This is a genomic window from Nostoc sp. (genome assembly GCF_036917415.1).
Classification (GTDB): Bacteria; Cyanobacteriota; Cyanobacteriia; order Cyanobacteriales; family Nostocaceae; genus Nostoc.
This window is the reverse complement of sequence record NZ_JBALDJ010000093.1, coordinates 115,343-169,974: the sequence shown is the minus strand read 5'-3', so window position 1 is coordinate 169,974 and position 54,632 is coordinate 115,343. Positions and strand designations below refer to the sequence as shown.

Genomic DNA, 54,632 nt, shown 5'->3' with positions numbered 1-54,632 from the left:
AAATGACAAATGACAAATGACAAATGACAAATGACAAATGACAAATGACAAATGACAAATGACAAATGACAAATGACAAATGACAAATGACAAAACGTATAATCGGCTTAACCGGAGGTATTGCCACAGGCAAAACCACTGTCACCAATTATTTAGCTAGCACTTATAACCTGCCGATTTTGGATGCAGATATTTATGCTAGAGAGGCAGTATCTTTAGGTTCGCCGATTCTGGGCGCGATCGCTCAACGTTATGGAGAACAAATTTTACTATCAGATGGCAGCCTCAACCGTCAAAAGCTAGGTGAAGTTATCTTTAATCGTCAAGATGAACGCAACTGGATAGACAATTTGATTCATCCTGATGTGCGCGATCGCTTTCTCAAAGCAATTGCTCAGTCTTCCTCACAAATATTGGTGTTAGTAGTGCCTCTATTATTTGAAGCTGGGATGACTGATTTGGTAACAGAAATCTGGGTAGTGCGTTGTTCTCAAGAGCAACAACTACAAAGATTGATACAACGAAACCATTTAAATACAGAACAGGCACGAGCCAGGATTAACAGCCAGTTATCCATCGAAGAAAAAGTGGCTCAAGCAGATGTTGTTTTAGATAACTCTTCTACCCTAGAAATACTACTGAAGCAGATAGATGTAGCTCTAGCCACTACCAGTAGTGACTAGATTCCATTGATATTAAAATATATACATATATGACATTTTCAAGACATAAAAAATTTATTAATTAATACTAGATAGTTAAGCAAAAAACTTATATCTCACCAAATCTCGTCCAACAGTTAGGTGATTTTACAGTTGAATCTGCGGTTAATAGTACTGTAAATTTAAAAGAATCGGCTTTTAAATGAATTCTAAGTTTTATTTTTTAATTGTTTTTAAGTGCCTTCTCTTCAATCAGAACAGGTATGAACTTAAGTTTTAGTTTTTTAAATAAATTAGCTGTGGTTATCTCTCCAGTAACAGAATTAAAACAAAAGAAGAAAACCCATGATTACAGACAACAAGTTTGTGGAGGCGACTACATATTTGAGCGCCTCAATGAAGGAACAATCGGGTACATGACTGGAGTAGGGAAAAGCGTTAAAACCTGCGATCGCATTATTTTACGAGAAGGTTGTGAATCTTATCAATATCAAGTTGAAGAAATTGATTACTACTCCGCTCCATCTGATATGTGGATAGCTTTACTCAAGCAAATACCGAATGACTAAATATTAAAGTCAACCAGTTGCTTCAATTATAGAGTTCAATACAGTTCAGAATGAGCAACAAAATACCGATGTAGAGACGCGATTTATCGCGTCTTTAAAGACCAATTATCTACACGATTCTCCTTCTCTTACTAGATAATAGTAGAAGTAAGGTACATCATAGTCTGCTCCTCGCTTGTTACAGGTTTTCCTGGTGCTCGAAAACTGGCAAATTTAACTTCATTTTTAACATCGTAAAAATCTCTCCATTTGGTGATGTTGGTCGCTAGCGTAGTTCTAACTTTTCTACTTTGCTCTCCTGATACAATTATCCTCTCATTAAGGGGGAGGGGAGTGGTAAGTTAAGAGTTAGGAGTTAATAATTGCCTCTCTTATCTTTCCCATCTCCCTCACTTTTCCCTGGCATCTAAAAACTTCAACTGGTGATATAAACAGCTAATCTGCACTAAATCCACACCTACTGCTTGGGCTTTTCGTAATGGGTTGCCGAAAATTGCTTCTATCTCCAAGGGACGATGTTCGTCGTAGTCAATTTTCATACTGGGGCGGTAAGGTGTCATTTTCACAGTATAATCGAGCATTGTTTGAATGAAGCGATCGCTGATAATTCGCCCATAACTTTTCGCCCCCGCCGCTACTTCATACATCAACTGTTCAACTAACTTGCTAGTGTACTCATGCGCCATTAATTCATCTGTTCTAGCGTTGAGAATCACAGAAAGCCCATTGTAGGGGATATTCCACACCAACTTTTTCCAACGTGCTAGTAGTAAATCTTCAGCTAATTCAATTGAGATACCAGCGCTTTCAAAGTCATCAGCAATTTGCTGCATCCTCTCAGTTATCCCACTAGGCTGATAATTAGGGGTATATTCACTGAAGGTAATTTGCCCATAGTCTAAGTGGTGTATATGCCCTGGCCCCACTTTGTTAGAACATAAAAAGCACAATCCACCGATAACAGTTACATTACCAACAATTTCAGCAACTTCCTCTTCTACACCAAGTCCATTCTGTAATACCAACACTACCCCATTGTCTTTAACTACAGGTGGCAACATCTTTGGTAGTAAATGGTTTTGCGTTGTCTTCAGTGCCACCACCACCACATCGCATTGTGGCATCTTTTCTACGTCGTTGTAGGCGTGGACTTCAAGAAGGGTAAAGTCGCCGTCTTTGGACTCTACCACTAAACCATATTTGTTTACCTGTTCGTAATCGCTCTTGAGCAAAAAATGGACATCCAACCCAGCTTTTTGCAATCTTGCACCATAGAATCCACCTAATGCTCCAGTTCCCAGAATGGCATACGTGCGATCGGACATTTTTTTCTATAAGGGAATTTTCCTAGAAATATCATAAGGTGATGTCTGACGGGAGTACGCGTCTAGGTGTAGTTTATTCAACGCCTGATTTTAAATTTATTTTGTTTAATAAAACTTAAAATAGGTTTATTATCCTTTAAAATCTTTTGCAGAGATTTAGGTAAAATATATGGCTGATATTGTTGATATTGCAGTTACGTCTGAGTCCTTTAAAACACTGGTGGCAGCTGTACAGGCTGCTGGTTTAGTAGAAACATTAAAAAGTCCTGGCCCGTTCACTGTCTTTGCACCAAATGACGATGCTTTTGCCAAGTTACCAGCGGGAACTATCCAAACTCTGTTACAAAATATTCCCCAGCTAACGCGGATTTTAAAGTATCATGTCGTTCCAGGAAAGCTACTACAAACTGATTTGGCACAACTCGGTACGGTTAATTCTGTAGAAGGTTCACCCATTAAAATTGATTCTTCTGATGGTTTTGAAGTTAAAAATGCCACAGTTTTAGCAGCAGATATTGAAGCTGACAATGGTGTGGTACACGTTATCGATACAGTGATTTTACCGGGTTAATTCAGCTAGGGTGGGTGTTTTCCACCCTACTTATCCAAAATCTTTATAATTAACTAACTATTGAGTAGTATCAAAACGCAACTCAATATTTTAATTTATGTTATGTTTGCAATGTGATTACTCACTCATCTGTTAATGTAAATATAGTTATATTAAAATAAATTAAGTTCTTAAAAAGCTAACATCTATCCCAAGAAAATTAATGCTCGATTTTAACACCTTAGTAGAGTTCTCTCGTGGCAACTGTATAGGTATTTGTGCGTTTCTCGTACCAGCAAACTTGATTGTCACAATTTTAACGATGAGCCTAGTAGCCTTACGTCGCCCATCGTATCAAGTGTGGCAATCTGCTGGAATTGCCTGCTTTTTCGCTTCTGTAATGATACTGCACGTATATACTTGGTTTATGATTGGCGTGGTGATGGCTCCTACTTATATCTTGATGTGGCTAGCAATTACCTGTTTAGTGACTAATTTGGCAGCAATTCTTTTTCAAAGACGCTACAGTAACAGTCCTAGTCTTTCCAACTGAAGTTTATCGGGCGTCTATAGGTGATATTTTCAAAAAATCCATTCATGCTCAAGGATGGCATATAGCCAAGAGTCTCGCCATTCTCCCTTAATCCAATGGTGTTCTCGCAAATATCCTTCTTGTTGCATTCCGATTTTTTGCATAACTCGTGCAGAGGCAATGTTTTCTGGATGACAAGTCGCAAAGATGCGATGTAAGTCTAACTGCTGAAAACCAAAGGATAAAACTGCTTTGACAGCTTCAGGTGCATATCCTTGTCCCCAAAATTCCTGAGTTAAACAGTATCCAATAGAGCCTATTTTATTATCAGTATCCTGAACAGATATACGACAGATACCAATCAATTGCTTTCGGGGTTTTAAAGTTACTGCTAAGGCAAAATGTTGACGAGGTTCTTCCCCTTGCAATGAAATCTCTCTTTGCAAAAAGTTTTTGGTATCTTCTTCGCTATTTGGGCCAAAGGTTAAATAACGCACAACTTTAGGATCGCTAGCGTATTTATGAACTGCTGGCCAATCTGATTCTACAAAGTCTCGCAGTATGAGACGTTGGGTTTCTAGTGATAGATTCACTTGAGAAATTCTGCACATAACTGATTGACTACCCGATCTAGTCCTACAGAATGGGCGGCTTTGAATAATAAACGATCGCCTGCTTGCACAAATGTTTTCAACCTAGCCACCAACTCGGCATGAGTTGCAAAGCACTCCGATGGGATACCCTCGGCACTAAGAGCGATCGCTTCAGCATCTTGTCCATCTACCAAAACCAATAAGCCGTCTAAATTCAACTTTCGCACTGTTTCTCCCACTCGTTGGTGCAACTGCTGCGATCGCTCTCCCAATTCTTTCATTGCACCTAATACAGCAATCTTCCGGTTTCCGGGTGTGTCTGCCAATAATTGCAACGCTGCAATCATAGCTTCTGGTGCAGCATTATAAGTTTCATCTAAGATTACCACATCACTGGGTAAGGTAAATCGCTGCGATCGCCCTGTAGGCATATCCACCATCACACCTGCTTTTAAGGATGCCCAATTTATCCCCAACACTTTTGCCACCGCTAAAGCTGCCAAAAAATTAGTTGCATTGTGACGCCCAGGTAGAGGTAGAGGTAGTTGGATTCCTGCGACTTCCACAGTCTCGTTATCAATTAACTGCCCTTGAATATCCCCACCAGAAAAGCCGTAAGTTAAAACTTCTCCATGCCAAACTTTTGCTGCTGTGGCCATTAATAAAGGATTGTCGTGGTTGAGAATTGCCACACTACCAGCAGACATTTCCGCTAACAACTCACATTTTGCCTCAGCGATCGCTTCTTCCGAACCCAGTAACTCAATATGTGCCGTCCCCACATTGGTAATCACTCCAATTGTTGGCCGTGCTATATGTGTCAGTTCGGCAATTTGTCCCCTACCCCGCATCGCCATTTCAATCACGGCATAGTCATTTTTAGCGCCAAGTTCTAGGAGAGTTTTTGGAACACCAATTTCGTTGTTGTAATTTTCATAAGTTTTGTGAACTCGTCCCTTTGTTGCTAAAACTGCGGCGATCAATTCTTTGGTTGTAGTTTTACCCACGGAACCAGTTACACCAATTACAGGAATGTTAAAGCGATCGCGCCACCATCGACCAAGTTTTTGATATGCCTTGAGGGTGTCTTTTACCTGTAATACAGGAAATCCCGGATTTTCGTATTCAAAATCTACGATTGCAGCTATTGCACCCTTTGCGATCGCAGTTGGCACGAATTCATGTCCATCAAACTTATCGCCTCGGAAAGCGACAAATATTTCACCTGGCTTCAAGGTACGGCTATCTGTTTGGATACCGCTAGTTACTTGTGTTAAAGCAGTTTCAGATAAGTTTACAGAGTGGGCCAAAATAACTTCAGCCAGTTGGGTTAGCGTGACAGAACAAAGCATAAACAATTTATAATTTAAAGTTCAAAATCATAAAAGCAAAAAATAGTGGCAAAGAAGCTTAACTTCCGTGCCACGCTTTATTTATAAGCTACTTATACAGTTTAATCAAGTAAAGGACAATGGGCATAACAAGTTATGTTCGATCGCCCTATGCACGATTTTTAATCAAAATTACTTGCACAATTTGTATTGCTATCTCACTAGAAACCCCTAAAGCTTGATATAAATCATTTAAGAAGTTTTTTTCTTCTTCAGGTATAATACCTTCAGCTAGGACAAAATCGGTGGCTACTGCAAAGGCTGTTTCCCGCAAGTCTTGAGATAAAGAATCTTTTGCTGCATTAAACAAAGCATTAAAGTCATCACCTTGGAGAATGCCCAAAATTTTTTCAAACAGCCTGTTCATCATTTCATTGGGATAACTTTTAAAAAGTTTCATCCGAGATAGCACAGAAATGATAGAATTTGCTTGCTCAACAGAAAGATAACCGTCTGAAGCCGTTGCCGTCAATATAATGACAGCAAAAGCTTCCGCTGGACTGAGTGCTGCTTGGGCTTGGCTTTTTGTGCCCAACACAGCGTCGAATAGACCCATTGTAGTAGCTCCTTGGTTACAGTCCCAATAGCGTTACTGTTACCTGTATGTTTGGTAGATTTACAGGTAAGACTGTGATGCTTGAGACTTTCATCCTTTAGTGTTCCCAGGATTTATTCACGGCGAACACTTGTATCCAATGGTTTTTGGCAGGAACTACATTGCCATCTATAAACTTAGCGTTCTCCTGTTTTTTCTATAGTCTCAATTACCGCCAAACCTATACCAGAAGCTGCCATTAACAGTACGACTGATATCAAATAGGCGTTGGTCAGCATTCGTAGGGCTTCATCGAAAAAAATATAGGTGGTCATTGCTTCACCTTTGGAAATTTGTGCTGCTAGTACTTTTTATTTCTCCACACCCCGATAGGTGAATTTCGCTGAGAAACTGCTAGCAATTGCATCTTAACAAAACTTTAGCTCTTTCAGAACCCCATTCAAAATTTTTCTTTCTGAAGATTTGATGAACTTGACAAAAAAGGGCATTAAGCATAGGTCAGTAATCAATACTTCTTCTTTATCAAGGAAGGCAGGAGGCAGATAGCGCAGCGTTAGCGAGTCCGCGACGCCTTGGGAGCAGGGGTTTAAGACCTCACCGTTTATACGGCGCAAACAAAAAGGGAGGGGTCTGAATCCTCTCCCAATTGTTCCAACTGAGCCTCCTGCCTCCTGCCTCCTGCCTCCTGCTTCTTTGACATCTCAACTCGGCATTGGTTCAGGTTGATGAACAGGTATTTCAATCACAAATTTGGTGCCTTTTGCGACTGTGGAATCACACCATATCTTGCCATGATGTCTTTCTGTGATTATTTTGTAGCAGATAGATAAGCCCATACCAGTACCTTTGCCGATGGGTTTGGTAGTGAAAAAAGGATCAAAAATGCGCGATCGCACTTTTTCAGGTATCCCCGAACCATTATCAGCGATCGCAATCTGCACATGATTATCAGCCGTCATTTGAGTTGAAATCCAAATTGTACCGGGCTGTGTTTGTTGAGACTCTTCCAACTCATCAATTCCATTGGTCAGTAAGTTCATAAATACCTGATTGAGTTGTCCGGGATAGCACTCAACTAAAGGCAATTGACTATAGTTTTTAACGACTTCAATTGCTGAAAACTCTGGTTTTGCCTTGAGGCGATGTTGCAAAATCAGCAACGTATTCTCAATGCCCTCATGAAGGTCAACAGCTTTAAATTCGGATTCATCTAGGCGGGAGAAGTTACGAAGAGATAAAACAATTTGTCGAATCCGCTCACTGCCGATTTGGATTGATTGCAGCACCTTGGGCAGGTCTTGATTGAGAAAGTCAAATTCAACATCATCCAAAGTGTCTTGGAGAGTTTGGGGCGGATTGGGGTAGTGCGCCTGATAGCAGTAAACCAATTTCAGTAGGTCTTGAGTGTAGCTATCAATATAGTTAATATTGCCATGAATAAAATTTACAGGATTGTTAATTTCGTGGGCAACTCCAGCGACGAGTTGCCCCAGACTCGACATCTTTTCAGTTTGAACTAGTTGTACTTGAGTGTTGTGAAGCTGAGTTAAAGCTTGCTGAAGTTCCGTTGAACGTTGTTCTTTTTCAATCAGCAATGTTTTCACACGTGCGATCAGATCGTTGAATGCAGTTGCTAGGATGCCTGTTTCATCCTTGGCGATCGCCGGAGCTTGCAGGTCAAAGTTAGACTCTTGGGTGACTTTCTGCGCCACCTCTGTCACCAATAGCAGTGGTTTGGCAATGCTGCTTGAAATTTGCAATCCTAGAATCAATGCCAAAATCACACAACCGAAACTGGTGATAGCAATCGCAATCATTGTGGGTCGAGCTTGGGCGATCGCCTGGTCATACAGCGATGACCATTCTAAAATGACAGCACCATTGACCTGATTTTGTTCACCCTTCAGCGTTATGACAATGAGTTTAATTCCTTGGGGATAATCAACACTCTTTTCCAAAAAGGTTCTGGTCTTGGCATCCTGCATCGTTTGCTGGATTTCGTTGCCTTGGTCATGGTCAAAAATAGTGCCGACATTTTCAGGAACGGCATCCGCCAAAATCAGTTTCTGCCGATTGACCACTACAATATCGCGCTTTTGCAGAGCGTGCAGCAAATTGGTGTAGTGTTGCAGTTCGTCTGAACGTTCAATAGAAATAGGTTCTTTATCATAATAAGCATCGTGAGCGATGGAAGTGGTAATCACTTGGGCAACGTGTTCAGCTTCTGCGATCGCCAGAGTTTCAGCAATTTTCTGGCTTTGGGCGATCGCAACTGCACCAACAACACTGGTTAATAAAGAAACACCAACAAAACTTCCAACCAGTTTGTGAGAAATTTTCATAACGATAGGTCAGCTATAACCACCTCAGCATTTAGCGTTCCCAAATCTTCGCAGAGAGTTGAGGCTGTTAGCTTTGGTGATAGACTGCGATCGCTATAGTTTGTATTAGGTATTTAGTAAAGTAAACAGGATTCAATTGTCGCTACAACTGATTGCGAAAGAGTATCAAAATCGTAACCACCTTCTAAGCCAAAGAGAATTTTACGAGTTAACCCTAGACAATAATTAGTAAATAAAGCGTAGTCTTCTGGCTGCAAATTGATACTTGCCAAAGGATCTGCGGCATTGGCATCGTAACCAGCACTCACAATTAGTAAATCTGCCTGAAAGTTTGCTAAAAACGGTACAACCTGTCTTTCAAATAGTGGCTGATATACTGCAATATCACTACCAGGAGGTACTGGTAAATTTAATACATTATTATGAAAGCCGCGTTCTGTGGCTCTGCCAGTACCGGGATAGCAGGGATATTGATGTAGGGAACAGTAGGCGATGCGGGCTTCGGTTTCGACGATCGCTTGAGTACCATTACCGTGATGCACATCCCAATCGAGGATGGCGACACGGTTAACTCCGGGTTGTTCGAGGGCAAATAAAGCGGCGATCGCGGCATTAGAAAATAGACAAAAGCCCATCCCCGCATCACTTTCTGCATGGTGTCCGGGAGGACGCGCTAGTACAAAAGCTGGATTAACCGACCCTAACACAGCCTGAACTCCATCCAACCATGCACTGACTGCCAACAATGCCACATCATAACTGCGTGGGGAAACTGGCGTATCTCCATCCAAAGGGCCGCCGCCACTAGAGGCGATTTGCGACAGTTTTTTGATGTAAGCTGGGCTATGAGCTTTAACCAACGAAGACATCAGTGATGCTTGTTCTAATGCTGGCGTAGGCGATCGCCAGGTAATTCGATCTGCGAATGTAGCTGCTTTTAGGGCATTTGCGATCGCAATCAAGCGTTCTGGTTTTTCAGGATGGTATTTTCCAGTCTTGTGATCTAAAAATTCGTCAGAATAGATGACTGGCAGCATAGGACGAAAAAGGTCGGCAGCAGGACAATGAAGTTTATTGTATCCTCACTGGTACAAAGAGTTTTTCCTTGTACTAGATTGTTGGTCGTTTACCTTCGAGGATTTCTGTTGCTTTCTGTCCAGGAAGTGGGCGGTAGAATAAAAAGCCCTGTACCTCTTCGCAGTTGATAGATTTTAAGAATTCTAATTCCTCTTCCTTCTCTACCCCTTCTGCTGTTAACTTTAATCCCAAGCTGTGTCCCAAGGTTACTATCGCCTGGATAATATGAGCTACTTTGGCATCCTGCGTCAAATATTGAATGAAAGATTTATCTATTTTCAGATTGTGGAGTGGCAAAAGTTGTAGGCGTGAGAGCGAGGAATGACCTGTACCAAAGTCATCAATGGAAATGTAAACACCCATCTGCTGTAGCTCCTCTAACACCTTTGTGGTAAAATCTAAGTCCTCAATCGCTGTGGTTTCCATAATTTCTAGTTCTAAAAAGCGCGGCTCTAGACCTGTTTGTTCTAAAACCTTGGCTATAGTCTCTACCAATTTGGGTTGGCGGAACTGCTTTAGAGAAAGATTGACAGCGATCTTAATCGGTGGCAATCCAGCATCTTGCCATGCTTTATTTTGGCTACAGGCGGTCTGTAGCGTCCATTCGCCGATGGGGACAATTAATCCACTTTCTTCGACCAGGGGAATGAACACACTGGGAGCGACCAATCCCATCTCTGGGTGCTGCCAACGCAACAGAGCCTCCATACTAGTAATTTCTCCGGTGGCAATGTTCACACGAGGCTGATAGTACAGCGTAAATTCATTGCGTTCTAGGGCATAGCGCAAGCTCTTTTCTAAAGTCAGGAGTTCAGGATTTTTAGCACTCAGGGAAACACTATAGAATTGGTAGTTATTCCGTCCTTTGTCCTTGGCATAGTACAAAGCGGCATCTGCATGCTGGATAAGTGTTTCGGCGTCAGGGCTGTTATTATCAAGTAAGGCAATACCGAGGCTGGCAGTCACATAAAGTTCATGCTCTTGGAGATGAAAAGCATCCTCAAAGGCTTGTAAGATTCTCTGCGCCACCAAAGTTACCTCTTTAATATCACTAACTCGTGGGAGTAAAATAGTAAACTCATCGCCTCCCCAACGGGCTACAGTGTCTCCGCCTCTGAGTGAGTCTTTTAATCTTTGAGAGACGCTTTGTAACAATTGGTCTCCCAGAGTGTGCCCCAGAGTATCATTAATGACTTTGAAGCGATCCAGATCGAGGAAGATTACAGCTAAACTTTCGTCATTTCGAGTGGCGTTGGGCAGAGTTTTACTGAGCAGCTCGTTAAATAGTAGACGATTGGGCAACCCTGTCAGCACGTCATGGAGGGCTTGATGGCGAATCTTTTCTTCTACTTGTTGACGCTGCCGCGCACCAATGATACTAGCGGCCATCGTCAAAAGAGTAGATTCTTCGTGCTTTGACCAATGACGCTCAAAGGTGCAGTCTGCCAAGCCAAGATACCCCCAGAAATCATTATCCAAGCGAAGAGGCACTAAGAGAAGAGATTGAATGCCATCTCGAATCAGGAATTCTTGTTCGGCGACAGGAAATTTTTGGGTGATTCCGCTAATCAACTTGCCGCTAGAGAGAACTGTGTACCAACGGGCTAATCCAGAGGTTTGATAAGGCTGATTCTGCCAATGGTTGCGGGTAGATTCAATACAAGATTGTGTCCATTCAAACCGTAGGCTGACTGCCATTTCTTCTGTAACAGGATGGGGATGGTTCTGAAAGAGATAGGCACGATCTGCCTTGGCAGCTTCGCCCAGTACAGCTAGAGCTAGATCGATACCAGTTTCGTAATTCATTTCTCCTAGCAAATAATTGGCAGCTTCTGCAACTGCTTGTAACAAGCGATCGCGCTGGCGCAATTCGGCTGTAGCTTGCTTTTGCTCTGTAATATCCCTAATAATAAAACTTCTAATTAAATCACTTTCAGGAAGATAGAGAACGGATTGTTCAAAAACTTCTGTACCTACTTCCACCTCCCGCACAAAAGAATTGTTTTCTAGATTGTTAACTCCAATTAAGAGTTCCGTTAAGATTGGGTGTTCTGTCCCAACTTCCCTAAGATTGGGAAACTTGATAGCTGCGGCTGGATTGAGATAAGTAATTCTTCCCTCGAAATCCATCTCAATAATTGGATTGGGGATGAGTTCAGGGAAGGATGCTAGGCGAGCTAGGGCGGACTCACTAGCTGCTTCAAAGCTGGGATCGATGGCTAAGGTTTGAAAAGGATTGGCAGGACTGCCTTGCTCTGATAAGAAACCAGATAAGTCTTCAACATCAAAAGATTCAGAAAATGCTTGTTCTGAAATATTGGAAATAGCATAATATTTAGCCTGAGCTTTATTACTGCCAAAAGCAATGATATCTCCATGCCTAAGATTATGAGAAAAGCATTTATTACCATTTACAAATAAGCCATTAGTACTTCCTTTACCCTTATAGTTGCCATCAATAATCTGGAAGCCGTATTGGTCAGTTTCTGGAACAGTTACTCGCAATAAAATTGCATGTTGCATTGATACTGACCGGGAAGCCAAGACAATAGTGTTTGCAGGATGCCGCCCCAGAGAATAAGTAGTCTCTCGTAAGGGGACAGTTCGCCGCCCTTCCAGGTCTTGGATGACCAACAGATGGCGTATTTTTTCCCGCTCATTTCCTCGCATGGCTGTTCCTCAATTTCTCATATAATTAATATTTATGTCTTAGTCTAAAAAAGACTGCTCCTATAAGTCCAGAATTTCAAGCTGCACTTATGGTAAAATTTGCTCAATCAAAGTTCTCAACCATCTGCGTAGCCGTAGCCCGCCGCAGGCATCGCAAAATTGGTATAAGGGTGTAGACCAGCCTTTACCTTCATGATTGACCGCAAGCACTCTTCTTTTTGTCGAATAAGTTGGCTAATTGTTCAATCAGTTTTTTTAATAGAAATTCTAGTTGTTTTCTCTACTCATACATAAGTTATAAACTTTGTTCCTTTGTCTATATCATCTAACCTTGTCTTTCTTAGGATACCCAGATTAACAATTCAAAATTAAAATTTCAAAATTGTACCCTTACAGGGAAGCAAGCTAGGCGTAGCGTCACGTAAAGCCTGCGGCATAGCTACGCTTAGGGCACAGCCTCTTGTAGAGAAAAGAGTTACATGAGAGAATTTCAATCCTGACTAAAACTGAACAAAGTCGGAGCCAATCTGCCTCCGAGCTAAATATAGATGTTGGCCTTAGCCTCTCTGTTTAGGAGCTAATTATACATTAGTCACATCTTTACTTAAGATTTATAAAATACCTAATCTCCAACCTCATAAAGTTAGGGACTTTTTATGTCCTATATATAGAGTATTAGTCCAACAACTTAGGGATAATAGAGAGGTATGTTTAACTTTTCCTTCCCCTGATAATGGGATTGAAAAAGTGAGCATTAGTTAAGCATGGTTAATGAGTACGAATTCATACCTATTATTTACGAGCGAATGCTGAAAGTAAGTGTTTTGAGCATTGGATGAGCATTTTAGAGAGAGTGAAGGCTGAAGTGTTGATATTATGTCGGTTTATCGTAATCTGCAAGAAACTCACTTAAATCGTGCCCGCGCCAGTCTCAGACAAGCGCTTTCTTGGTATGGATATCTTCGCAAGTCAGGACAGCTTTCATCTAACCCAGAATTGGTAGGTTTGGTGAAACCAGAATTGGAAGCTTTGAATGCCACACTCAACAAGCTAGATTCAAACGTTATTAGAATAGCTGTCTTTGGTTTGGTGAGTCGAGGAAAGTCAGCAGTTTTAAATGCCTTACTGGGAGACAAAATTCTGCAAACTGGGCCCTTAAATGGTGTCACCCAATGGCCGCGTTCCGTGCGGTGGCAGCCCGGTGGTAAGGTACTAGTAGAGTTAATTGATACCCCCGGATTAGATGAAATTGCGGGTGAATCACGGGCGGATATGGCACGAGAAGTAGTACATCAAGCAGATTTGATTTTGTTTGTCGTGTCTGGTGATATCACGCGTACTGAGTATCAAGCACTGCTGGAATTAAGGCGATCGCAAAAACCCCTAATTTTAGTGTTTAACAAGATAGATTTATACCCAGATACCGATCGCGGAGTGATTTACCAAAATTTGCAACAATTGGGTGCTGGGAATCCCCAAGCAAAGCCTCTACTCCCGGATGAAATTGTGATGGTGGCGGCGGAACCAGCAGCAATGGAAGTACGGGTTGAGTGGCCCGATGGGCGTGTCAGTTATGAATGGGAAACCCCACCACCGCAAGTAGACGAACTCAAAGAGACAATTCTAAATATTCTCAATCGGGAAGGGCGATCGCTTCTGGCTTTAAATGCACTGATTCAAGCACGGGATGCAGAAGCCGCGATCGCTCAAAAAACCATCGATTTACGCGAAAAAGAAGCCGAAGAAATTATTTGGCAATTTACCAAATACAAAGCTTTGGCAGTAATGCTCAATCCCATCGCCTTCTTAGATATCCTTGGCGGAACTGTTGCTGATTTGGCTTTAATTCGCGCTCTCGCTAGATTGTATGGTTTGCCGATGACTAGCTATGAAGCCGGGAAAATTTTAAAAACGATTTTATTTAGTTCTGGTGGCTTGCTGTTGGGAGAATTAGGTAGTAGTTTGATTTTGGGTTTGGGCAAAAGTACGGCTGCAATAACCAGTGGTGATAATCCCAGCAATATTACTGCTTTTGCTGGCAGTGCGATCGCTCAAGCTGGTATCGCCGGTTATGGTGCATATTCCGTTGGCAAAGCCGCCCAAGTCTATCTCGAAAAAGGCTGTACTTGGGGACAATTGGGCGCTAGCAGTGTCATTCAAGAAATTCTCTCTCAAGTTGACCAAAACACAATTATGTATCGTCTGCGACAAGAGTTAGGCATAAAGTATTGAGAATCAATAAAAATTGTTTCCCCTTTGTTGCCGTTTATAAGTGATTATCAACTTCTATCAAACTCTTCTGACAATTGACTGACATTCCGAATTTGGGATGCAAGACTGAGAACATGACCATCACTAGCACTGACTCCATCTAGTGGAATTTCCTTAGCTTTTTGAATCAAAGATGATAAGAGGGTAATTCCCACTCAAATTTGCTAAAAAGATGGCGGTGTTTACCACTACCTATTGTGGGAAGCCTGTCTAAACTGGAAATGTGAGCCAGCCCGGTCTTGTTGCTCCAACTAAGAGGGACTGGGGTTAGCGCAGCGTTAGCGACGCAGGAGCGTCACCCGGAGGGTGAGCTTTTTGGGGTCATTGAAAGCTCACAGTTAATATCTATCTCTGTAAATTAAAGGTAAAAGTATCATGACAAGTACCCTAAACTCATTTGAAACTGCTGGGGCTGCAAATATTGAACAAGCCATTACTGACGCCATTACTGAAGCCCGCACAACTTGTGAGCTAGATGGCAATTCTGCTGATTGTGCCGTAGCCTGGGACATTGTAGAAGAATTACAAGCTGAGAAAGCCGATCAACAGCAAGCAAAATCCAAGAAAACCTCTTTAGAAAACTACTGCGATCGCCATCCAGATTCTGTAGAATGTCTAATTTACGACGTTTAACTTTTCCGTAAATCAGTTGTTGCTGATTGCGTTATTTGCTTAATTGCCTCTAGATCAGGTGCTGGCATTTCACTTTCCATTCCCAACCACAAAAGATATTCAATATTCCCAGCAGGGCCAACGATCGGCGACCAAGTTAAGCCTTTGTATTTCCACCCTAATTTGTGGGCTGTTTGCAACACCTGGAAAATGGCATCAGCTTGGTCGTTTGGATCGCGCACAACACCTTTTTTACCCACACGCGATCTGCCGACTTCAAACTGTGGCTTGACTAACAACACAGCTTCTCGGTTAGCTTGAGTTAGTTGCCACAAAGCAGGCAGAATCTTAGTTAAAGAAATAAACGATACATCAACTACCGCCAAATCAGGAATCGCGTCATTTTCGCCATATAACTCATCTGGTCGTAGTTGTCGTAAATTGGTGCGTTCCCGCAAAATCACCCGCGAATCGTTTCGCAACCGCCAGTCAACTTGTCCGTAACCGACATCAATACCGTAAACTTGTTTTGCTCCAGCTTGCAAGAGACAATCAGTAAAACCACCAGTAGAAATCCCACCATCTAAACAAATGCGCTCTGCTACGGGAATGGCAAATACTGACAAAGCTTTGGAGAGTTTTTCACCGCCTCTAGAAACAAAAGGCGATCGCTCTTTAATATTGATTTGAGCCGCAATATCAACTTCAGTACCAGGTTTATCAACTAACTGCTGATTAACAGTAACTTCCCCCGCCTGAATTAGCCGTTGTGCTAAGGCGCGAGAAGAACATAAATTTAACTCTACTAATAGTGTGTCGAGTCGCTGTTTAGCCAATTAATTAGACTCTCCTGGTAAAATTAAAGCCAAAGCACGATTGATAATTTCTTCTTGGTTAACCAGCTTTTCTAATTCTTGGGCTTCATAACGACCTTCTTCTACTTCGAGCGTTGCCTCATCAATGGCATTTAAATAGGCTTCTGCTAAAATTTCTAACAATTCTTCTGGCGTGAGATAATAGCCTCCAGCTTTGCGCCGCTTATTTTCTCGCTGAATTTCCCGAACCGAATTCCGAATTGAGACTTCCCAAGAGCGAGTCGTGCGATTTTCAGCTTGTTGTTTAATCAAATGCAACAATAAAATCACTGCATAGCTGCGAATCGTCTTGATTATGTCATTTCGGCTCATTTCTGTTAACTCTTCAACTATAATCAATGCTCCTTGAACATCGCCCTTAACAAGTAAGTCTTTCAGGGTTAATAATTCTTCCATCATCAGCGCCTCAAATATCGGCAACTTCTATTGTGGCTTATGACGGTTCTAGTACAAATAAGATAAGCTAATGCGTTTAATCTGGCGATCGCATTCCTTAGCCCGTCTCATTCAACTGTCCAGCTTACAATAAACGCTAGAGGAGTTTTTTTTCCTAACCAGTGGTCTAAGACTACGGAAGATTTATTATGCCATTACGACAACCTCGTTACAGCAAAGAAGAATTTGCTCGTCGCGGTGATGAGATATATGACTCTCAAGTGCGCCCACAAGTCGAAGCAGATAATTATGGCAAAATTGTTGCAATCGATATTGAGACAGGTGGCTGGGAAATGGATACTGATGAAATCAATGCCTCGAAACGTCTTGAAACTCGCTACCCAAATGCACAAATCTGGTTTGTGCGTGTTGGTTCTCGCTATGTCCGTCGGTTCGGGGCTGGTCGCATCCACAAAACAAAATGATTATTGAAAGTGTGAATGCTGACTACGAGCCAATTATCCTTCTACGTATTTGTGGTGCTGATGCTAAAGTACATCAGCAAACCGCCATTGTTGATACAGGTTTTAATGGCTGGTTATCCCTACCGCCCGATTTCATTGCTGCATTAAAGCTATCCTGGAAAAGGCGAGGACGAGCAATTCTGGGAGATGGTAGTGAATGTGTGTTTGATGTGTATGAAGCTATTGTTGTCTGGGATGAGCAATTACTAACCATTCCGATTGATGAAGCTGAGTCAGATCCACTTGTCGGTATGTCACTGATGGAAGGTTATAGATTAACAGTAGAAGCAATTGAAGGCGGTCTTGTAAAACTTGAGAAATTGTGAACAGTCCAATGAGTAAATAAGTGATGGGGAGCGATCGCTACTTAAATGTATTATTCTTTTGGAATACACGACATCAAAATAATTAAGATACAGCAAAATCCGTGTATTGCCGTAGTTCAGCAGGATGGAAACCTAAGACAATATCTTTGTGCAAAATACCTGCTTCTAATAATGCCTCTGCTACTGGCTGGGAAGTACCATCATATTGAATCCACACTTTATCATTAATAATATCTATATGTACCACCGAACCATGTACGCGGCGCACTCCATCCCAGCCAATGTGTAACACTTCGTAGTGGTCTCGCTCCGAGTCTATGACTGCTTCTATCTCTATTTGACCGTTAGCAGGCTTGTGACTAGCATAGTCAAATATCAACTGACGAATAATTTCACGATACCGAGCTAGTTTATCCATCTAATAATCCTTTCTAGTTGCTCGTCAAAGACAATTAGGTTTATTCCTATACTATTAAGAATTAGCTGACCAAAGCGTTCGGAAAATATACCTTCGTAAACCCGCTTGGGAACTGCTAAATAAAGTTGGCGTTTTGGTTGTAGTTCTTTAAGGACGCTACGATAAACTTCATACTGTCCTACAGCTTCTTGGAGATCGTTCACGGGAGAAGGACTCAGAAAACTTTTGATTTCAACAGCTATTTTTTGATCGTCTTTCTCAGCAGCAATGGTAACTCTTTCTGCTCCAATATCTACGTAAAGTTCTCTACCCCCGTATGCCAGGTATAAGGGATCGTTGGTTATTGTCCAACCATCTGCGATAAGTGCTTTAATGACTGCGGTGTGGTAGATGTCTCTGCTGGCATTAGTCGAAAGATAGCTCCAAAAATACAGCTTTAATCTAGCAAAGTTATTTTACAGAGTTATGATTTTGCCCTTTGCGGGCAAAAGCTTGAATAAAGCCCTTCTCAACGTCTATAGCAGTTCTCATTCAGATGCGGTACAAGATTAATCGTGAAGTGTAAGGGCACGGCAGTGCCCCTACGGGTGTACCTCACTCAACCGAGAACCGCTATAGGTTCACAAAAAAGCGATCGCTCCATAAAACCAAAGTGCGATCGCTATTTATGTTTATGTCGGGGCAGATACGTTGCCCACTTAAAATCTAAATATCTATCTCGCTCAACTCGCGTGTAATGTGATCGAATGGTTCATCTACAAAAGCAGTATTAACCACACCGGCTGCTGTCACTTGTTCTTTAATCAGATCCTTGAGAATTTGGATACCGCGAACCGTAGGCCCAATAGGCACTCCTAGAGAATTGTAAGTTTCCCGCAGCCCTTGCAGCACTCGTTCATCTAACACATTTGTGTTCCCAGCAACCAGTGCATAGGTGGCATAGCGCAGATAGTAGTCCATATCTCGCAGACAAGCTGCATAACGACGAGTTGTATAAGCATTTCCACCGGGGCGAATCAATTCTGGCAGTTCTTCAAATAACCTCAAACCAGCTTGCTTGACAAGTGCAGCCGCATTAGAATTGATTGCCGCTGCTGCTTGTACTCTTGCTGTACCACTATCAAAGTAAGACTTTAGGCTATCGATCGCATTCCGGTCAAAATACCGACCAGCTAGGTCATAATTCTTAATTAAACTTGTTACTGCATCGCGCATTCCTTCTTCTCCCAATCATTGCTATTTATGGTTTGATATTTATTTGGCTGCACTTATGCACCAGTAAAGTTTTGTGCTATTAAAAATAGATTCGGCACAAAAACAATCTATCCACTATCTATGGATTCTATGCCAAAGTTGACCCCTATATGATGAACTTTCCAGTTTTGTACAGATGATCGCCGAAAGGTTAATATAACCTGAGAATCCAGATATCTGTAACATAAGCTACAAAATCTGCTAATGTCTAGTATTTAAGATATTTCTGGTGTGTCACCGCCTGATTGAGATCAGCAGGGTTAGGATGCTTTGGAAGATTCTGGTATTACTTTAAAAAATTGGTAGAGAAGGAGTAACAATGACAACACCACAAGAAGTCTTGAAGAGAATTCAAGATGAAAAAATTCAACTGATTGATCTCAAATTCATCGATACAGTAGGGACTTGGCAGCACCTCACACTGTTCCAAAACCAAATCGATGAGACTGCATTTACTGATGGCGTACCTTTTGACGGTTCCAGCATTCGGGGCTGGAAAGCAATCAACGAATCGGACATGACGATGGTACTCGACCCCAACACTGCTTGGATCGACCCATTCATGGAAGTACCAACGCTAAGTATAATTTGTAGTATAAAAGAACCCCGCACGGGTGAATGGTATAATCGTTGCCCACGCGTTATTGCCCAAAAAGCAATAGATTACCTGGTTTCCACTGGTCTTGGTGACACAGCCTTCTTTGGCCCTGAAGCTGAGTTCTTCATCTTTGACAGTGCTAGATTTGCCCAAACCGCCAACGAAGGCTACTACTTCATAGACTCTGAAGAAGGTGCTTGGAATTCCGGTAAAGCTGGTACAGATAACAAACCCAACTTGGGTTATAAACCACGCTTCAAAGAAGGTTACTTCCCAGTTTCACCGACGGATTCTTTCCAAGATATCCGGACAGAGATGCTGTTGACGATGGCACAATTAGGTGTACCCATTGAAAAGCATCACCACGAAGTTGCTACTGGTGGTCAGTGCGAACTTGGTTTCAAGTTTGGGAAGTTGATCGAAGCGGCTGACTGGTTGATGATTTATAAATATGTCATCAAGAATGTTGCTAAGAAATACGGTAAAACCGTCACCTTCATGCCAAAACCGATTTTTGGCGATAACGGTTCGGGAATGCACTGTCACCAATCCATCTGGAGAGACGGCCAACCTCTGTTTGCAGGTGATAAGTATGCTGGTTTGAGCGATATGGGGTTGTACTACATTGGTGGTCTTCTCAAACACGCACCAGCTCTGTTGGCAATCACCAACCCTAGCACCAATTCATACAAGCGCCTAGTACCTGGTTATGAAGCTCCTGTTAACTTGGCTTACTCCCAAGGGAACCGTTCTGCTTCTATCCGTATTCCTCTATCTGGCACTAACCCCAAAGCCAAACGTTTGGAATTCCGTTGTCCAGATGCTACATCTAACCCCTATTTAGCATTTGCTGCAATGCTTTGTGCTGGTATCGATGGCATCAAGAACAAAATCCATCCTGGTGAACCCTTAGATAAGAATATCTATGAACTCTCTCCAGAAGAACTGGCAAAAGTTCCTTCAACTCCAGGTTCTTTAGAACTGGCGTTGCAAGCACTGGAAAAAGATCACGCCTTTTTGACAGAATCAGGCGTCTTCACGGAAGACTTTATCGAAAATTGGATTGACTACAAGCTAGGTAACGAAGTTAAACAGTTGCAGCTGCGTCCTCATCCCTACGAGTTTTACCTCTACTACGATGCTTAATTAACAGTCGTATCTAACTAAAAGTAATAAGTTTTGCCACCCTCTACTATAGGGTGGCTTTTTTTTTCCAGATTTGTCAGTTGAGACATTCACTCAAAAAATCCAGATCGTAACTTCTGAAACTTAGCTCATGGAAGCATGACTCGGCCCATAAATCATCCGAGTGTTAGCATCTACCTTCCCTTGAATCGGGTTCCAGTAGTGAGATGCTTCTTCAGGAAGACCAAGTTCTTGTGCAGCCCGCATCAGTATTGATTGTTGGCGATTCTTAACTTGCTGATGTTCACGCACCATTAACGCACGAGATTTATCTGCGATAGACATAACCATAGTCCTCTCTATTTCGTGAATATATAATTTTCCTTTCTTTACAAGACTAATATAGCAAAAATTCTGTAACATAAGCTACTTTTTATATAAATTTATATTTGCTTTTGCTGACAATATTAGGTATTTTTCCCAAAAGTCGGAAAAATCTCTCCAATCCACTTTTGATAACTAAAATCATCTAGCTTCGGATTGGTCTGACCTTAAAAAACACACCTTACCCAAGACTGAACATTTATTCGTTACTTTTATTTACACTTAAGGTCAACTCCAGTGATTAATTTTTGTAACTTTTATTCTTTTTTTTGGTGAAGCGGAATATATACAGCAGTTGCAAAAAATTAAGTTATCATGAAATAAAGATTTACAAAAATTTACATAACTTATGACAGTTGCCTACCCACGTAAATTTCAGAATGTTTTGGGTGCTAGAGATATATTGAAACGGGTGGTATGCGATCGCGAAATCCATCTGATTACCCTCAACCGCTACCGTTACAGCGAACAACGCAGTTGCAAAGACCTCACAGAGCTAATTGAACAACTGAATGGACAGCCACAGCAACTAGTGCGAGATTTGTCTCATCACATTTCGGATGAAGCTCGTCATGCCATGTGGCTAACTGACTTGTTGGCAGAAGTGGGAGCAGATATTGGTACGCCAACCGGTTCCTCATATATCAATGAATTTGAACGCCTACTCGATCGCGAACAACAAGATCCAGTTCAAGACCTCGAAGATTTTGTAATTTCTTCCCTTGCGGCAATTAACGTCACCGAAAAACGGGGCTGTGAGTATTTCTCTGCTCACATTCACGCTCTCAAACAAGCACCGCAGACAGAAGAAAACATTAAAATTCGAGAAACGATTGAAAAAATTCTCCCAGAAGAAGTAGGACACGTCCGGTGGGGTAATCGTTGGCTAGGAGAACTTGCGCGTAAAAGTCCAGAAAATCAGCAAAAAGTCCAGCAAGCCAAGCGAAAATATACTGCAATTGAACAAGCTGCATTTGAATCGGGAATGGATATCACCTTGGGTGCAGAACTACGGCGAGTTGCCAACTTAGTGGAAGTGGCAAATACCATGCCGCTTTGGCAACGTCCCCAATACTTGATGGAACGTTTACCCCAGACTTTGCTAGCACCTGAATTGCAATTTACTAGAATTCAAGCTGCACAGAGGGCTTGGCAGCGCGATCCACAGACGTTTATTGAGAAGTTTGTGCCAATGTTCCTCAACGGCATCCAGGGAACAGAAAATAACCGCAAGAAAACCACGGTGTAAAAAGGCATGGGGCACTTGTACTGAGCGAAGTCGAAGTATTGGGCATAAGAGACAGAAGTGCACAGGGGCACAGGGGCAGAGGGGAAAAACTTATTGAACTTCTCCCCTGCTCCCCTGTTCCCCATTCCCCACTTCCTTTCTTTAATAGGACTTACGCAAAAACCCTTTCAAACTCTCATTTCTCCGTGACCTCTGCGTCCTCTGTGGTTCGTTTTCCGTTACCTGTGCGTAAGTCCTATTTAACTAAAATCCATCTAAAAAGACCAAATGCAAAATTTTGCATCTGGCCTTGGGTGTAGAATAATTAAAACGACTAAGATGATCTGGCAGATCCTTCTTAATATTTAGATCGTCGGGAGCCATCTGCGAAAAGAACGAACCAGAGGGCAAAAGTAGGTCAAGAATAGTAGATTTGTTAGCAAGTGCAATAAATCTATAGTACTTGTGTTAATCCATACGCTAGATAAGCAAGAGATGAAACGAAAGAGATTTTATGCTTCGGCAAAGGACGTTAAACAGATGTCGGAGTTAAGATCGGTTACTTGCTTATGTAGATGACCACTTACTGAATGCATGAGAAGAAAATCTATTGAGGAATTTTGATCGGCAGGATTGAGGGCAACTATATATATAAAGCTTGCAGTTGAAATACTAAGCGATCGCTGAAGACTTTCGTGTGTCAGCTGTATATATCTCTGCCAGAAAAACTGTGTAAAAGATGTTAGCACAACATCCTGTTTTCTGGTAATTCTGTTCCTTTGGGAAAAGAGGCATTACCCTACAGTTATTAAACCACAGCATAGATATTTTGGGCTTTTTGTGTCACTTCCCTGCGCCCACTACCGCGATGACGTGGCGCATCATCTGAAGCTTGTTCAGACGCCGCCGAGAGCCACTGTTCCGAAGTAGGCGTGGAAGGCAGCCCTGTTGATAAGTGATTGACCATTGCTTGGCAATTAAAAGCTAAGGGGCCGAACACCAGACTCGAGACTAAAAGTGAAATGGCAGCACGCATAGCAGATGTCTATTTTGGAACTCTCCTCTTCACTGATACTTAGCTTTTTAATGAATATCCGGACAATTAATCAAAAAGTATTCTGTTTTACTGAAAATAAACTCTTCTTATCCTCTGTTTAAATGTTCGACTAATAACCAATTACCAGAATGATTGTGACGACCCCACAATGTAACTAATTGTTCGTGGGGATAAGCGCGTAATTGCTCGTCGATATGCGATCGCAAAGTCACAAGCTGCCAATTTTGCCCTTGATATGCGGCTGGGGCTGTGACAGTGAATCTATATTCCTGGTCTTCCAAGCGGTAAAAGATGCCTTTAAAACAGTTACTTTCCTGAATTAATGCCTTGTCAAAAGCAGAGTCAGGGCAATCGCCACTAACTGGATAGGCTTGTGGGTTATCTAAGTAATACAATTGCCAGTGGCGCCAATCCGAAAGATTGGGAGGAAGATTAAAGAAAGGAATAATTAGCGCTTTTGAGCGATTATCTTCTAATAAAGCCGTTTGTAGCGTCCTAACAGGTAAATCTCTCGGCTGGCAGTTTAACTCAACACATATCGCCGCTGCCATCCCTGCTGCTTGACCAATTCCCATAACCACAGGTTGTAATCTGGTGGCGCCATTAGCAATGTGGGAGACAGAAATATTTTTTTCACAGACCAAGAAACCATCTGTTTTGGCTGGAATGAGGGAACTGTAGGGAATTGTAAAGGGAGTCCCCGTCCAACGTCCTCCCCAACGGATAGATTTGGGTTGCAGTGGGAATTGAACGCCAGGATAATGATGGTCATTGGCGTAGTTACCAACTGCGATTGCATCATTAAATATAGATGCAACTCTACCTTTGGCGATTGGTAAAATATCCTGTTCTCGGACAGTAGTTAGCCCCACCAAACGGCGGCTTTCCCGGTAATAGGGATGCAGTGCAAAAGCTGTAGAGGCGTGAGGAAATACTTTTTTTGCTAAACCATAACGACGACTAAGCTGTTTTTGGATAAAATGAGCAAAATTTTGGCTGTGCCAGCGAGATTCTTGGATGAATTTACCTCTGGATACATCTGACTCTATCAACCGCCCTACCCCTTCGCCGTAGTCATTGCCACAGATTGGCCAATTCATCATAAACAGGCCATCAGGCAAACGTCCATAATTTAAAAATGTTTCTGCTCCATAGCCATCCCAAGCACCTGTAAACTGGGATGGATTATAGTTAGGGGCAGCCGGAATCTCTGGTGCAATTGATTCACCAAAGTCTTGCATAATCACTACATAAGTGGGCGCTTGCACGGGATATTTCTGGGTTAAAGAGTTAAAAGTCACTGGGGCGCTGGGTTCTTCCCACTCCGATTGCAATTCCCAGCCCCAGCGGTAAGGTATATCAGCTAAAGGTAATAAATCTCCTAACTCTGTACCGTCGAGAATAATTTTGGCTGTGACAGCAAAATCTGCAAAACAGACACCAGTAATCAAATCACCTTGTCGGTAAACGTCTATTGGTACTTGTCCAGAAATCCAGTGTAGATTGGGCAATTCCTGCACCCAATCTGCGAAAATCTCTGCCCCAATTCGGGGATCGTAACTAAAAAAGCTTACCCAGCTATTATCTAATCCTCCAGGCTGTCGTTGTCGCAATTCCTGCAAAAACGCCCCCCATAACCCCGTTTGAAAGGCTTCTAATTCGTTGCCATCGGGTACAGACACTCCAGCCGAAGTTAGCATTCCCCCTAACCAAGGAAATTCACTCACCAGAATGGTTTTGGCTCCCCGTCGCGCCGCTTGGATAGCAGCCACAGTCCCTCCGGTTCCACCACCAACAACTAAGACATCAGCCGTGTATGTTTGATTAACCATCCTTTAACCTCACAGGAGTTCCGACATATTCTCCTAAAAAAAGCGATCGCATTCCAGTTTTTATCTCAAACTGAGTGCGATCGCCATCGGATTCCTGAAATCAAAAATTATTAGGATTATTTCTCAATTAGTACTTACCTAACTAGAAGTCAAGGCAGTGTTGAGTTAGATTTACTTTGTCAAACCCTCAAACACACCCCTCAAAGCTGCAACAGCATCTTGAGTCCGCGCCCAAACTCCTTGATCTGGGTCTTGACCTGTAAGTTCTCTTGTACCCAAAACTTCTAACACACCTTTCAACTGTTCTTGATGAGCGCGATTTTCAAAGTTCACTTGATTGAGCGGTCCAATAGCTTCTTTCACGTCATCACCTACCACCTGAGAAGCTTTATGGATAATTAAACCAGTCATTACGGCTTGGTGCTTAATTCTTTCGTGAATAGAAACTTTTTGGTATAGTGTCAGCTCATCCCCATCTATTATCCGGTTTACTTGCTCAACGTACTGCTTTATGGTGTCTCTTGGCTGGGCTGAACCACCACCAAATTTTGAAATAACTCCCTCGATCGCTGTGAGGTTTTCTTGGTCATCTTTGAGAAAGTCGTTTAGGCGTTGGCTAATTTCTCGATCGTTGCTTACAGCAGGTAGTACTTTTCGTTCATTAGCAATTAGCAACTCTTGTATAGCTTTCAAATCTGCTAGCTCTGTAGCGATCGCGCTACGCTTGGTATCATCTAAAGCCACAACCATTTCTAGACTTGCCTCAAATAATTTAGGATACTATTAACCTCTCACATTTATTTTGCTCAACAAATCATTCTTGAGATATATTCTCATTACTTTTATGCCTAAAGTCGCAAACAGGAATACAGCGAATCTGATACCCGGATAAACTTCCAGAAGTCGAGTAGCTGTTCTCCTACAAGCTGATACTGGGAAAAGTGAAAGAAATGCCCTCCTTCTAAACAAGACCAGAGGCGATCGCCTTCCTTCAAATGCGATCGCCATCCTTGCAGTGCCTCTGGTTCCACAACAATGTCATTTAAGCTACTACAAACCATCAAAGGTACTGGAACTTTGTTTGCCTTTATACTCACCCTCTCAAATAGAGAATGAGGAGAGAGCGAACAATCTAAGTCTTGCTCCAGCAGATGTGTCAAACTCTTGAGAGTGCGTTTATCCTGATAACCAAACAAGTTATAAACCATATCAGTCAAAAGCTTTTGGCGATTTAAAAACTGACGGTGCATATAGTAATGAGCTTGCCAATCAACCGCCGCATCAACACCCACGGCTAATAGCGTCAAAGACTTGACTGTTTCTGGATAGCGACGGCTATAGAGTAACCCTAGTAATCCTCCTGTACTATGACCAATCAGGTGAACAGGTCGATTGCAAGATTTGAGGTAGTCATGAAGCAGAACAACAGCAGCATCTAGTGAACTTACTTCATCTTGGCTTTGGCGATATTTCCACTCTTGGATTGTCACTAGATCGGACAGGTAACGAAGTAGTGGTTGAGCAAAGTATTGCAAACTAGGGCTTGTATTTAACCAAAGAACATCCGGCAGTTTAGACATCCTGATTTTCCTGTAAATAGAATAAAGTCTCAATTTGCTAATTAAGAATTTTTGTAACTAATAATCACAAGTTGCTATATCTGATTCCAGCTGATTTTTCCAGTCAGACTTACCAGTGTGTCAAACCTCTTGTAAAAACTTATTGATAAAAATATTCAATATATTTTAGAAAAGCTTACAGTATTAGGAAAATTATTGCAAATAATTATTGTTAGTGCTTCAATACCGTTTCTCTGTGAAGTTACACAAATTTTCTCTCGCCTATCGGCGTCCCCTTCTTGGGAAGGAGAGCTACTGCTCCACACTCGCAAAGGCTAATTTTAAGAAGATTTGGTAGAAAAAGACCAGTTATGCGAGTGCCACTGTTTCTGATTTACCGAATAAAAAATCCGCACAGACGCAGCACAAAGTCGAGACAGCGCTGTTGGCGCAGCGTGTTTGCAGGAGAAGACGGTTTCCCGTCACAGGCGACTGGCGTCAGACCAAAGGCTTCCAAGGTATCTGATAGAAGTTAAGAATGGGACAATTCAAGGAAAGCTCTCATCAGAGGATATTAAAGCATTCCAAATCTTTGAACAAAGCTTAGAACAAGAACTAGAACAAGCTAAAACACAGAAATCTCAAATTTGATAGCTTAACGTTGACTGCTAATGTTACATCTAGTATCGTTGAGCGGGGAAAAACCAACGTGAAAGCACAGGTATTTAGAGGCGTTAATCAACTGTCTTACGAAGATATCCCAGTTCCTACCCTAGAACCAGATGAAGTGCTGGTACAGGTGCAGGTTGTGGGGTTGTGTCAGTCAGATATTAAAAAAATTCGTTATCCACTGTATGAACCGCCGCGCATTTTTGGACATGAAACTGCCGGCACGATCGCAGCACTAGGCAATAATGTCAAAGGTTGGCAAGTTGGACAACGGGTAGCAGTGATGCACCACATCCCTTGTATGCGTTGCGCCTACTGTCTAAATGATAATTTTTCCATGTGCGATGTTTACAAGAACATCTCCACTACCGCAGGTTTTAACGCCAGTGGCGGCGGTTTTGCCGATTATGTCAAGGTTCCCGGACATATTGTCCAAAACGGTGGGCTAATTCCCATCCCTGATAATATCAGTTTTGAAGAAGCCAGTTTTGTCGAACCAACTAACTGCTGCTTGAAGGCAGTGAAAAAAGCCCAAATTGCTCCAGGACAAACTGTGTTAGTTACAGGTGCTGGGCCAATTGGGTTAATGTTTATCATGTTGGTGAAGTATTTCGGAGCAAAAGCGATCGCTACTGATTTACTACCCTCTAGAATTGATAAAGCCTTAAGTGTCGGTGCAGAGGCGGCTTTTGATGCTCGCGATCCCGATTTACCAGCCAAAATCTCTGCCTTAACTGGTGGACTAGGTGTTGATGTCACCCTGTTAGCTGTTCCTAGCGAGAAAGCCTTCTTTCAAGCACTTGATAGTACCCGCAAAGGTGGCAAAATCTTGTTTTTCGCTGAATTCCCTGATGAGGTGGAAATTCCCATCAACCCGAATATCCTCTACCGTCGGGAAATTGACTTGATCGGCAGTTATAGCTCATCTTATCGGCTTCAGAGTCTATCAGCTGATATTGTATTTAATCAGTGGATTGACGTACAAGCATTGATTAGCGATCGCTATCCATTAAAAGATTTATCAGCAGCTGTGGAAGTTGCGATCGCACCCACACCGGATACTTATAAAATACTGATTTATCCGTAAAAGGGAGATTACGAAGCTGGGAGGGATGAGAGAGTGTTTAAACTAGAAGTTTAAAGCTCAGAGGTTCAACGACGAAGCTCAGAAGTTCAACGACGAAGCTCAAAGGTTCAAGGTTCACCCTTAAAAGCTCAAGTTTCATTTTTGAATTTTGAATTTTGAATTTTGAATTGTTAACTCCCCTTGTCCCCAACAAAATGCTTATTACTCTACTTTTTGTAGCTCTACTAGCTTTCTACGTCGCCTGGAATCTCGGAGCAAACGATGTCGCTAACGCGATGGGAACCTCTGTAGGTTCCAAAGCTGTCACCCTTAAACAGGCACTAATAATTGCTGGGGTATTAGAGTTTACGGGTGCTGTGTTGTTTGGACATGAGGTAACGGAAACTCTAGCAACGAAAATTGCTAATCCCGCCTTATTCGCAGCTACACCCCAAATATTCGTTGTTGGAATGGTAACAGTACTAATATCGTGTGGTGTGTGGTTGCAAATTGCCACATCACGCGGTTTACCTGTATCTTCTTCTCATGCGGTTGTTGGTGCGATCGCTGGATTTAGTTGGGTAGCTTTGGGAGTAAATGCAATTGATTGGTCATCAATTGGCTCGATCACCATTGGCTGGGTTTTAACGCCGTTAATTAGTGGTGCGATCGCTGCTTTATTTTACAGTCAAATCAAGCACTGGATTTTAGATCAACCTAATCAAGTAGTCCAGTTACAAGAATGGATTCCCTGGTTGAGTACTCTGCTGCTAGGTGTATTCGGCGTGATTGTCTTACCATCACTAACAGAACCGCTAACCAATTTTGTAATTGAGCAAGTTGGTTTTACGATCCCTTCTCATGACATCCCACTATTAACTGGTGCAGTAGCAGCAGTTGGACTCACAATAATTAGTTGGCAACAATTGGGAGAGAGGGGAGATAAGGGAGACAAGGGAGAAATACTCCCAAATCCTGTAGAAAGATTATTCGGACGATTCCAACTGCTAAGTGCTTGCTTTGTCGCCTTTGCTCATGGTTCTAATGATGTGGGAAATGCGATCGCTCCTTTAGCTGCGATCGTGTACATCAATCGCACTGGTAGCGTACCTACCGATGGTATAACTATCCCCCTTTGGATTTTAATCCTTGGTGGTGCTGGTATTGTTGGTGGTCTAGCTGTCTGGGGAAAAAAAGTCATTGCTACCATTGGCGAAAACATTATTGCCTTGCAACCCAGTAGTGGATTTTGTGCCGAACTGGCAACTGCTACCACCATCCTCATCGCTTCCCGGCTAGGTTTACCAGTCTCCACCTCCCACGCTCTCGTCGGTGGTGTAGTTGGTATTGGACTAGTGCAAAATCTCAAGTCGATTAAGTTTCAAACACTAAAAGGCATTGCCGCCGCATGGCTAATTACAATCCCCATGAGTGCTGCCCTTAGCGCTGCTATTTTCAGCATCGCCCAGATTTTATTCTTCTAAGAATTATTAATATTTTCCAAACTTTTCTTTTACAGGAATTTACTCAAAGCAAAACCCAGACTGCAACAACGCCAAAAAAAACGTGCTTTTGCAGAATTGCTGCTCATTCATTAGAATGTTGTGCAGGGGATAGCGTAACTTTTAATTTCCACAGAAAGATACTTTAATCTCCATTTAGAGATATAAACTGTCATACCAGTTACATTCCACACAAATTTACAGTTAGTTTCGCAAGTCAGACAATTTGGTGGGGATATCTAGCGACGAGTCGCCTACGCACACGCATCAGTGAATCTTTGACAATTATTATTGGCAGCAAAACAATAAATATTTATTTGGAGTGAGATTTCTTTAAAAGTAAAAATTTCATTGGCAAATAATTTATGAAAATTAAACTGACCAAAAATAAAAAAGTATCTATTTAAGGGACTTCTAGGCGTGGCGATAAATCCAAAATCCTTTCGGGTTGGGCAATCCCCCAGTCGCTCTGGCGTAGCTAACGATGGGAATCGCTAAGACGGGTGCTACCTCACCAAAATTCCAAATCTAATGGTTAAATACTTATCAATGGTAAAGAGAACACGGTGTAGTAAGCTGTGTGGCAAACTTAAATGCTTTGCTAACTTGTGTCTACTATGACAGAATTACGTTGAAATGCGGAAGTGCTGTTAAAATTTTTAATTTATCTGGCAAAATACAGGAAATTAGGATGACCGTCAATAAAGTGTACCGGAAGCAGCTTTATCGTCAAAGTGTTAGAGGTTAGAAGCTAATGGGGCGATTCGAGAAGCAACCAGAAAACCCAAGAGTCAGAGGGGAGCTATCTAGAGCAGCAGAAAATGCTCTTTGGGCTGTAGTTGAAGACTTAGAAAATCTTCAGCAGAATGTCCTCAGAGCTTTGCAGGAAGACGTAAAGCGGCTTCAGTCAGAAAAAAATCGGTTATCTGATGAGATTCAAAGCTTGGTAGAGGAAAAAGAGCATTTACAACAAGTGCGCCAAATCACCGAGCAGCAAGTGTTAATTCGGCAACTGGCAGAAGTTCTGGCAAAGCATATATCTTCACAACTGCAATCCTCTCTGGCAACTTTAGCTAATCAAAGCATAGAGGGCAAATCTTACGAACAAGCTGCATTGAAGTCTGCTGAAGTGAGCAGCAATGTAGTCGGTGAAATCAATGAAAAAGTCGAACACATGTTTGACAGTCTGGATGACACCGTTACCGTTACCTTTAATTCCCTACAACAGGAGCTGAAGAACTATCAAAGTAATCTTTCCCAACAGTTGTCACGGATGTATAGCCAGCAGCAGCAAGGGGAAACGATTTTGGCGGAGTTTGTTAATCGCCTGCATGGAGAACTAGATAAAACTATAGAAGAAACTTCACACAAATCAGCAACAGCAGGTAGACCTACTGTTTTGCAGTTTACGGAGCTAGAAAAAAACAGTTCTGTTGAAACATCGCTACCAGAGTTTGAGGAAGTAGTAAGAAATTCCCTTGAGCCAATTTCCCCGATCTCCAATAAATTTTCACCAAGGGAAACGACATTAGAGCCGCCGATTGTTAGAGAAAACACCGCGAATCCAATTTCTTCTCTCAGCAAGGATTTGTCGCCAAGAGAAGCAACATTAGAGCCGCCGATTGTTAGAGAAAACACCGCGAATCCAATTTCTTCTCCCAGCAAGGATTTGTCGCCAAGAGAAGCAACATTAGAGCCGCCGATTGTTAGAGAAAACACCGCGAATCCAATAATTTCTTCTCCCAACAAGGATTTGTCGCCAAGAGAAACGACATTAGAGCCGCCGATTGTTAGAGAAAACACCGCGAATCCAATAATTTCTTCTCCCAGCAAGGATTTGTCGTCAAGGGAAACGCTATCAGAACCTACTGCGGCTGTAGTTCCCCCACCAAAAGACAATGCTACCGAGCCAATTTCTGTCTTAAATCAAGAATCGCCGGAAAACGAAACGAAATCAGAGCCTGCGATCGCATCTTTGCTACAACCGAGAATGATCCGACCTTCTCCAAAGAATGCTAATGAACCAATTGCTGTCCGCCGCAAGAACGTATCGCAAACCAAAGCTGAATCCTCATCAACCACTGCCCTAAAACCACAAGCAAAAGCAAAACCCCCAGAATCGCGATCGCCTAATTCTTCTAGCTACTCAACACTCCAAATCGGTTTGTTGTTGATTGTCTTATCGGCAGTGGTATCGTCGCTTTACAACGTAGCTATCAAGGTGATTTTCCACGAAGGTTCCCAGATTTTTGGCGTATTAGAGGTAGAGCAGTTGCTACCGCCGACTTTGGGCAATACTCTGTTAATTTTGACGCTACGGTTTATGGTAGTCGTACCACTAATGGTACTTTTGTCTCCGATATTGCATCCAAGACTGTGGCAAGATTTGGAAAACTTGTCTGCTTCAGTCCGAGGAAATTCTACACCTGCTAATGCAGCTACCAAGCAGATTTTGGTGTTGTCAATTGTGAGTGGGTGCTTTTTGTTTTTATCTCAGGTACTAATCTACATTGCGATCGCTCAAGTCACAACTGGAATGGCGATCGCACTGTTCTTTATCTATCCAATGGTTAGTGGTCTATTTTCGTGGTTTCTGTTTCGCGATCGCCCCACTCTATTCCGCATCGCTGCGATCGCTGTGATTTGCTGCGGTGAATTGTTGGTTTTAGGCGGTTCTCCCAGCATCGGTATCGGTAATACTTCAATGGGAAGCAGCACCGCCATTCTTTCGGGTGTGGCTTTTGCTGCCTACATAATTCTGACGCGAGTCTGTGCTAGCAAACTACATCCGGTGACTTTTACTTTAATTAACTTCACTACGATGTTGTTGTTGAGCTTTATTTGTTTGATGCTACCTTTGCCAAGCAGCTGGAACTTGGTAGTAGTTGACCCCTCTAAAATGCTGGAACTGGTTTTAAGCGCGTTTATTTTGGGTGTGCTGACTCTTGCTGGCTATTTGCTCAATAATGTTGGTATTAGTAAACTAGGAGCCTCGCGATCGGCGCTCATCGGTGGTAGCATCCCAGTTTTAACCGTGATTTTCGCTGGGTTAATCATTCAAGAAAATTTGGATATTGTGCAAATTCTGGGAGTGTTATTTGTAACTTTTGGTGCTGCTGCTTTCAGCTTTGAAACAATGCGAAATCAGGTTAAACCCTCTAATCCCACGAATTAAATGGCGAGTTCAATCAGCTTCAGTGTGATGGGAGCTACTTTACCTTCCATCACTCTCAGCATCAATTTTGACGCTAATGCACCCACTTGTTACTTCTCTAAATCATCTGTGACAAACAAGATCCCCGACTTCTTTGAGAAGTTGGGGATTTAAGTTTTTACGAATGATTTCAGAATGCTGTATAGGTGCAGATAACACTTAATAGATCGGCAAGCAGTATTCAGAAGAAATCGACTTGTAATATATTTTTAGGGATTTAGCCTGATACAGGTAGGGAAAACACGTATATGTAAGCAATATGAGTAGTACTGACTCCAGCAATTGAGCACGAGTACTTGCTCAAAGAGAAGATTCACAAGGAGTTAAAACCATTGCAGCACATTTTGGCACTAAGAGATGAAGAAGTCGCAGAAATGTTTACAGTACCCCGTTTTTTTCTAGAAGCGCATCTAAATTAATTACTTTCGATCGCAACCAATGTTAAGAACCAACGACAAAATCAGCATTTCTCGTTAGGTTTGGTAGTTTCCAAGACTCAAAGCGATGTCTACGGTAGACTGCACCTACACGAAATCTGTATCAATAAGCAGTTCTTAATGCGACTACTTTGGAATTTATTGAGAAGATAATCCCTTTGTTGATATTAAGCAGCCGGACTGCTTGTTCTTTCTCTGTGGGAATTTAAATAAGTGGGTAAGAATAAACTAACTTATGTTAAACACTGTAAATTTATCAAATTGCCTTGTAGTGAGGGCTAAAACCCTTATGCTTCGGTTTTATTTGTCGCTTATGGAAAAGACCCCAGACGGCGCTAAGTCACCACAAATCTTTAATTATTCACACCCAGTTACTAATTGTGCTTCGTAAGATGGTATCTTTATTTCTGTTGTTTTATACCAGTCAACTTAATCTGCGATCGCCTAGACACCCAGAAAAAGAAGCTGATATCGTAGCTTGTTGCGGATTATCATCCTTTTATAGCAACAAACCATCTACGTAATTTAAGTCTCTCAAATATATAAAATAGCGAGGTAAAAACATACTTGAAAGTAACCAATAAATTAGTTAAATCATGAAAATTTAAAATTCTTTCATGAAAGAAATATAAATTTATTGTAAAAAAATCTCTAAATAATCATCGGATGGAACCCAAGATGTTTTATTATATGTATGGCTAGTAACTAATCTTTCGGTTATTAGCATGAGCGCCAAAGCCTTATAGATACGCGATTTAGTCGGAAATCATCGCGACTTTTTGTGTCCAGACATTAAGATAAAATCATAAATAAAACTTGTATTTAGGAATAGAGATAAAAATATCATCAAACCTTGATTTAAGCAGAATATAAAATATTTAAATAGTCATTATTTATCAAATTTAAAATGCACAATTTTATTTCAAAAGTAAAAAATAGTGATATGATAATGAACAATATTTGAAAAAGAACAGGTATTTTGAAATTGGAATTATTTGCTCTACTTGATGTCTACTATCTTTTCTCAAGCCAACGGCTGATACTGCCGAGACATCACTGGAGGTTGTGAACGGAATAATAGTTCACAACGAGCTATATAGCTCAACCTCTAAATGTGGCTACATCTGGTAAGCGATTTGTTTTGAGACTATTCCCAATTATTTCTAGTCACTTGTGCACTACAAATAATTTGCCAAAGCTGAAAAAACCATCTTTTTTTAGTAACAGATATCCCAGATGAACCGTGCAAACTAGTTTTTACTCTGAGTCGGCATAGTGCCATAATTAGGTGTAAGCAGCTTGACGTTGTTGCTCTTGAAAGATGAAAAAAACCAGAAAACTGAAAGGCTTTGTAGATTAATTGCAGCATAGTTGACTGTTGGGACTATAAACCACCGTTAAGCTGGATTTGGTGGTGTCTCTAATTTTCCGGTTAAATGCAGAGACAGTTATAGTGACAACTACCGACTCTGCTTTTGTACCAGGAAATAATGCGAAAACGGTAGTTTGTGCTACCACCAATATCATCGTTATCGCATACTAATATAGTTTGAAGTAAAGACAGCGTTCAGCCAGGTGTATACTACCTATTTTCACTCGATTAAAAACTGTGTAAACGTGCTATTCAATTGTCTGTAATATGAGTAACGACATAGATCTGATCAAACGTCTTGACCCCAGTGCGATGGATCAGATCATGCTTTATCTGGCTTTTAGTGCGATGCGGACGAGTGGGCACAGGCATGGGGCATTTTTAGACGCAGCCGCAACAGCAGCAAAGTGTGCAATTTACATGACCTATCTAGAGCAGGGACAAAACCTGCGAATGACAGGGCATTTGCACCACCTGGAGCCGAAACGAGTAAAAATTATTGTAGAAGAAGTCAGACAGGCACTAACAGAAGGCAAACTGTTAAAAATGCTGGGTTCTCAAGAACCTCGCTATTTGATTCAATTGCCTTATGTCTGGCTAGAAAAATATCCTTGGCAACCGGGGCGATCGCGCGTTCCTGGTACCAGTCTGACAAGTGAAGAAAAAAGGCAAATTGAGCAGAAACTGCCCAGTAATTTACCTGATGCTCAGTTAGTTAGCTCGTTTGAGTTTCTGGATTTGATCGAGTTTTTACACAGGCGATCGCAAGAAGACTTACCACCCGAACACCAAATGCCTTTGAGTGAAGCTTTGGGTGAGCATATCAAGCGCCGTCTGCTTTACTCAGGGACGGTAACGCGTATTGATTCTCCTTGGGGAATGCCTTTCTACGTGCTTACCCGTCCTTTTTATGCTCCAGCAGACGATCAAGAACGTACCTACATAATGGTGGAAGATACCGCTCGGTATTTTCGCATGATGAAAAATTGGGCAGAACGGCAACGAAACGCCATGCGCTTGCTGGAAGAACTTGATATCCTCCCAGAAAAAATGGAGCAGGCTATGGAAGAATTGGATGAAGTTATTCGTGCCTGGGCAGACAAATATCACCAAGACGGTGGTATCGCAGTGGTTTTACAGACGGCTTTTGGTGAAAGAGAAGACTAGTACAACTAACTGTGCAAACTGTGCAAAATTCTAAATTCCCAAAGCTGAAAAACTGACGTGAGTTCAACTAACCTCTCTCCAACTCCTCTTTGCGTTGGAGAGGAGCATTATAATGTTTTATCATTTCTTTGAATGCTTACTTGGTCAGCGGGCACTTTGGGAACAGTGCTAAGTATCGGAATGCCCACAAGTAGCAGAAGTGGTGCTGAAGTTTGTCCGAGCTAATAGAGCGTTTGACAGAAGTTGCATTAGTGTACAATCCGCCTGAAAGTTCACGTGATATCTTTGTAGTCTGGATAAGACCAGGTGTTGGCATAATCGAGACGGCACGGCTTTTTTGGGCGGGATGCAGAAACTTCTTCAACCTTTCGATGATGATATAGAAACCAAAGTAAGAAATACAGTAACTATTATTGCTACAACCATATTGTGATGACTTTTCACGGATGTAGAAATGGGAGATTGGTTTGCGGATGATGTAATACTGACTTGAAAATCTAACCGCAGCTAACATTTGAGTAGAGGTTTGAGATTCAAGAGTAACTCAACGATCCACTTACTCCAATCACTTGACTACTCTTTTAGTCTTGGAGATGATACTATCTTTGTTTCCAAGGCATATTTGGACTGGTTTAATCTTAGAATAATACGCTCAATTCCAGCTTGTACTGACTTAGGATTAGTGCGACAACAGCAAGCGATCGCTTTATCTACGATCAAACTACGGGTAATCTTTTCTTTGACGCAGATGGGATTGGTAAAGCTGCACAAGTTCAAATAGCCCAGTTCTCGAATCAGGCAATACTGACTAATGTAAATATCACTGTTATTGCCTAACGAAAGCTATATAGTCAGCAAAGGTAAATTACCCAGTTAGGTTGAAGCATTGTAATATATAAGGTTGGGTTTCGCTGTTGCTCAACCCAACCTACAAATTAAAATCGGATGATTTATTTTTTGGTAGTCCCTGAATCCGGTTGGCAAATAGCCACTCTATATTCGACCTGTATTTTCAATCAATTACACAAAGCACTGTAGTCTAATTAGTGCCTGGTTGAGTTGGAATAACTGGTTGAGTTGGAACAATTGGTTGGGTTGGAACAATTGGTTGAGTTGGAACAATTGGTTGAGTTGGAAATGGGGTAGTCTCTAAACTTGGACTTGAACCCGCAGGAATTATCGTTGGCGGTGTAGACGAAGATGAAGCACCGATAACACTATCATCAGCACTGATACAAGTATCTAGCGCTTGAGTAGCGGGAAAGTCGATTTGACTACGCAAGCCAACCACACACTGACCAAAGCGCACGGGTAACAAACTGCGTCCACAATAATCTAAAACTGTCGGATTAGCTTCTTCCTTAGTACTTAGGCTGACGCCAACTACACAGGTTGCTAACTCTTCAGGACGCCGGGCCTTCCCACAAGAAGAAAGCGCATCCGTTGCAGCAATTTGGGTTTCCTTATCAATTTTCACCACGCAAGCAGCCAAATCTTTTGGACGCAGTGCTGCTGCACAACCTGATGATGCCGCTTCTGCCTTTACACCCACACTCAAAAGGCGACCCGCACAGACACTATAATCATTCCTGTAGGAGGCAGCAACAGCCACATTAGGCAAGATTGTTAAACATCCAGCTATAGCCAAAACTGGTAATGTTAAAATCCTGGAGGTGGAACTGCCTTGTTTGTTCTTAACTCTGCTAACCACTTTTTTGCTCATTGACATTGCCATTCTCCAAACACCCAAAGTTATGCTAACTCAAATATCTTAAAAATCCTCTGTAATCTAAGAATTTCAGGGGTAGTAAAGTATAGACATAATTAATTATGTCGAAAATTGTGTTAATATAGCTGTTTGAAAGATAAGTAGGCAACGTAAAAAGTATTTCAGAGTAAGAATACTGCGTAAACCAATCTGATGATTGAGTAGCCTACGAAACTAAATAAACACAAAAAACTTATTGGCAGTAGTACGGCGGGGCACGTCGGAATTCAAGCTTGGAAGCTAGTGTGTCGGCTCAACCGACTTAAAGCAACTGGCCTAAAGGAGATGCCTCTACATTGGTAAGATACGTCATACCAAAGTAAGCACCTTCAAAAAACCAAGAATCCGCTGATTTATTATCAGTGGAATGTCAAAATGGAATGTTTGGGTAAAGTTTAAACAGGATTAGATTAAGGAAACTCATGTCCCGATATAGAGGGCCCCGCCTCAGAATTGTCCGCCGCTTGGGCGACTTACCAGGATTGACTCGTAAAAGCGCCAGACGGGCTTACCCACCTGGTCAGCATGGTCAGAACCGCAAGAAACGCTCTGAGTATGCTATCCGTCTAGAGGAAAAGCAAAAGCTCCGCTTCAACTACGGTTTGACTGAAAAGCAATTGCTGCGCTATGTGCGGAAAGCCAGACGTGTTACTGGTTCTACCGGACAAGTGCTGCTGCAATTGCTAGAAATGCGCTTGGATAATACCGTTTTCCGCTTGGGTATAGCGCCGACTATCCCAGGAGCTCGTCAACTAGTGAATCACGGTCACGTAACTGTTAACGGTCGTGTGGTGAATATTGCCAGCTACCAATGCCGTCCTGGCGAAGTAATTGCCGTTAGAGATCGGGCACAATCACGGAAGTTGGTAGAAGCTAACTTGCAATATCCCGGTTTGGCCAACCTCCCCAGTCATTTGGAGTTTGACAAAAATAAGTTGGTTGGTAAAGTTAACAGCGTTATTGAGCGCGAATGGGTGGCATTACAAGTTAATGAACTACTTGTGGTGGAATACTATTCACGACAAGCGTAATTGTCATTTGTCCTTAGTCATTTGTCCTTAGTTCTTTGCAAAGGACAAATGATCAATGACCAATGACTACCCTCCAATTTGCGACATGGTGCGGGTATATGTACCTAAATTACCAGAATCACGTTGTTTAAAGTTAATTTCTGGCTTGATTTGGAGTAAGTGTCTGACCTGCTTTTGTAATTGAGCAGTGCTGACACCAGAACGCAGAGCAGTTTTTAAATCTATTTGACCAGTTTCGTTTAATAAACAGGGACGCAGCCAGCCATCAGCACTCAGGCGCATCCGGTTACAACGATCGCAAAAACATTCTGACATTTGACTAATAAATCCCAGTGTCCCCTTCGCACCGGGAATTTGAAAGACATCAGCGGGACCAGCACCACAAACTTGTGATTCTGTCAAGCCCCAGCGATCGCGAATCTGTTCTCGTAAATCGGCTGAAGATACCCAACCGCGATCGCCAAATAAATGCATATTACCAATGGGCATAAATTCAATAAATCGAACGTGCCACTGTTTATCAATTGTCAGGGCGGCTAAATCTAGAACTTCGTGGTCATTAACGCCAGGAATCACCACCACATTCAGCTTCAGGGGGTCGAATCCGACTTGATGGGCAGCTTGAATCCCATGCCAAACTTGTTGCCAACGAGAACGCCCCTGATTACCAATAATTCGATCAAAAATGTCGGTATCGAGAGAGTCCAGACTAATATTAATTCGTCGCAGACCAGCATTGTAGAGGTTTTGTGCCATCGGAGCCAGCAAAAAACCGTTGGTGGTCATTGAGAGGTCTTGAGTTTGGGGTAAAGTTGCGATCGCCTTTACCAAATCCACCACACGCGGACGCAATAAGGGTTCTCCTCCAGTCAAACGAAACCGGGTAAAGCCTACTGGAATAAATACCTCTTGAATTAAGGTGAGTAGTTCTTCATCACTCAATAACTGTTGCTTGAGAATATAATCCAGTTCTACTCCCTCTGGCATACAGTACTGACAACGAAAATTGCAGCGATCGATTAAGCTAATGCGGAGGTAGTCTACCTGGTTCATTGTTTTATTTTTATTGTCTCTGATTAATTAAAGACTTTACAAAGGTGGTTTACCCCTTCTTACTATCTTTGTTGTAACTCAAAATACCGTACTCCCCCTTAAGTGAGAGTCCACAGATTATGGCATAATAAGCCGATCGCATCCACTAGTTAGTCATCAATCGTGCAAGACACCGACTCCATCAACGACCTTGCTGCTGCCTTACAACAGCCAGCCGATATCAGCTTTGAACTGCCCGATCCAGAAGATGAACAGATTCTAGAGTCAGATTTTCAACAGCAGCTAGAAATAGCGTGGCAGGTATGCGATCGCTTTGATTTGCAAACTGAAATCTGGCGGGGGCGAATTTTACGGGCGATCCGCGACAGAGAAAAAGTCGGTGGTGACGGACGCGGTACTGGCTTTCTGCGATGGCTAAAAGAGCGGGAAATCAGCAAAAGTCAAGCATACTCCTGGATTCAACTGGCGAATAGTGCCGATACTCTGATTGAAGACGGTAAACTTGACCCCGGATCTGTGAACAACTTCAGTAAACGGGCATTTGTCGAAACCTCCAAAGCAGTCCCAGAAGTGCAACAGATGGTGAGTGAAGCCGCCCAAAAAGGCGATCGCATCACTAGGCGGGAAGTGCGTCAACTCAATGATGAATGGACAGCCATGTCCTCAGATTTATTACCCGAAGCAGTCAAAGAAAAAGCCGCAGATAACACCCTTCCCCCACGCTACATTGCCCCTTTGGTGAAGGAAATGGAAAAACTGCCAGAATCGCATCAAAAGTTTATCCAAAAGGAAATAGCTGCCAATCCTGATGTGGATACCCTGAAACAGGTAACTACCGAAGCGCGTAACTTAGCCAAATATCTCAAAGGTGCGGCTCAAGTTCAGGCGCTAACGCAGGAAGATGTTGACATTGAAACAGCCTTAGAAGAAGCCCAAAGAGTCGGCTGTTTGAGCATTGCTGCTGATTTGGTAAATCAAGCATCGCAAATTGAACAAACGATCGCTAAATTGTACATGACTTGGAAACGGATCGGGAATTTAGCAGATCGATTATATGTAGATACTGGTGCAAGTACACCCAACTTGCGATCGCTCCTCACTTGCTTAGAACCTCTAGGTGGTGAAATCATGGAATTGCAACTTAGTGGTGCGACTGATCACACTGTTCGTTTGCAAATTCAGGAGACGAATTAGGGAGTGGGGAATTAAGAGTTGTGCGACATAATAGCAATAACCACCTGACTCCAGGTTTCTATGTCAACAACTATCATTGAACCCATTGTCACTTGGGAAAAGTTACCTGATGACTTTCCTTTACCCGATGAGCCTGAGGATAATATTAGTCAGCCAGCGATCGCATTTGCCTTAACTGAAAGCTTGGAACTGGCTCCTTTAATTCAGCCTCAGATACTCATTGGTACAAATTTTGGGATTTGTGCAACTGTAGATGGCAAGTTGGTAATTAAAGCCCCGGATTGGTTCTATGTCCCTTCTGTGTTACCGACAGCTCCACTAAACCAAAACCGTCGTAGTTATACCCCGAAGCTAGAAGGAGAAATTCCGGCGATCGTCATGGAATTTTTGTCAGAGACAGAAGGTAGTGAATACTCAATTAAAGCTAAGTACCCACCTGGTAAGTGGTACTACTATGAGCGCATTATCCAAGTCCCCATCTATGTAATTTTTGAACCAGAGGCGGGGTGGGTGGAAGTCTATCAACTTAGTGCTTCAGGGCAATACGAACTCCAGCAACCGAATCAAAATAGACTGTATTGGATTGCTAACATTGGACTGTTTTTAGGAATTTGGCAGGGTGCGAAAGTAAATCGCACTGGATATTGGTTGCGCTGGTGGGATGAAACCGGTCAATTGCTGCTGTGGGGAGCAGAACGCTTACAACAAGAGCAGCAATTGCGTAGGCGTAGCCAGCCTTTGGCATCGCGTATGGCCGCAAAGTTACGAGAATTAAACATTGATCCAGAGACAGTTTAACTTATAGCCTTTTATGCTCTTTTTGAACCACAATCCCCTCTAGGGGCACATAGCTAGCTATGCGCCCCTACCCTATGGTTTTATTTGTTATTTCGGCGTACCTATTTGTTATTTCGGCGTACCCATTTGTTATTTCGGCGTACCCATTTGTTATTTCGGCGTACCCATTTGTTATTTCGGCGTACCCATTTGTTATTTTGGCGTACCCATTTGTTATTTCGGCGTACCCATTTGTTATTTTGGCGTACCCATTTGTTATTTTGGCGTACCCATTTGTTATTTTGGCGTACCCATTTGTTATTTCGGCGTACCCATTTGTTATTTCGGCGTACCCATTTGTTATTTCGGCGTACCCATTTGTTATTTTGGCGATCGCAGTTTATCTTTCAGTCTTTGGAATTGCTGAGAGTAAGGCACGGAGAGCGTTGTTAACAGCTTCTGATGTTTTAAATATCTCAGCGACATCAGCATCAAGAGTAACTATCAAAGGAGCTTTTTCTTGCTGACTAGTAAAACGGTTGGGCAAGGCTTTGCGATAGTCAAAGTTATACTCTGGAAGCAAGTCATCGTCTGCGTTGTTGCAGAATTCAGAAGCCTGTGAATTCTTCATAATCTCATTGCATCATGATTTGTGGGGAGCAGAGCGATCGCAACAAGAGCAGCAATTGCGTAGGCGTAGCCAGCCTTTGGCATTGTGCATAACAAAGTTCCGAAATATCGCCATATCTCAAATTTTAATGAGCAGCGCAAGATGTAGCGGTGAGTGAGGAGTTATGGGGCGATTCTGTGGGTACTTGAGCAACCAGAACTACGTTCCCATTGGCATCCATTACCCAGCCTTGGGCTTCTACAATTTGAGTAGGCTCATTGACAGAATTAACTTTCTGTGATTTTCCTTCTGTGTTTCGCTGCGCCTGAACAACGGCTCTTTTCTGAATACCGCCACCACGATTCTGACTCTCTGGAGGGAGGGCGATCCAATCTGCCAGCACTGCATCATCAGCTATCAATGGCTGCGTCGGATCGGCTACTAGTCCTCCACGTCCAGTGGTAATAAATGAACTTCTTGCTATTTTTCCACCAGAATTACAATCAGCAACAATTTGCTGCGAAGCATCAACCAGATTGACGGGCAATTCCACTAATCCTTTACTGGGGTCAGCATCCGGTGAGTTGATTTGTACAGTGCCATTTAATGAAGGGTTTTGCTGAGAAAATGCCGTGATGTCACTTGTTGGCAGGTTACTCGGGTCGATTTCCTTTGGATCAAGTCTCTGTACGTCTGCACGGGTGGGGGGCACAAACCCAAAGATGTTCTTAGCGGTGATTGTGATTTTACCACCAGAGCCAGAGACGGCGTTGGCGGTGATATCGTTATTTCCTAAGGGGCTGGCGACAAGGAAGCCATTTGGTGCATTGATGGTGATATTACCACCATCTCCATTACCCCTGGCGTTAGTGGTTATTTTGCTTTCGTGCCGCATCAGTAATAAGTCCCGCAACTGGAGTGTAATATTCCCGCCTAAACCTGACTCACTATTAGATGTGAGTTTTCCGTTGTCGAGTAGGATAGAGCCAGCAGTTATATTGAGATCCCCTGCTTTTCCTGGATTACTTACATTCCCTATACTGCTCACAACTATTTCAGCCCCATCCCGGACAATCAATCGCCCTGTAGTAATTGTTACTTTTCCAGCGTCTCCAAAGCTTAGAGTCCCAGCCCCCAAATTGCTGGCAGTTCCATTTGTTGAGACTCCAATTAATTCTATAGAGTCAGACGCCTCAACAGTTAAAGCTCCTCCGTTTCCTTTAGCTGGTTGATTGTCGCTCATAGTGGAGTCTGATGATACCCCTGCCCCATCTTGGATACGCAACCTTCCAGTTTTAATCGTAATTTTACCTGCATTTCCATCACCAAAAGTCGTACTAAAGAGTCCGGTAACAGGAACTGGTAAAGTTCTACTACGAATCAACTCCACTGACTCGGAGGCGTTGACTGTCAAACTTCCCCCCGATCCTCTACCTGTAGTAGAAGTAGCTAGTTGTGCCCCATTCTGAACAATTAAATTTCTGGCATTAATGGTTATTTCTTTACCATCTCGGTCACCTGTAGTTCTACTTATTAGGTGCACACCAAGACCACTTAGTTCTACAGATTTTCCCTGTACCTGAATACTACCGCCACCCTCACCACTAGCATCTACCTGAGATGCAAACGGTTTACCGTTAGTAATTCGCCCGATTAATTTAATGTTCTGGAAATTCTGCACATTTTCATATCCCAAACTCCAGCTTTGGTTTATTGGTTCGAGACTGAGACTGACTAGACTATTACTAGCAACGCTTCCTAGCTCAATTTGTCCCGATGCTGCTGTTAAATTTCCCCCCTCCAGCGTTATATCACCACCTATAAGTGCCAAGGTTTTAAGCGGCTTCACTTGCAAACCAACAGGTTGCCCAAAAAGATTAGTTGTTATTGCGCCATCTGGACTAGAAGCTTGGGCTTGGGATTGATTGTATATGGGTTTTGCGGTTGCTCCGAACTGTAAACCAATGGGAACACTTACTGTCAACAGAGGTGAGATTTGGGGATCTACGGTACTAAACTTAGTACCATCAGCAAAGTTCAGACTACTCGCCGTGCTCGCAACAAATGAACCACCGATGTTTAAAGAAGCATTGGGGCCAAAGATAATCCCGTTGGGATTAATCAAAAATAGATTGGCTTGACCATTAGCATTAATAATGCCTTCAATATCAGAAACAGACCTACCCGTTACCCGGCTAATAATGTTCTGAACATTTGCTACATTGTTGAAGTAGGCTGTGCTTCCAGTGGGGACAGAAAATTGCTCAAAGCTGTGGAACAGATTGCTTATATTTCGGCTTTGATCTTCAACAAGAGTTCCACCGTTAATAGTTATAGTATTACCTGTTGTTGTAATTTGAGAATTAGCAGGTAGAGTACTGTCTGGGATAATTTGAGCAACAACAGAGTTGCTATAGAAAGCTATAGCACTAGATAATGCAACTCCTAGCCATTGACACCGACCCCAAAGATTAACCATACCGGATATTGCACCTTTCAAAATTAATGTTAGTTGCTAAACAATGTTGACGCTATGAAAAGTTCAAACTTATGAAACAAGCACTATATCATTCTGATCGAGATAGAGAGTTTAGTTAAATATCTAGAATCTTTATGACTTTGCTATAGCTATGTCAACTTAATAGCTGATAAATTAGCTTATTAAGCTAATTTAAAAATCACGTATTCAGCAACAAATATATCAGTTTGTAAGCTTTACTAAGCAACTGAGGTACACTCAAATATCTTTTACCAAGACTCTTACAAACTGGAGATTATAACTATTAAGTTGACAATCCGATTATGGTTTTGGGCAAGGACAATCAGTCATTTCACCCTTACACAAGCAAACCCATACTTCAACACGCTTACCTGGCATTAATAATGAAGGATTCGTATCTCTAATTTGAATTTTAGTTAAGTCAATATCGCACTTAACTTGTATGTCATCTTTTAATATGCCGTGCTTTTCCAGCAGCTTGTTCAAGTTAGAGTTCTTCAGTCTTTCACTAATTTCTTGTTTAATCTCGTCTTTTAACAAATCTAATGTTTGAGAATCTATAACTGTTGGCTGTGAAGTTTGAGATTCCATGAATTTTGCTCTCCTTGCAGAATGGTAAATGTGTGAACTTATCTTGTGATGTACTAATTTCACCTGACTTCGATTAGTACAGTTTGGCAACGAAGGAATCAAGCATACAGAGTCTAGAGTGGCACGACAGCATTAGGTTTCTAAAGCTCTTGCGAACTCCGATAATTATGACTTCAGCTTGGCTAGTTATAATTACGTATTGTGTAACAAAAGTTTATATATTTCCTTAAAGCATTCATGAATCTGCCTACTGACTATTGATAACTCAAGAGAATTGAGTCATTGATACCTCCTCAAGTCTCACATTCTGCTTACGGTTTGGATAAGCTCACAGGCTTTATTAAGGCGATCGCTAACTATGCTCAATACTCACTTGCCCAAGGCGAACAGCGTCTCGTAGAGAAGCCGAAGGGATGCCCAATCCCCAAAATCCTAAATATTTTACTCATTAACCGTGCCACTATAGAAAATAGAGCTGCAAATTGAGCAATAGGAAGACTAAAGAACACTGTGCAGATAACATTCTTAGGGACGAGTTCCGGTGTACCCACGCGATCGCGCAATGTTTCCAGTGTCGCTCTGAGATTACCCCAAAGGGCAGAACTGTGGTTATTCGACTGTGGCGAAGGTACTCAGCATCAAATTATGCGGAGTGAACTGAAAATCAGTCAACTCTCCCGAATTTTTATCACCCACATGCACGGCGACCACATCTTTGGCTTGATGGGACTTCTTGCTACTTGCGGCTTGGCTGGTAATGTGGAACGAATTGATATCTATGGCCCACCTGGATTAAATGATTACATTCAATCCGCCTCACGTTATTCCTACACGCATTTTTCTTACCCAATCAAAGTTCACGCCATCCGTCCAGGGATAATTTATGAAGACGATGACTTTACTGTTAGCTGCGGTAATTTGCATCATCGGATTACAGCTTTCGGCTACCGCGTAACCGAAAAAGACCGAGCCGGACGCTTTGATGTGGAAAAAGCCAAGGCGTTGCAAATTCCTCCTGGTCGGGTTTACGGTCAACTCAAGCGCGGTGAAACAGTTACCCTTACGGATGGACGGGTGATTGATGGCACCCAATTGTGCGGCCCTACAGAAATTGGTCGAAAAATTGCCTATTGTACAGACACAATTTATTGTGATGGTGCAGTGGAATTAGCTGATGATGTCGATGTATTAATTCACGAAGCAACCTTTGCCCATCAAGATGCAGATATGGCTTTCCAGCGGTTGCATTCCACAACCACAATGGCAGCGCAAACAGCTTTAGCTGCTGGGGCGCATCGACTGATTATGAGTCATTTCAGTCCCCGCTATGCTCCCGGAAATACTTTAGAGTTGAAGGATCTTCTCAAAGAAGCACGTGCTATTTTTCCCCGTACTGATATGGCTTACGATTTTATGATTCATGAAGTACCCAGACGGCGGGAAGTAGAGTTAACCAAGGTAGGCGTTTAAATTTTGGATTTTAGATTTTAGATTTCCTATTGAACGCTTCTAATCTAAAATCTAAAATTAACCAGGTTCTATCTTAGATTTTAATATTCCCAATCATAAAATCAAGCAAATAAACAGTAGCTTCGTTTTCCGAGTAAGTCAACTATTTAACCAACAATTTACGGTTAACTAGATGTATCAAGAATATACAAATGGTATGGTTTAAATATTTTTCTCAGTGTGTTTTTTATCTTATAAGTTATCAAAACAACATTAAGATATATTAATGTTGTAAATTGGATAATTTTATACTCAAATACTTAGAAAAAATAATTAATTTTTCGTCAAGATTTTTCTTCTTTAAATAAAATATTTATTAAAAATTTATCCTTCCAACACTGATTAAGAATTTATATGCATGAATTGATGAACATGAAAGCGCCAACTGGCATAATGTTATGCCAAATTTGCTTGTCATTGTTGGAAGAATAAAGTATGCGATCGCAGCTACATAGATGTAAAAAAATCATTTCATATTTCTCATAAATCTTCAAAATAAATATAGTGTTTCGATATTAGAGGAGTTTAATAGTGGCTAAGACTAGTCTGAATCAAGAGCAACAGGTTACTACTTCAGCACAAAGCGCAGTTGACATCAGACAACTATCTACTATTTTGCTTCGCCGACGCTTTCTGATCTTTGGGGTTTCCTGTGTAGTTATGTCAGCTGCTAGCCTCTTGGCTGTCATTGCCAAACCTACTTACCAGAGCAATATGCAGATATTGGTGAATTCCAATTTATCTGAAGGAGCACAGTCAAATGCTCAGGTTATTGATTCAAATTCTCAAGTTGTTGATTCCACTACTCAGATGAAACTCATGCTGAGTTCTAAGTTGCTTCAGAAAGCTGTAGATTTACTCCATTCTGATTATCCTGATATTACCTTACAAGACATCAATGGTCAAAAAGAACATAACAAAAAAGCACCTTTAGAAGTAACTCCAGAAGCGGGAGGCATAGGAGCAAATAAAGTTTTTAATCAGACATTTAAAGTTTCTTTTAATGATCAAGATCCAGTAAAAGCACAAAGAGTACTTCAAGCTCTACAGAAAGTCTATCAAAACTACAACAAACAGCAACAAAAAGAACGTCTGAATCAGGGATTAGCTTTTGTAAACACTCGCCTACCTGAGATAAAAAAAGAGGTGAGTAAAGCTGAGAAAAACTTAGAACAGTTTCGCAAAAAACATAAATTACTCGATCCCGAAATCCAAAGTAAAATTCTGTTAGAATCTCTAGCCGATATTCAACAACAGCTACAAACTACTCGTGCCAACCTTCAAGATGTAAACGCTCGCTACGATAATCTAGAGCAACTAATAGCGTCTTCGTCTCAGCAGAATACACTAATTTCTTCTCAATTAAATCAGTCAAGCCGCTATCAAGCATTATTAAGTGAAATTCAAAAAACTGAACTAGCTTTGGCTAAGGAGCGGCTCCGCTATACAGATGATTACCCATCAGTACAAAAATTAAAACAGCAACGCCAAAGTCAACTGTCCTTATTACGAGAAGAGGTGAAAACTATTACTAATAGCAGTAAAGATAAACCTTTATCAAAAGGACAAATGCTAGGAGTTGATCCAACCCTTGTAGATGAGTTTGTTTTAGTACAGACAAGTGTTTTAGGACTGACTGCCAATGAAAAGAATCTCATCGATTCAGAACGGCAACTACGCTCTGAGCTAAACAAATACCCAAGTTTAATAGCAGAGTATAATCGTTTGCTGCCAAAGGTAGAAACTAGTCGCAAAAATCTTGAACAACTACTCCAGGCGCAACAGTCATTGGGACTGAAAATTGCTCAGGAAGGATATAACTGGCAAGTTTTGACAGAACCTTCTGTCGGTACTTATATGGGTAACAACAGATTATTACTCTTGCTTGGAGGAGCGGTAATTGGGCCGATTTTAGGTATCTTAGCAGCCCTAATTTTGGAAAAGTTTAATGACGCTATTTATTGTCCCGGAGATTTAAAGAAACTGACAAACCTACGTGTATTGGGAGCGGTACCAAAACTACCATCAATTGGTGTCAAAAAACGGCGGCTTGGCCTGCCTTGGAATGGCCGAGGAAGCTCAGATTCTTCTGTAATACAAGTCAGTAATAAATTGCCCGTCCATGAAACTTTGGACATGATCTACCAAAATATTCAAATATTAAAATATCCCTTACCGTTCAAGTCGCTGATGTTTACTTCAGCACTACCAGGGGAAGGGAAGACAACCTTAGTATTAGGGCTTGTAGCTAGCGCTGCCCGGATGCATAGACGGGTATTGGTAATTGATGCTAATCTACATAATCCTAGCCTGCACAAAATCTTGGAACTATCCAATGATTGGGGACTATCTCTGTTATTAGTTGATGAGACAACTACTCATTTTCAAGATTACATCCAGCCGATTCACCCCTCCATTGATATTTTGACTGCTGGGCCAGAACCAGAAGATACAGTGAAGTTGCTCAGTTCTCAACGGATGAAAGAACTAATAGAGGTGTTTGAGCAAAGTTATGACCTAGTACTAATAGATGCTCCATCTATTTTAGGCACGGTTGATGCCAGGATTGTGGCATCTTTTTGCAGTGGTATTGTAATGGTAGAGCGCATGGGAAAAGTGACTCGAACTGAACTGACTCAAGCAACAGAAATTTTGAGTAAGTTGAATTTAATTGGAATTATCGCTAATGAAGCGACCAATTCTCAAAAGGTATTGGCATCGTAGACTGAGAACTAGGGGAGCATTAGGAATTGGGAATTGGGAATTGGGCATTGGGCATGGAGAAGAAACAAGGGAGAGACTTGTTCAATAATTCCCCCTTGTTTTCTTGTCTCTCCTGCTCCCCTACCTCCTCCCCCTTCACCTGATTTCTACCTCAGGGTGGTTTCATACGAAAAAAGAAAAATACATAAGTCTTGATTTCTCGTGAAAGTGGCATGGCTTTTTCCCTCACTTCCATTCCTCTCCCCCACGGGGGGAGAGGCTTTGAAACCCAATTTTAATTTTTCTTTGCTTGTATGAAACCACCCTGCTTCACCTGATTTCTACCTTAATAGTTAAAGCAAACTTATAGTTAAAGCAAAATGCATAATTAGTAGGAGGTGGCAACCTCCAGCGTTGGAGAACTGTCTCATCTTAAAGTAGTAGATGCCATAATCCAGAGCGTCAATTAGATACTAGTGTGATTAGATGATCGATATGAAATTCCAACTTTACTTAGGCTCTTTATTTTCTCAGATTAAAATACGTTATTGGTGGGTAAGTATCTTTTTGTGGATAGCTTTGGTTGCCCCAGCCCAAGCGTCTGTAATTTTACGTGTGGCAATTGAGAGGGGCGTTAATCAGGTAAAAGTGGGTAGTTCCACCACTGGGATCGTTAAGGATAGTACTGGCCGGACTCTTGGACAGTTGCCAGCAATGAGTGCATATTATGCTCAAGCCGTTCCTGGCGGAGTTGCTTTAGATAAGTGGCAATCTGGTTTATTTTGGATTGAGCCAACTGGCAAGGGATTTGTTTATATTGGCGATCGCTGGTATCGGGGCAGAACTCTGGTTGTCCCCACAGATAAGGGCTTAACCGCTGTTAACTGGGTTGACGATCAAGAATATCTCTACAGCGTTCTGGGTGGCGAAATGGATGCTAGCTGGCCCCAAGAAGCTTTAAAAGCCCAAGCGATCGCAGCCCGCACTTATGCCCTCTACGAACGGGAAAAACAACGAAATAATCCCGTTTATGATTTAGGCAATACACCCGATCGCTGGCAAATTTACAAAGGTGTCATTAGTGAATCTCCTGCTACTTACACCGCAGTGGATTCTACTCTAGGGCAGGTACTAACTTACAAAAACCGGATTATTCTCTCAGTCTTCCACGCTTGTTCTGGGGGACACACTGAAAACGTAGAAGATGTTTGGGGAAGCAGCGAACCTTATCTACGTGCTGTTCAAGACTACGATCAAAATATCCGCGAGTGTAATTGGGTGAAAACCTTCTCGCCCAGTGAAATTAGCGCTAAATTTCCTGAGGTGGGCAGTGTGACGGCGATGATTCCAGAGACATACTCACCTTTTGGCAGTGTTAAAGTTTTAAAAATTGTCGGCAACAAGGGCACGAAGGTGCTAGAAGGCGAGAAAGTGCGAACAGCCCTCAAGTTAAAAAGTACCAAATTTAGCGTTACTAAGGGGGCCGATGGTAGTTTTGTACTGCAAGGGCTTGGCTACGGTCATGCTTTAGGCATGAGTCAGTGGGGGGCGTACAATCTGGCTCGGCAAGGAGTGAACCATCTGCAAATTTTGGGACATTATTATCAAGGTGTAGCTCTAACACCGATTCAGGCGAAGTAATTGGGCATGGGGCATTAGGCATTGATTATTAATTCTTCTCCCCCTGCCCCTCTGCTTCCTATTCCCCACTCCCACGTTCTAAGCGCCGTTGCCATTCAGCATCAATTTTTGCAGAACGTTCAACTTCTTGGTCGAGTAAGTCAGTTTCGCTAGAATACACTAAATCTTCGTTGCCAATGACTTTTTCTGTTGCAAATTGTTGGGCATAGTTGATTTTTTGTTGCAAAAGTGCATCAGGACTTGCCAATAGCCTTGCTCTGGAAAGGCGATCGCGGTTGCGATCGCCTATTTTGCGATTACGCCACTGAATCCAAAAATAACGCAATAACGGTACGCCTAAAAAACCTGCTCCATAAGCCAATAGCAGCCAATAAATTCCTTGTACAAAAGCTACCAGTCCACCTAATTGGGCGGCAACAGTTCCATCTCTCAATAAACTTCCCAGTACTAAAGCACCAACAAAATTTAGTATCCCTAACCCAGCACTCAGCATAATTTGCCCGGAACTTGCAGCACTAAAACGCCAGAGAAATTCCTCCAAGCGATCTGATATTGCATGACGGCGCTTTTTAACTGCACTCACCTGCAACTCTGGAAAGTAATAAACAATTTGCCCTTCTGGACTTACCCCCGGTTGCCCATTAAACCGCGTCAGAACGGGCAGCATATAATCTTCGTACTCTCTTGTGTATCCCTGGCCAATGTCATCCAAATATGGGGTAATTTGTTCTGCTACCACTGCACCACGGTTACTCCGAATCACCGTAGCAATCTCTTGCCAGCGACGTTCTTCTAAGTTGGCGTTTGGATTACCATCGCCAAACAAAAACGAAAACACAGCTTCAAAGAAATTTAGATTGCTTTCTTCTGGCCTTTCACGTCCCCGTTCCTGGTAGTGGGTGTCATAATTTGGGCTAAGATACCAAAATAAATTTGGAAAATAGAAGAAGCCCCCACCGCCGGAATTACTGCCCCGATTGTCGCCGTTACGGTCTGAATTGGCAGCAGTAATGATAATGAAGATGGTAATAGTTATTAGGGCGATGGAAACAGTTAAGAAAATTCCAAAAGAAATGCGAATCAGGTAAAATAGAACACTCCAGACTTTTTTCCACCATTCCTGCAATCGTAGCCGGAAGTATTTATTACGTAAAATTGCTCGAAAATTTTGTGGAAAAAGGAAAACTATATCACCTGAATCTGCTACTTGTAAATGTCCGCCAGCATCAGATGCTAGGGCTAACAAGCTTTGATTAGCTTCAGCGACGTTCAATCCTGCCTGAGTTGCCACATCACCAACGGTGACACGGTAGCCCAGTTGTTCCACAGCTTGCATGATGGTGGGACTGGGAACCATTGCTCTCCTCTCCTGTTAAAACTTATTCCCTTTTCTTAAGTATAAAGTTTTATTTTGAGGGACTTAGCAGGGATAGAGGTAACAATTCAAAATTTAAAATTGTTTGCGCAGCTTCTGGTAGAGAAGAGAGTTTGAAATTCTAATTTAAACTCCGACTGTAGCTTCCTTCCCACAAAGTAACTGCGCAAAGTCGGAACCACTAAACTTTCCCGAACTACGTGTTGACGTTCGGTCTTAAACTCTTTAATTGACTATACAATCAACAAATGATCTGACACGCAAAATGATATAATTATATGCCTCAGCTTGATTAAATCAGCAAATTTTCTGCTCAAATATGGTTCAATACACTCTCGCTCAAAGCCCAGAAATTATCCTTACTGTTTCTGGAAAAGATTCAGCTAAAGCCCGTGATAAAGCAATGGATCAGCTAATGGAACTGATGGATGCAGGTAAGCTATCCACGGAACTGGAAGAAGGATTTGGCCCTCAACAATTAATTGAGGTAAAAGAGTCAACTATTGATACTGCTAGTGGTGAGGATACAATTACACAAGCTGTCCAGATTCTGAGTAACCTGGCAACGCTCAAGCTGAAAGTTCAGGAGTCACGATCTGAAGCGTTGGAAATTCGCAAAGCTATTGATATTCTGTTCACCGATGAGTCGGTAACTGAAGAGGAAATTACTCGACTCAAGGAAGGTTTTAAAGTTCTCAAAAATTTTGCTCAAGCTAATGTGCGTTACCAAGAAGCGCGGTCTAAAGCAGAACTAGCTAGGCAGACTCTAGATCAAGCTCTCAAATCCCCTGACAAGTAACATTTACAAAATTATATGCATTGAGATACATATTAAAAATGCAATTAAAAAATCTAGAGCACAGGCTAAAAAGCCTGTGCTCTAGATTTACTGGGGCGCTAGGATTCGAACCCAGGGATGGCGAGACCAAAACCCGCTGCCTTACCACTTGGCGACGCCCCAACAATTTCACTACAGTTAGTATAACACTTACTACTAGGTTAATGTCAAGTATTTTAATAGTTGATTTCAAATAATGGGTTTTTACAGCAGTAGAATCTTTCATCATTTTGAGGTTGACCCCTTGAATCTTGATGCTTAAGGCATAAAATTCTTTCCTTGGCATCTAAAATCTGCTTTACTTGATGGGTGAACGCCTTAGACTCATGTCTCACCTATTTCTTTTTCTTTAGTCCCCAGTCTCGTGAAGGAAGACCGCTGCAATCCGACTTGATGATAATAGTTGTTTAGTAGCTAGCCATATAAAGAGTGGAATAGTCTTCGCATAACGACCACAAAGTCGGCGTGGTTCTTGAATCCATCGATATAGCCATTCAAGTCCCAAGTCTCGAACTATGCGGGGTGCCCGCTTGTGAATTCCGGCATAAACTGGGAAAACTCCACCCAGTCCAATCATTACAGCTTGTATTTTGCCCTTATGTTGAGCTATCCAATTTTCTTGTTTGGGACATCCCAGAGAAACTAAAACAGCGCTAGCACCACTAGAGTTAATCTTTTGAACCAAGGTTTCGTCTTCAATTTCCGTTAGGGGACGAAAGGGTAGAGGTTCCATCGCCGCAATCTTTATCTGCGGAAATTCCTTCTCTAATCTGTTTTGCATCCTAGACAAAATTTCTGTTTGGGAACCTACAAAGAAAATGCTCAGATTTTGGGTTTGAGTTAGGTGACACAATGCGAGAAAAATATCCATCCCTGCCACACGGTCTTGGTACGCTCCCATTTTTCGCAT

The 54,632-nt window shown here is 42.1% G+C and carries 54 protein-coding genes and 1 tRNA gene (1 of these 55 cut by a window edge); 26 read left to right on the top strand and 29 right to left on the bottom strand.

The window, feature by feature from the left end:
- Positions 1-86 precede the first annotated feature (86 nt).
- Both coaE and V7K41_RS20735 read left to right on the top strand, forming a co-directional pair.
- Complete coding sequence (gene coaE, locus V7K41_RS20740) at positions 87-683, top strand: dephospho-CoA kinase (RefSeq protein ID WP_334851177.1); 597 nt, start codon at positions 87-89, stop codon at positions 681-683.
- Positions 684-925: 242 nt separating this feature from the next.
- The gene (locus V7K41_RS20735; RefSeq protein WP_334851175.1) at positions 926-1,231 is read left to right on the top strand and encodes a hypothetical protein; all 306 of its coding nucleotides are present in this window, start codon (positions 926-928) and stop codon (positions 1,229-1,231) included.
- A gap of 389 nt (positions 1,232-1,620) precedes the next feature.
- On the opposite strand, the gene V7K41_RS20730 is transcribed toward V7K41_RS20735, so the two are convergent.
- Positions 1,621-2,556, bottom strand: coding sequence for a putative 2-dehydropantoate 2-reductase (locus tag V7K41_RS20730; RefSeq protein WP_334851173.1), 936 nt, complete (start codon positions 2,554-2,556; stop codon positions 1,621-1,623).
- Positions 2,557-2,725: 169 nt separating this feature from the next.
- Between V7K41_RS20730 and V7K41_RS20725 the strand changes: the two genes are divergently transcribed.
- Together V7K41_RS20725 and V7K41_RS20720 are read left to right on the top strand one after the other, a co-directional pair.
- On the top strand, positions 2,726-3,127 hold the full coding sequence (locus V7K41_RS20725) for a fasciclin domain-containing protein (protein ID WP_334851171.1): 402 nt from the start codon (positions 2,726-2,728) through the stop codon (positions 3,125-3,127).
- A 202-nt stretch (positions 3,128-3,329) separates the two neighbouring features.
- Positions 3,330-3,659: a hypothetical protein gene (locus V7K41_RS20720; RefSeq protein WP_334851170.1), complete on the top strand. Its 330-nt coding sequence runs from the start codon at positions 3,330-3,332 to the stop codon at positions 3,657-3,659.
- Positions 3,660-3,688: 29 nt separating this feature from the next.
- Here the strand turns inward: V7K41_RS20720 and V7K41_RS20715 are convergent, their stop codons facing one another.
- From V7K41_RS20715 to V7K41_RS20680, 8 genes are all read right to left on the bottom strand, one after another.
- The gene (locus V7K41_RS20715; RefSeq protein WP_334851167.1) at positions 3,689-4,249 is read right to left on the bottom strand and encodes a GNAT family N-acetyltransferase; all 561 of its coding nucleotides are present in this window, start codon (positions 4,247-4,249) and stop codon (positions 3,689-3,691) included.
- A complete protein-coding gene (locus V7K41_RS20710; protein ID WP_334851165.1) occupies positions 4,228-5,583 on the bottom strand; it encodes a UDP-N-acetylmuramoyl-tripeptide--D-alanyl-D-alanine ligase in 1,356 nt (451 codons plus the stop codon). Before V7K41_RS20710 ends, V7K41_RS20715 begins: the two co-directional genes overlap by 22 nt.
- A gap of 148 nt (positions 5,584-5,731) precedes the next feature.
- Positions 5,732-6,178, bottom strand: a complete 447-nt coding sequence (locus V7K41_RS20705; protein WP_334851163.1) for a tellurite resistance TerB family protein — start codon at positions 6,176-6,178, stop codon at positions 5,732-5,734.
- A 176-nt stretch (positions 6,179-6,354) separates the two neighbouring features.
- Positions 6,355-6,492 (bottom strand): hypothetical protein, encoded by a 138-nt coding sequence (locus V7K41_RS20700; protein ID WP_190240853.1) that lies wholly within the window; start codon positions 6,490-6,492, stop codon positions 6,355-6,357.
- Positions 6,493-6,879: 387 nt separating this feature from the next.
- Positions 6,880-8,520: a sensor histidine kinase gene (locus V7K41_RS20695; RefSeq protein ID WP_334851159.1), complete on the bottom strand. Its 1,641-nt coding sequence runs from the start codon at positions 8,518-8,520 to the stop codon at positions 6,880-6,882.
- A 113-nt stretch (positions 8,521-8,633) separates the two neighbouring features.
- Positions 8,634-9,557: a histone deacetylase family protein gene (locus tag V7K41_RS20690; RefSeq protein WP_334851157.1), complete on the bottom strand. Its 924-nt coding sequence runs from the start codon at positions 9,555-9,557 to the stop codon at positions 8,634-8,636.
- Positions 9,558-9,630: 73 nt separating this feature from the next.
- Entirely contained in the window at positions 9,631-12,267 is a 2,637-nt protein-coding gene (locus tag V7K41_RS20685; RefSeq protein ID WP_334851155.1) for an EAL domain-containing protein, read from the bottom strand.
- Between the two features lie 87 nt (positions 12,268-12,354).
- Positions 12,355-12,477 (bottom strand): hypothetical protein, encoded by a 123-nt coding sequence (locus tag V7K41_RS20680; protein WP_334851153.1) that lies wholly within the window; start codon positions 12,475-12,477, stop codon positions 12,355-12,357.
- 666 nt (positions 12,478-13,143) lie between these two features.
- Between V7K41_RS20680 and V7K41_RS20675 the strand changes: the two genes are divergently transcribed.
- Positions 13,144-14,499 (top strand): GTP-binding protein, encoded by a 1,356-nt coding sequence (locus V7K41_RS20675; protein ID WP_334851150.1) that lies wholly within the window; start codon positions 13,144-13,146, stop codon positions 14,497-14,499.
- Between the two features lie 47 nt (positions 14,500-14,546).
- Here the strand turns inward: V7K41_RS20675 and V7K41_RS20670 are convergent, their stop codons facing one another.
- Positions 14,547-14,693, bottom strand: a complete 147-nt coding sequence (locus tag V7K41_RS20670; protein WP_334851148.1) for a hypothetical protein — start codon at positions 14,691-14,693, stop codon at positions 14,547-14,549.
- A 220-nt stretch (positions 14,694-14,913) separates the two neighbouring features.
- Between V7K41_RS20670 and V7K41_RS20665 the strand changes: the two genes are divergently transcribed.
- Positions 14,914-15,171: a Calvin cycle protein CP12 gene (locus tag V7K41_RS20665; RefSeq protein WP_334851146.1), complete on the top strand. Its 258-nt coding sequence runs from the start codon at positions 14,914-14,916 to the stop codon at positions 15,169-15,171.
- On the opposite strand, the gene V7K41_RS20660 is transcribed toward V7K41_RS20665, so the two are convergent.
- Together V7K41_RS20660 and V7K41_RS20655 are read right to left on the bottom strand one after the other, a co-directional pair.
- Positions 15,168-15,986 carry a TlyA family RNA methyltransferase gene (locus V7K41_RS20660; protein ID WP_334851144.1) on the bottom strand — a complete coding sequence of 273 codons (819 nt, stop codon included), beginning with the start codon at positions 15,984-15,986 and terminating at the stop codon, positions 15,168-15,170. The two genes, V7K41_RS20665 and V7K41_RS20660, sit on opposite strands and share 4 nt — an antisense overlap.
- Positions 15,987-16,421, bottom strand: coding sequence for a DUF29 family protein (locus tag V7K41_RS20655; RefSeq protein WP_334851202.1), 435 nt, complete (start codon positions 16,419-16,421; stop codon positions 15,987-15,989).
- Positions 16,422-16,609: 188 nt separating this feature from the next.
- On the opposite strand from V7K41_RS20655, the gene V7K41_RS20650 reads away from it, so the two are divergent.
- Together V7K41_RS20650 and V7K41_RS20645 are read left to right on the top strand one after the other, a co-directional pair.
- Positions 16,610-16,885 carry a hypothetical protein gene (locus V7K41_RS20650; protein ID WP_334851142.1) on the top strand — a complete coding sequence of 92 codons (276 nt, stop codon included), beginning with the start codon at positions 16,610-16,612 and terminating at the stop codon, positions 16,883-16,885.
- Positions 16,882-17,250, top strand: coding sequence for a clan AA aspartic protease (locus V7K41_RS20645; RefSeq protein WP_334851140.1), 369 nt, complete (start codon positions 16,882-16,884; stop codon positions 17,248-17,250). Before V7K41_RS20650 ends, V7K41_RS20645 begins: the two co-directional genes overlap by 4 nt.
- Positions 17,251-17,332: 82 nt before the next feature.
- Here the strand turns inward: V7K41_RS20645 and V7K41_RS20640 are convergent, their stop codons facing one another.
- The 3 genes from V7K41_RS20640 to apcB form a co-directional block, all read right to left on the bottom strand.
- A complete protein-coding gene (locus tag V7K41_RS20640) occupies positions 17,333-17,668 on the bottom strand; it encodes a XisI protein (protein WP_334851138.1) in 336 nt (111 codons plus the stop codon).
- Positions 17,656-18,060, bottom strand: coding sequence for an element excision factor XisH family protein (locus V7K41_RS20635; RefSeq protein WP_334851200.1), 405 nt, complete (start codon positions 18,058-18,060; stop codon positions 17,656-17,658). The genes V7K41_RS20640 and V7K41_RS20635 overlap by 13 nt, the downstream gene beginning before the upstream one ends.
- Positions 18,061-18,373: 313 nt before the next feature.
- Entirely contained in the window at positions 18,374-18,883 is a 510-nt protein-coding gene (gene apcB / locus V7K41_RS20630; RefSeq protein WP_334851136.1) for an allophycocyanin subunit beta, read from the bottom strand.
- A 358-nt stretch (positions 18,884-19,241) separates the two neighbouring features.
- Here apcB and glnA point away from each other — a divergent pair, with 358 nt between their 5' ends.
- Complete coding sequence (gene glnA / locus V7K41_RS20625) at positions 19,242-20,666, top strand: type I glutamate--ammonia ligase (protein WP_334851134.1); 1,425 nt, start codon at positions 19,242-19,244, stop codon at positions 20,664-20,666.
- 123 nt (positions 20,667-20,789) lie between these two features.
- Here glnA and V7K41_RS20620 read toward each other — a convergent pair whose 3' ends face one another.
- Complete coding sequence (locus V7K41_RS20620; protein WP_094327996.1) at positions 20,790-20,990, bottom strand: hypothetical protein; 201 nt, start codon at positions 20,988-20,990, stop codon at positions 20,790-20,792.
- A gap of 388 nt (positions 20,991-21,378) precedes the next feature.
- Here V7K41_RS20620 and V7K41_RS20615 point away from each other — a divergent pair, with 388 nt between their 5' ends.
- Positions 21,379-22,278, top strand: a complete 900-nt coding sequence (locus V7K41_RS20615) for a ferritin-like domain-containing protein (protein WP_334851132.1) — start codon at positions 21,379-21,381, stop codon at positions 22,276-22,278.
- Positions 22,279-22,769: 491 nt separating this feature from the next.
- Here V7K41_RS20615 and V7K41_RS20610 read toward each other — a convergent pair whose 3' ends face one another.
- The 3 genes from V7K41_RS20610 to V7K41_RS20600 all read right to left on the bottom strand — a co-directional run bounded on the left by V7K41_RS20610 (position 22,770) and on the right by V7K41_RS20600 (position 25,146).
- Positions 22,770-23,006, bottom strand: coding sequence for a hypothetical protein (locus V7K41_RS20610; RefSeq protein WP_334851130.1), 237 nt, complete (start codon positions 23,004-23,006; stop codon positions 22,770-22,772).
- A 59-nt stretch (positions 23,007-23,065) separates the two neighbouring features.
- Positions 23,066-23,293: a heterocyst-inhibiting protein PatX gene (gene patX / locus V7K41_RS20605; protein ID WP_334851128.1), complete on the bottom strand. Its 228-nt coding sequence runs from the start codon at positions 23,291-23,293 to the stop codon at positions 23,066-23,068.
- A gap of 107 nt (positions 23,294-23,400) precedes the next feature.
- Positions 23,401-25,146: an FAD-dependent oxidoreductase gene (locus tag V7K41_RS20600; RefSeq protein WP_334851126.1), complete on the bottom strand. Its 1,746-nt coding sequence runs from the start codon at positions 25,144-25,146 to the stop codon at positions 23,401-23,403.
- Between V7K41_RS20600 and V7K41_RS20595 the strand changes: the two genes are divergently transcribed.
- Entirely contained in the window at positions 25,135-25,260 is a 126-nt protein-coding gene (locus V7K41_RS20595) for a hypothetical protein (RefSeq protein WP_334851124.1), read from the top strand. The genes V7K41_RS20600 and V7K41_RS20595 overlap by 12 nt on opposite strands.
- Before the next feature lie 57 nt (positions 25,261-25,317).
- On the opposite strand, the gene V7K41_RS20590 is transcribed toward V7K41_RS20595, so the two are convergent.
- Both V7K41_RS20590 and V7K41_RS20585 read right to left on the bottom strand, forming a co-directional pair.
- On the bottom strand, positions 25,318-25,896 hold the full coding sequence (locus V7K41_RS20590) for a hemerythrin HHE cation-binding protein (protein ID WP_334851122.1): 579 nt from the start codon (positions 25,894-25,896) through the stop codon (positions 25,318-25,320).
- A 98-nt stretch (positions 25,897-25,994) separates the two neighbouring features.
- The gene (locus V7K41_RS20585) at positions 25,995-26,726 is read right to left on the bottom strand and encodes an alpha/beta fold hydrolase (protein ID WP_334851120.1); all 732 of its coding nucleotides are present in this window, start codon (positions 26,724-26,726) and stop codon (positions 25,995-25,997) included.
- 688 nt (positions 26,727-27,414) lie between these two features.
- On the opposite strand from V7K41_RS20585, the gene V7K41_RS20580 reads away from it, so the two are divergent.
- The 7 genes from V7K41_RS20580 (at position 27,415) to V7K41_RS20550 (ending at position 36,913) form a co-directional block, all read left to right on the top strand.
- Positions 27,415-28,461 (top strand): zinc-dependent dehydrogenase, encoded by a 1,047-nt coding sequence (locus V7K41_RS20580; protein WP_334851199.1) that lies wholly within the window; start codon positions 27,415-27,417, stop codon positions 28,459-28,461.
- A gap of 194 nt (positions 28,462-28,655) precedes the next feature.
- Positions 28,656-29,924, top strand: coding sequence for an inorganic phosphate transporter (locus V7K41_RS20575; RefSeq protein ID WP_334851118.1), 1,269 nt, complete (start codon positions 28,656-28,658; stop codon positions 29,922-29,924).
- Positions 29,925-30,696: 772 nt separating this feature from the next.
- The gene (locus tag V7K41_RS20570; RefSeq protein WP_334851116.1) at positions 30,697-33,117 is read left to right on the top strand and encodes an EamA family transporter; all 2,421 of its coding nucleotides are present in this window, start codon (positions 30,697-30,699) and stop codon (positions 33,115-33,117) included.
- Positions 33,118-33,270, top strand: a complete 153-nt coding sequence (locus V7K41_RS20565) for a hypothetical protein (protein ID WP_334851114.1) — start codon at positions 33,118-33,120, stop codon at positions 33,268-33,270.
- A 1,737-nt stretch (positions 33,271-35,007) separates the two neighbouring features.
- A complete protein-coding gene (locus V7K41_RS20560) occupies positions 35,008-35,136 on the top strand; it encodes a hypothetical protein (protein ID WP_334851112.1) in 129 nt (42 codons plus the stop codon).
- Positions 35,137-35,232: 96 nt separating this feature from the next.
- Complete coding sequence (hetR, locus tag V7K41_RS20555; protein ID WP_334851110.1) at positions 35,233-36,132, top strand: heterocyst differentiation master regulator HetR; 900 nt, start codon at positions 35,233-35,235, stop codon at positions 36,130-36,132.
- Between the two features lie 622 nt (positions 36,133-36,754).
- Positions 36,755-36,913, top strand: a complete 159-nt coding sequence (locus V7K41_RS20550; RefSeq protein WP_334851108.1) for a hypothetical protein — start codon at positions 36,755-36,757, stop codon at positions 36,911-36,913.
- 258 nt (positions 36,914-37,171) lie between these two features.
- On the opposite strand, the gene V7K41_RS20545 is transcribed toward V7K41_RS20550, so the two are convergent.
- Positions 37,172-37,855, bottom strand: coding sequence for a hypothetical protein (locus V7K41_RS20545; RefSeq protein WP_334851197.1), 684 nt, complete (start codon positions 37,853-37,855; stop codon positions 37,172-37,174).
- Between the two features lie 467 nt (positions 37,856-38,322).
- On the opposite strand from V7K41_RS20545, the gene rpsD reads away from it, so the two are divergent.
- The gene (gene rpsD / locus V7K41_RS20540) at positions 38,323-38,931 is read left to right on the top strand and encodes a 30S ribosomal protein S4 (RefSeq protein WP_334821152.1); all 609 of its coding nucleotides are present in this window, start codon (positions 38,323-38,325) and stop codon (positions 38,929-38,931) included.
- A 66-nt stretch (positions 38,932-38,997) separates the two neighbouring features.
- Here the strand turns inward: rpsD and moaA are convergent, their stop codons facing one another.
- Entirely contained in the window at positions 38,998-39,984 is a 987-nt protein-coding gene (moaA, locus tag V7K41_RS20535; RefSeq protein ID WP_334851106.1) for a GTP 3',8-cyclase MoaA, read from the bottom strand.
- A 162-nt stretch (positions 39,985-40,146) separates the two neighbouring features.
- On the opposite strand from moaA, the gene V7K41_RS20530 reads away from it, so the two are divergent.
- Together V7K41_RS20530 and V7K41_RS20525 are read left to right on the top strand one after the other, a co-directional pair.
- Positions 40,147-41,178: a hypothetical protein gene (locus tag V7K41_RS20530; protein ID WP_334851103.1), complete on the top strand. Its 1,032-nt coding sequence runs from the start codon at positions 40,147-40,149 to the stop codon at positions 41,176-41,178.
- Positions 41,179-41,238: 60 nt separating this feature from the next.
- Entirely contained in the window at positions 41,239-41,976 is a 738-nt protein-coding gene (locus V7K41_RS20525; protein WP_334851101.1) for a Uma2 family endonuclease, read from the top strand.
- Positions 41,977-42,355: 379 nt separating this feature from the next.
- Here V7K41_RS20525 and V7K41_RS20520 read toward each other — a convergent pair whose 3' ends face one another.
- The 3 genes from V7K41_RS20520 to V7K41_RS20510 form a co-directional block, all read right to left on the bottom strand.
- On the bottom strand, positions 42,356-42,586 hold the full coding sequence (locus V7K41_RS20520) for a hypothetical protein (protein WP_334851099.1): 231 nt from the start codon (positions 42,584-42,586) through the stop codon (positions 42,356-42,358).
- 124 nt (positions 42,587-42,710) lie between these two features.
- Positions 42,711-45,044: a two-partner secretion domain-containing protein gene (locus tag V7K41_RS20515; RefSeq protein ID WP_334851097.1), complete on the bottom strand. Its 2,334-nt coding sequence runs from the start codon at positions 45,042-45,044 to the stop codon at positions 42,711-42,713.
- Between the two features lie 321 nt (positions 45,045-45,365).
- The gene (locus V7K41_RS20510) at positions 45,366-45,656 is read right to left on the bottom strand and encodes a hypothetical protein (RefSeq protein WP_334851095.1); all 291 of its coding nucleotides are present in this window, start codon (positions 45,654-45,656) and stop codon (positions 45,366-45,368) included.
- A 282-nt stretch (positions 45,657-45,938) separates the two neighbouring features.
- On the opposite strand from V7K41_RS20510, the gene V7K41_RS20505 reads away from it, so the two are divergent.
- The 4 genes from V7K41_RS20505 (at position 45,939) to V7K41_RS20490 (ending at position 51,509) form a co-directional block, all read left to right on the top strand.
- Positions 45,939-46,142: a hypothetical protein gene (locus V7K41_RS20505; RefSeq protein WP_334851093.1), complete on the top strand. Its 204-nt coding sequence runs from the start codon at positions 45,939-45,941 to the stop codon at positions 46,140-46,142.
- A 24-nt stretch (positions 46,143-46,166) separates the two neighbouring features.
- Complete coding sequence (locus V7K41_RS20500) at positions 46,167-47,126, top strand: ribonuclease Z (protein ID WP_334851092.1); 960 nt, start codon at positions 46,167-46,169, stop codon at positions 47,124-47,126.
- A 570-nt stretch (positions 47,127-47,696) separates the two neighbouring features.
- Positions 47,697-49,889, top strand: a complete 2,193-nt coding sequence (locus V7K41_RS20495; protein ID WP_334851090.1) for a GumC family protein — start codon at positions 47,697-47,699, stop codon at positions 49,887-49,889.
- 474 nt (positions 49,890-50,363) lie between these two features.
- Complete coding sequence (locus tag V7K41_RS20490) at positions 50,364-51,509, top strand: SpoIID/LytB domain-containing protein (protein WP_334851195.1); 1,146 nt, start codon at positions 50,364-50,366, stop codon at positions 51,507-51,509.
- A gap of 58 nt (positions 51,510-51,567) precedes the next feature.
- On the opposite strand, the gene V7K41_RS20485 is transcribed toward V7K41_RS20490, so the two are convergent.
- Positions 51,568-52,866 (bottom strand): hypothetical protein, encoded by a 1,299-nt coding sequence (locus V7K41_RS20485; protein WP_334851089.1) that lies wholly within the window; start codon positions 52,864-52,866, stop codon positions 51,568-51,570.
- A gap of 337 nt (positions 52,867-53,203) precedes the next feature.
- On the opposite strand from V7K41_RS20485, the gene V7K41_RS20480 reads away from it, so the two are divergent.
- Positions 53,204-53,683: a hypothetical protein gene (locus tag V7K41_RS20480; RefSeq protein ID WP_334851087.1), complete on the top strand. Its 480-nt coding sequence runs from the start codon at positions 53,204-53,206 to the stop codon at positions 53,681-53,683.
- Positions 53,684-53,773: 90 nt separating this feature from the next.
- On the opposite strand, the gene V7K41_RS20475 is transcribed toward V7K41_RS20480, so the two are convergent.
- Together V7K41_RS20475 and V7K41_RS20470 are read right to left on the bottom strand one after the other, a co-directional pair.
- A tRNA-Gln gene (locus V7K41_RS20475) sits at positions 53,774-53,845 on the bottom strand.
- Positions 53,846-54,071: 226 nt separating this feature from the next.
- Positions 54,072-54,632 carry the 3' portion of a WecB/TagA/CpsF family glycosyltransferase gene (locus V7K41_RS20470; RefSeq protein ID WP_334851193.1) on the bottom strand. It continues 234 nt past the right edge of the window, so the window shows 561 of its 795 coding nt (coding positions 235-795); its start codon lies off the right edge, out of view; its stop codon occupies positions 54,072-54,074.

Coding starts and splice junctions, on each gene's coding strand:
- apcB (WP_334851136.1), bottom strand. CDS start 18,883: ATGCGCGATGCAGTAACAAGTTTAATTAAGAATTATGACCTAGCTGGT.
- V7K41_RS20675 (WP_334851150.1), top strand. CDS start 13,144: ATGTCGGTTTATCGTAATCTGCAAGAAACTCACTTAAATCGTGCCCGC.
- V7K41_RS20650 (WP_334851142.1), top strand. CDS start 16,610: ATGCCATTACGACAACCTCGTTACAGCAAAGAAGAATTTGCTCGTCGC.
- V7K41_RS20705 (WP_334851163.1), bottom strand. CDS start 6,178: ATGGGTCTATTCGACGCTGTGTTGGGCACAAAAAGCCAAGCCCAAGCA.
- V7K41_RS20640 (WP_334851138.1), bottom strand. CDS start 17,668: ATGGATAAACTAGCTCGGTATCGTGAAATTATTCGTCAGTTGATATTT.
- V7K41_RS20700 (WP_190240853.1), bottom strand. CDS start 6,492: ATGACCACCTATATTTTTTTCGATGAAGCCCTACGAATGCTGACCAAC.
- V7K41_RS20655 (WP_334851202.1), bottom strand. CDS start 16,421: ATGGAAGAATTATTAACCCTGAAAGACTTACTTGTTAAGGGCGATGTT.
- V7K41_RS20645 (WP_334851140.1), top strand. CDS start 16,882: ATGATTATTGAAAGTGTGAATGCTGACTACGAGCCAATTATCCTTCTA.
- coaE (WP_334851177.1), top strand. CDS start 87: ATGACAAAACGTATAATCGGCTTAACCGGAGGTATTGCCACAGGCAAA.
- V7K41_RS20485 (WP_334851089.1), bottom strand. CDS start 52,866: ATGGTTCCCAGTCCCACCATCATGCAAGCTGTGGAACAACTGGGCTAC.
- glnA (WP_334851134.1), top strand. CDS start 19,242: ATGACAACACCACAAGAAGTCTTGAAGAGAATTCAAGATGAAAAAATT.
- V7K41_RS20600 (WP_334851126.1), bottom strand. CDS start 25,146: ATGGTTAATCAAACATACACGGCTGATGTCTTAGTTGTTGGTGGTGGA.
- V7K41_RS20525 (WP_334851101.1), top strand. CDS start 41,239: ATGTCAACAACTATCATTGAACCCATTGTCACTTGGGAAAAGTTACCT.
- patX (WP_334851128.1), bottom strand. CDS start 23,293: ATGCGTGCTGCCATTTCACTTTTAGTCTCGAGTCTGGTGTTCGGCCCC.
- V7K41_RS20590 (WP_334851122.1), bottom strand. CDS start 25,896: ATGGTTGTGGCTTTAGATGATACCAAGCGTAGCGCGATCGCTACAGAG.
- V7K41_RS20685 (WP_334851155.1), bottom strand. CDS start 12,267: ATGCGAGGAAATGAGCGGGAAAAAATACGCCATCTGTTGGTCATCCAA.
- V7K41_RS20715 (WP_334851167.1), bottom strand. CDS start 4,249: ATGTGCAGAATTTCTCAAGTGAATCTATCACTAGAAACCCAACGTCTC.
- V7K41_RS20690 (WP_334851157.1), bottom strand. CDS start 9,557: ATGCTGCCAGTCATCTATTCTGACGAATTTTTAGATCACAAGACTGGA.
- V7K41_RS20730 (WP_334851173.1), bottom strand. CDS start 2,556: ATGTCCGATCGCACGTATGCCATTCTGGGAACTGGAGCATTAGGTGGA.
- V7K41_RS20510 (WP_334851095.1), bottom strand. CDS start 45,656: ATGGAATCTCAAACTTCACAGCCAACAGTTATAGATTCTCAAACATTA.
- V7K41_RS20695 (WP_334851159.1), bottom strand. CDS start 8,520: ATGAAAATTTCTCACAAACTGGTTGGAAGTTTTGTTGGTGTTTCTTTA.
- V7K41_RS20615 (WP_334851132.1), top strand. CDS start 21,379: ATGACAGTTGCCTACCCACGTAAATTTCAGAATGTTTTGGGTGCTAGA.
- V7K41_RS20515 (WP_334851097.1), bottom strand. CDS start 45,044: ATGGTTAATCTTTGGGGTCGGTGTCAATGGCTAGGAGTTGCATTATCT.
- moaA (WP_334851106.1), bottom strand. CDS start 39,984: ATGAACCAGGTAGACTACCTCCGCATTAGCTTAATCGATCGCTGCAAT.
- V7K41_RS20585 (WP_334851120.1), bottom strand. CDS start 26,726: ATGTCTAAACTGCCGGATGTTCTTTGGTTAAATACAAGCCCTAGTTTG.
- V7K41_RS20620 (WP_094327996.1), bottom strand. CDS start 20,990: ATGTCTATCGCAGATAAATCTCGTGCGTTAATGGTGCGTGAACATCAG.
- V7K41_RS20665 (WP_334851146.1), top strand. CDS start 14,914: ATGACAAGTACCCTAAACTCATTTGAAACTGCTGGGGCTGCAAATATT.
- V7K41_RS20735 (WP_334851175.1), top strand. CDS start 926: ATGAACTTAAGTTTTAGTTTTTTAAATAAATTAGCTGTGGTTATCTCT.
- V7K41_RS20565 (WP_334851114.1), top strand. CDS start 33,118: ATGGCGAGTTCAATCAGCTTCAGTGTGATGGGAGCTACTTTACCTTCC.
- V7K41_RS20575 (WP_334851118.1), top strand. CDS start 28,656: ATGCTTATTACTCTACTTTTTGTAGCTCTACTAGCTTTCTACGTCGCC.
- V7K41_RS20520 (WP_334851099.1), bottom strand. CDS start 42,586: ATGAAGAATTCACAGGCTTCTGAATTCTGCAACAACGCAGACGATGAC.
- V7K41_RS20490 (WP_334851195.1), top strand. CDS start 50,364: ATGAAATTCCAACTTTACTTAGGCTCTTTATTTTCTCAGATTAAAATA.
- V7K41_RS20545 (WP_334851197.1), bottom strand. CDS start 37,855: ATGAGCAAAAAAGTGGTTAGCAGAGTTAAGAACAAACAAGGCAGTTCC.
- hetR (WP_334851110.1), top strand. CDS start 35,233: ATGAGTAACGACATAGATCTGATCAAACGTCTTGACCCCAGTGCGATG.
- V7K41_RS20725 (WP_334851171.1), top strand. CDS start 2,726: ATGGCTGATATTGTTGATATTGCAGTTACGTCTGAGTCCTTTAAAACA.
- V7K41_RS20480 (WP_334851087.1), top strand. CDS start 53,204: ATGGTTCAATACACTCTCGCTCAAAGCCCAGAAATTATCCTTACTGTT.
- V7K41_RS20710 (WP_334851165.1), bottom strand. CDS start 5,583: ATGCTTTGTTCTGTCACGCTAACCCAACTGGCTGAAGTTATTTTGGCC.
- V7K41_RS20570 (WP_334851116.1), top strand. CDS start 30,697: ATGGGGCGATTCGAGAAGCAACCAGAAAACCCAAGAGTCAGAGGGGAG.
- V7K41_RS20720 (WP_334851170.1), top strand. CDS start 3,330: ATGCTCGATTTTAACACCTTAGTAGAGTTCTCTCGTGGCAACTGTATA.
- rpsD (WP_334821152.1), top strand. CDS start 38,323: ATGTCCCGATATAGAGGGCCCCGCCTCAGAATTGTCCGCCGCTTGGGC.